General features: G+C 55.3%; 47 protein-coding genes (1 of these 47 running past the window's edge). 23 read left to right on the top strand and 24 right to left on the bottom strand.

Annotated elements, in window-relative coordinates:
- The 6 genes from VFO10_RS14070 to VFO10_RS14045 form a co-directional block, all read right to left on the bottom strand.
- Nucleotides 1-712, bottom strand: partial view of an adenylate/guanylate cyclase domain-containing protein gene (locus tag VFO10_RS14070; RefSeq protein WP_325141170.1) — the beginning only. Its footprint begins 1,310 nt before the window's first position; only the first 712 of its 2,022 coding nucleotides appear in the window; its start codon is at nt 710-712; its stop codon lies off the left edge, out of view.
- A gap of 142 nt (nt 713-854) precedes the next feature.
- Nucleotides 855-1,499: a ligase-associated DNA damage response endonuclease PdeM gene (gene pdeM / locus VFO10_RS14065; RefSeq protein ID WP_325141168.1), complete on the bottom strand. Its 645-nt coding sequence runs from the start codon at nt 1,497-1,499 to the stop codon at nt 855-857.
- Nucleotides 1,412-3,955: a ligase-associated DNA damage response DEXH box helicase gene (locus tag VFO10_RS14060; protein ID WP_325141167.1), complete on the bottom strand. Its 2,544-nt coding sequence runs from the start codon at nt 3,953-3,955 to the stop codon at nt 1,412-1,414. Before VFO10_RS14060 ends, pdeM begins: the two co-directional genes overlap by 88 nt.
- Nucleotides 3,924-5,540 (bottom strand): ATP-dependent DNA ligase, encoded by a 1,617-nt coding sequence (locus tag VFO10_RS14055; RefSeq protein ID WP_325141165.1) that lies wholly within the window; start codon nt 5,538-5,540, stop codon nt 3,924-3,926. Before VFO10_RS14055 ends, VFO10_RS14060 begins: the two co-directional genes overlap by 32 nt.
- Entirely contained in the window at nt 5,541-6,539 is a 999-nt protein-coding gene (locus VFO10_RS14050; RefSeq protein ID WP_325141163.1) for a ligase-associated DNA damage response exonuclease, read from the bottom strand.
- A 61-nt stretch (nt 6,540-6,600) separates the two neighbouring features.
- On the bottom strand, nt 6,601-7,203 hold the full coding sequence (locus VFO10_RS14045; protein WP_325141161.1) for a hypothetical protein: 603 nt from the start codon (nt 7,201-7,203) through the stop codon (nt 6,601-6,603).
- Between the two features lie 80 nt (nt 7,204-7,283).
- Here VFO10_RS14045 and VFO10_RS14040 point away from each other — a divergent pair, with 80 nt between their 5' ends.
- Nucleotides 7,284-8,024, top strand: coding sequence for an endonuclease III (locus VFO10_RS14040; RefSeq protein WP_325141159.1), 741 nt, complete (start codon nt 7,284-7,286; stop codon nt 8,022-8,024).
- A gap of 46 nt (nt 8,025-8,070) precedes the next feature.
- On the opposite strand, the gene VFO10_RS14035 is transcribed toward VFO10_RS14040, so the two are convergent.
- Nucleotides 8,071-8,682 (bottom strand): DUF4142 domain-containing protein, encoded by a 612-nt coding sequence (locus VFO10_RS14035; RefSeq protein WP_325141157.1) that lies wholly within the window; start codon nt 8,680-8,682, stop codon nt 8,071-8,073.
- 245 nt (nt 8,683-8,927) lie between these two features.
- Here VFO10_RS14035 and VFO10_RS14030 point away from each other — a divergent pair, with 245 nt between their 5' ends.
- On the top strand, nt 8,928-9,095 hold the full coding sequence (locus VFO10_RS14030; RefSeq protein ID WP_325141156.1) for a hypothetical protein: 168 nt from the start codon (nt 8,928-8,930) through the stop codon (nt 9,093-9,095).
- A 42-nt stretch (nt 9,096-9,137) separates the two neighbouring features.
- On the opposite strand, the gene VFO10_RS14025 is transcribed toward VFO10_RS14030, so the two are convergent.
- Both VFO10_RS14025 and VFO10_RS14020 read right to left on the bottom strand, forming a co-directional pair.
- Entirely contained in the window at nt 9,138-9,437 is a 300-nt protein-coding gene (locus tag VFO10_RS14025; RefSeq protein ID WP_325141154.1) for a hypothetical protein, read from the bottom strand.
- 15 nt (nt 9,438-9,452) lie between these two features.
- Entirely contained in the window at nt 9,453-11,381 is a 1,929-nt protein-coding gene (locus VFO10_RS14020; RefSeq protein ID WP_325141152.1) for an acyl-CoA dehydrogenase family protein, read from the bottom strand.
- Nucleotides 11,382-11,570: 189 nt separating this feature from the next.
- Between VFO10_RS14020 and VFO10_RS14015 the strand changes: the two genes are divergently transcribed.
- The gene (locus VFO10_RS14015) at nt 11,571-11,924 is read left to right on the top strand and encodes a hypothetical protein (protein ID WP_325141150.1); all 354 of its coding nucleotides are present in this window, start codon (nt 11,571-11,573) and stop codon (nt 11,922-11,924) included.
- On the opposite strand, the gene VFO10_RS14010 is transcribed toward VFO10_RS14015, so the two are convergent.
- The gene (locus tag VFO10_RS14010; protein WP_325141148.1) at nt 11,925-12,806 is read right to left on the bottom strand and encodes a ribonuclease H-like domain-containing protein; all 882 of its coding nucleotides are present in this window, start codon (nt 12,804-12,806) and stop codon (nt 11,925-11,927) included.
- 911 nt (nt 12,807-13,717) lie between these two features.
- Between VFO10_RS14010 and gltB the strand changes: the two genes are divergently transcribed.
- The 3 genes from gltB to VFO10_RS13995 all read left to right on the top strand — a co-directional run bounded on the left by gltB (nt 13,718) and on the right by VFO10_RS13995 (nt 20,317).
- Nucleotides 13,718-18,295: a glutamate synthase large subunit gene (gene gltB / locus VFO10_RS14005; protein WP_325141146.1), complete on the top strand. Its 4,578-nt coding sequence runs from the start codon at nt 13,718-13,720 to the stop codon at nt 18,293-18,295.
- Nucleotides 18,288-19,745: a glutamate synthase subunit beta gene (locus VFO10_RS14000; RefSeq protein ID WP_325141144.1), complete on the top strand. Its 1,458-nt coding sequence runs from the start codon at nt 18,288-18,290 to the stop codon at nt 19,743-19,745. Before gltB ends, VFO10_RS14000 begins: the two co-directional genes overlap by 8 nt.
- A gap of 113 nt (nt 19,746-19,858) precedes the next feature.
- Complete coding sequence (locus VFO10_RS13995) at nt 19,859-20,317, top strand: hypothetical protein (RefSeq protein WP_325141142.1); 459 nt, start codon at nt 19,859-19,861, stop codon at nt 20,315-20,317.
- A gap of 3 nt (nt 20,318-20,320) precedes the next feature.
- Here VFO10_RS13995 and VFO10_RS13990 read toward each other — a convergent pair whose 3' ends face one another.
- Nucleotides 20,321-21,655 carry a glycoside hydrolase family 6 protein gene (locus tag VFO10_RS13990; RefSeq protein ID WP_325141140.1) on the bottom strand — a complete coding sequence of 445 codons (1,335 nt, stop codon included), beginning with the start codon at nt 21,653-21,655 and terminating at the stop codon, nt 20,321-20,323.
- A gap of 247 nt (nt 21,656-21,902) precedes the next feature.
- Between VFO10_RS13990 and VFO10_RS13985 the strand changes: the two genes are divergently transcribed.
- Nucleotides 21,903-22,988 (top strand): endo-1,4-beta-xylanase, encoded by a 1,086-nt coding sequence (locus tag VFO10_RS13985; protein WP_325141138.1) that lies wholly within the window; start codon nt 21,903-21,905, stop codon nt 22,986-22,988.
- Here the strand turns inward: VFO10_RS13985 and VFO10_RS13980 are convergent.
- Nucleotides 22,965-24,533: an AAA family ATPase gene (locus VFO10_RS13980; protein ID WP_325141136.1), complete on the bottom strand. Its 1,569-nt coding sequence runs from the start codon at nt 24,531-24,533 to the stop codon at nt 22,965-22,967. The two genes, VFO10_RS13985 and VFO10_RS13980, sit on opposite strands and share 24 nt — an antisense overlap.
- A 169-nt stretch (nt 24,534-24,702) precedes the next feature.
- Nucleotides 24,703-25,161: a response regulator gene (locus VFO10_RS13975; RefSeq protein WP_325141134.1), complete on the bottom strand. Its 459-nt coding sequence runs from the start codon at nt 25,159-25,161 to the stop codon at nt 24,703-24,705.
- 185 nt (nt 25,162-25,346) lie between these two features.
- Between VFO10_RS13975 and lysM the strand changes: the two genes are divergently transcribed.
- From lysM to VFO10_RS13960, 3 genes are all read left to right on the top strand, one after another.
- Nucleotides 25,347-25,952: a peptidoglycan-binding protein LysM gene (gene lysM / locus VFO10_RS13970; RefSeq protein WP_325141132.1), complete on the top strand. Its 606-nt coding sequence runs from the start codon at nt 25,347-25,349 to the stop codon at nt 25,950-25,952.
- A 167-nt stretch (nt 25,953-26,119) separates the two neighbouring features.
- Entirely contained in the window at nt 26,120-27,475 is a 1,356-nt protein-coding gene (locus tag VFO10_RS13965) for an adenylate/guanylate cyclase domain-containing protein (RefSeq protein WP_325141130.1), read from the top strand.
- A gap of 11 nt (nt 27,476-27,486) precedes the next feature.
- The gene (locus VFO10_RS13960; protein WP_325141128.1) at nt 27,487-28,002 is read left to right on the top strand and encodes a hypothetical protein; all 516 of its coding nucleotides are present in this window, start codon (nt 27,487-27,489) and stop codon (nt 28,000-28,002) included.
- Nucleotides 28,003-28,021: 19 nt separating this feature from the next.
- On the opposite strand, the gene VFO10_RS13955 is transcribed toward VFO10_RS13960, so the two are convergent.
- Entirely contained in the window at nt 28,022-28,798 is a 777-nt protein-coding gene (locus VFO10_RS13955) for a hypothetical protein (protein ID WP_325141126.1), read from the bottom strand.
- Nucleotides 28,799-29,025: 227 nt separating this feature from the next.
- Here VFO10_RS13955 and VFO10_RS13950 point away from each other — a divergent pair, with 227 nt between their 5' ends.
- From VFO10_RS13950 to VFO10_RS13935, 4 genes are read left to right on the top strand one after another with little or no spacing between them, the layout of a single operon-like run.
- A complete protein-coding gene (locus tag VFO10_RS13950) occupies nt 29,026-29,760 on the top strand; it encodes a papain-like cysteine protease family protein (RefSeq protein WP_325141124.1) in 735 nt (244 codons plus the stop codon).
- Nucleotides 29,738-31,201, top strand: coding sequence for a RimK family protein (locus VFO10_RS13945; RefSeq protein WP_325141122.1), 1,464 nt, complete (start codon nt 29,738-29,740; stop codon nt 31,199-31,201). Before VFO10_RS13950 ends, VFO10_RS13945 begins: the two co-directional genes overlap by 23 nt.
- On the top strand, nt 31,198-32,427 hold the full coding sequence (locus VFO10_RS13940; protein WP_325141119.1) for a carboxylate-amine ligase: 1,230 nt from the start codon (nt 31,198-31,200) through the stop codon (nt 32,425-32,427). Before VFO10_RS13945 ends, VFO10_RS13940 begins: the two co-directional genes overlap by 4 nt.
- Entirely contained in the window at nt 32,420-33,148 is a 729-nt protein-coding gene (locus VFO10_RS13935) for an N-formylglutamate amidohydrolase (protein ID WP_325141117.1), read from the top strand. The genes VFO10_RS13940 and VFO10_RS13935 overlap by 8 nt, the downstream gene beginning before the upstream one ends.
- On the opposite strand, the gene VFO10_RS13930 is transcribed toward VFO10_RS13935, so the two are convergent.
- A complete protein-coding gene (locus VFO10_RS13930) occupies nt 33,145-33,492 on the bottom strand; it encodes a hypothetical protein (protein WP_325141115.1) in 348 nt (115 codons plus the stop codon). The genes VFO10_RS13935 and VFO10_RS13930 overlap by 4 nt on opposite strands.
- A 260-nt stretch (nt 33,493-33,752) precedes the next feature.
- Between VFO10_RS13930 and VFO10_RS13925 the strand changes: the two genes are divergently transcribed.
- From VFO10_RS13925 to VFO10_RS13915, 3 genes are all read left to right on the top strand, one after another.
- Nucleotides 33,753-34,757 carry a peptide-N-glycosidase F-related protein gene (locus tag VFO10_RS13925; protein ID WP_325141114.1) on the top strand — a complete coding sequence of 335 codons (1,005 nt, stop codon included), beginning with the start codon at nt 33,753-33,755 and terminating at the stop codon, nt 34,755-34,757.
- Nucleotides 34,758-34,887: 130 nt separating this feature from the next.
- Entirely contained in the window at nt 34,888-35,247 is a 360-nt protein-coding gene (locus VFO10_RS13920) for a hypothetical protein (RefSeq protein WP_325141112.1), read from the top strand.
- Between the two features lie 99 nt (nt 35,248-35,346).
- Nucleotides 35,347-35,820 carry a hypothetical protein gene (locus tag VFO10_RS13915; protein ID WP_325141110.1) on the top strand — a complete coding sequence of 158 codons (474 nt, stop codon included), beginning with the start codon at nt 35,347-35,349 and terminating at the stop codon, nt 35,818-35,820.
- On the opposite strand, the gene VFO10_RS13910 is transcribed toward VFO10_RS13915, so the two are convergent.
- The 6 genes from VFO10_RS13910 to VFO10_RS13885 form a co-directional block, all read right to left on the bottom strand.
- Nucleotides 35,817-36,557, bottom strand: coding sequence for an SDR family oxidoreductase (locus VFO10_RS13910; RefSeq protein WP_325141108.1), 741 nt, complete (start codon nt 36,555-36,557; stop codon nt 35,817-35,819). The two genes, VFO10_RS13915 and VFO10_RS13910, sit on opposite strands and share 4 nt — an antisense overlap.
- A gap of 32 nt (nt 36,558-36,589) precedes the next feature.
- Nucleotides 36,590-37,408 (bottom strand): nucleotide excision repair endonuclease, encoded by an 819-nt coding sequence (locus VFO10_RS13905; protein ID WP_325141106.1) that lies wholly within the window; start codon nt 37,406-37,408, stop codon nt 36,590-36,592.
- Nucleotides 37,405-42,630 carry an AAA family ATPase gene (locus VFO10_RS13900; protein WP_325141104.1) on the bottom strand — a complete coding sequence of 1,742 codons (5,226 nt, stop codon included), beginning with the start codon at nt 42,628-42,630 and terminating at the stop codon, nt 37,405-37,407. The genes VFO10_RS13905 and VFO10_RS13900 overlap by 4 nt, the downstream gene beginning before the upstream one ends.
- Before the next feature lie 124 nt (nt 42,631-42,754).
- Entirely contained in the window at nt 42,755-44,902 is a 2,148-nt protein-coding gene (locus tag VFO10_RS13895) for a TonB-dependent receptor family protein (RefSeq protein ID WP_325141102.1), read from the bottom strand.
- An 8-nt stretch (nt 44,903-44,910) separates the two neighbouring features.
- Nucleotides 44,911-46,230, bottom strand: coding sequence for an imelysin family protein (locus VFO10_RS13890; protein ID WP_325141100.1), 1,320 nt, complete (start codon nt 46,228-46,230; stop codon nt 44,911-44,913).
- 31 nt (nt 46,231-46,261) lie between these two features.
- The gene (locus tag VFO10_RS13885) at nt 46,262-47,578 is read right to left on the bottom strand and encodes a delta-60 repeat domain-containing protein (RefSeq protein ID WP_325141098.1); all 1,317 of its coding nucleotides are present in this window, start codon (nt 47,576-47,578) and stop codon (nt 46,262-46,264) included.
- A gap of 140 nt (nt 47,579-47,718) precedes the next feature.
- Here VFO10_RS13885 and VFO10_RS13880 point away from each other — a divergent pair, with 140 nt between their 5' ends.
- Genes VFO10_RS13880 through VFO10_RS13865 form a run of 4 tightly spaced genes read left to right on the top strand, consistent with a single transcriptional unit; the run spans nt 47,719 to nt 51,787 of the window.
- Nucleotides 47,719-48,720: an extracellular solute-binding protein gene (locus VFO10_RS13880; protein ID WP_325141096.1), complete on the top strand. Its 1,002-nt coding sequence runs from the start codon at nt 47,719-47,721 to the stop codon at nt 48,718-48,720.
- Complete coding sequence (locus VFO10_RS13875; RefSeq protein ID WP_325141094.1) at nt 48,717-50,342, top strand: iron ABC transporter permease; 1,626 nt, start codon at nt 48,717-48,719, stop codon at nt 50,340-50,342. Before VFO10_RS13880 ends, VFO10_RS13875 begins: the two co-directional genes overlap by 4 nt.
- A gap of 3 nt (nt 50,343-50,345) precedes the next feature.
- Complete coding sequence (locus tag VFO10_RS13870) at nt 50,346-51,419, top strand: ABC transporter ATP-binding protein (RefSeq protein ID WP_325141092.1); 1,074 nt, start codon at nt 50,346-50,348, stop codon at nt 51,417-51,419.
- Nucleotides 51,420-51,436: 17 nt separating this feature from the next.
- Nucleotides 51,437-51,787 (top strand): GFA family protein, encoded by a 351-nt coding sequence (locus VFO10_RS13865; RefSeq protein ID WP_325141090.1) that lies wholly within the window; start codon nt 51,437-51,439, stop codon nt 51,785-51,787.
- A gap of 69 nt (nt 51,788-51,856) precedes the next feature.
- Here VFO10_RS13865 and VFO10_RS13860 read toward each other — a convergent pair whose 3' ends face one another.
- Nucleotides 51,857-52,786, bottom strand: coding sequence for an alpha/beta hydrolase family esterase (locus VFO10_RS13860; RefSeq protein ID WP_325141088.1), 930 nt, complete (start codon nt 52,784-52,786; stop codon nt 51,857-51,859).
- Nucleotides 52,787-53,061: 275 nt separating this feature from the next.
- Between VFO10_RS13860 and VFO10_RS13855 the strand changes: the two genes are divergently transcribed.
- Entirely contained in the window at nt 53,062-53,688 is a 627-nt protein-coding gene (locus VFO10_RS13855; RefSeq protein WP_325141086.1) for a globin domain-containing protein, read from the top strand.
- A 31-nt stretch (nt 53,689-53,719) separates the two neighbouring features.
- On the opposite strand, the gene VFO10_RS13850 is transcribed toward VFO10_RS13855, so the two are convergent.
- Nucleotides 53,720-54,133 (bottom strand): CBS domain-containing protein, encoded by a 414-nt coding sequence (locus tag VFO10_RS13850; RefSeq protein WP_325141084.1) that lies wholly within the window; start codon nt 54,131-54,133, stop codon nt 53,720-53,722.
- A 268-nt stretch (nt 54,134-54,401) separates the two neighbouring features.
- Here VFO10_RS13850 and VFO10_RS13845 point away from each other — a divergent pair, with 268 nt between their 5' ends.
- Nucleotides 54,402-55,184, top strand: a complete 783-nt coding sequence (locus tag VFO10_RS13845; protein ID WP_325141082.1) for a serine protease — start codon at nt 54,402-54,404, stop codon at nt 55,182-55,184.
- Nucleotides 55,185-55,186: 2 nt separating this feature from the next.
- Here the strand turns inward: VFO10_RS13845 and VFO10_RS13840 are convergent.
- Nucleotides 55,187-57,671, bottom strand: a 2,485-nt coding sequence (locus VFO10_RS13840; protein WP_325141080.1) for a 7TM diverse intracellular signaling domain-containing protein, incomplete at its 5' end; no start/stop codon positions are given.

Raw genomic sequence — 57,671 nt, 5'->3', positions numbered from 1 at the left:
TGGAGCGCCGATAGGAATCCAGGGCTTTCTCCAGCTGATCGGTCTTGCCGAGAAAGCTCGCATAGTTCTCATAGGCAATGGCCCCGAGATAATGAAGCTTATGCTGATCAAAGTATTCGGTGATCTCGGCATAGATCTTCAAGGATTCCTCGATGCGCTGGCCATTCAGATCGTAAAGGAAAAAGGCGATGTTGTTCATCATCGCATAGTATCGCGTGCTATGGGGCGCATCCTTCAGAACGACCATGGCCTGATGCAGGAGTTCCAGCGCTTCATCACTGTGACCCTGACGATGAGCCTCGCGCGCCTGGTACATCATAACCTGGGCGATCGAGTTGGGCAGCTTCGTTTCCCTTGCGATGCGATCCGCCTGTTCCAAAGCCGCCTGGGCGCCTTTGAAATCGCCTTTGCTGAATAGGAAGGCATGCTGCTGGATCAGGAGCTGGGCATGAGATTCGCTATCCTGGGCGGCCGCGGCCTTATCCAAAGTCCTGGAGAGGATGATGGGCACCTGCGTGAGATCGCCGATATGGAAGTAGGAGGAATTTAGTTTCGTCGCGGCCCGCAGCCAAAGCTTCAGATTTTTTTCCGGCGAGGTCTTATCGAAAATTTTTTGATAAACACCGATGGCCTGAACAGGATTGCTGTAGAGCAGGTCGTCCACCTCTTCCATCTCGGCCAGGGCCGGATCGGAATCCGCCCGTGCAGGCATAGCGATCCAGCATGCAAGGATGCATGAGAGAATGAATTTCACTGAAACAATCGATTTCACCAAGGTTCTGCCTCTATCAGTCTTTTCGACCAAAATGGCTAATACCTTGCAGAAGAATCCATATCTTTCGGTAGCAATTCGATCACTGGAGGGAAAATACCGCTTTCTCCGCTATGGCCAGGACACTATCGCGACACCCCGGACGAATGGGAGCGCCCCCGGTGAAAGTACCGAAGGAAGGCAGGACGCAGCTGTCCGCTTGTATCCAAAAACAGGGAAGGCGCAGGCGATCTTTGCGGGAACCCACGTGGACGACAGGATGCAGATGTCCGCAGAAGGTGAAGGACTTCGGCCTTGTTTCCGGATGATGACTGAAAAGAAAGAGTCCATCTTCATAGGGTTCGGTGACCATCTGCATGCCCCAGGCCTCGGGAAGGATCAGATGCCGATCGTGATTGCCCTTGATAAATAGGATGTCGCAGGCGATCGACTGCCGCCAGCGTGTGACCGTTTCCTGGACCTCGGCCGTCAGGCCTTCCTTTCCATGCATGAGGTCCCCAAGTAAAATGAGACGCTTGATATCAAGACGATCCACGACGCCTTTGAGCTTTTGCAGATCCTCATGCAAAATCGCGCTGCTGACAGGAATGCCGGCCTTCTGAAAAATCTCGGCCTTGCCCCAGTGCAGATCAGCCACCATCAGAGTTCGGCGTTTTGGCCAGTGGACGGCTTTTTCGGAGAGGAACGCGAAGATTTCGCCCTGGATTTCCCGCTCGACTGTGTCCATGAATTCTTGATCCTTTCGATCCGTTCGGCCAGGTGCTCCGAGGAAATCTGCGCGCTGACCCGCTCCCTATAGAGAGGCAAGGCCAGCGGTGAGAAGGTGCGTGTGTCTTGAAAATGCAGCGGTGTACTCGTCATCTTCTGCAGGAAATCATAAAGTCCCAGACAATTGAACTGTTCCTCCATCACCTCCTGTTCGGCCTCTTGCACCAGAAGGTTTCCGGGATCAAAGCGCCTGAGGACATCAAAAAGCAAACCGCTGCTGCTCTGCAGCTGCCTTTGGCTGTGCTTCCGTCCTGGAAGGTTCTGATGAACGAGTCCCGCGATTCGGGCGATGCCGCGGAATTTGCGTCGCGCAAGTTCTGTATGATTCAGGGCGGCTTCCAGATCCTGATACATGCCCTCGGGACTCAAAAGTCCCTGACCCAGATCCCGCTCCCAGGAGATCGGCAGCGAGCTGACGATTTCCAGACCATAATCATTGCTGGCCAAAGAAAAAGTCGCCGAAACAAGGCGGCTCATGCGATAGACAATCAACATGCCGAGGCTTTCATGCACCGCCTGGCCTTCAAACGGAAAAAGAAAAAGATGCTGACCTTCCCGGCTGGTCGTGACTTCGGCGAGGATTTCCCGCGTATAGGGCCAGATGGAAATTCTTTTTTGCACGTCGCGCACGGCACTCAAAGCCTTGAGTTCAGGGTCATGACTGATATCCTCGGGCGAGGCCAGATCATCCACGACCTCGCGCATGAAGCCGCTTAGTAAAGGCGACCAGGGGAGACGCTGCCCAAACCAGCTGGGAATAAGCCCTTCGCCGGCTTTTTTGCTGAGGCGCGTATAGACAGTGGAATCCGCGATGCTGACGACCTCCATCCAGCGGCCGGCATAAAGAAAGCGATCGCCCTTCCGCAGGCGCGCGGCAAAGCCTTCCTCGATGGAGCCCAAAGGACGCCGACCCATTTTAACCGTCATGCTGGAATCGGAGAGTATGGTGCCTATATTCTGTCGATGCCGCTGCATGATGCGGCGATCCTTGACCACGAATGTCCCATCTTCCAGCACAACGCGGCAATACTGAGGATAGGCTTTCAGAACATCGCCGCCTTCCACCACAAAGCGCAGGACCCAATCAAAATCCTCGCGGCTCAGAGCACGGAAAGCATAGGCCATCTTCACTTCTTCATAAAGCCCATCGGCCTGAAATCCCCCACCCATGGCGCAGCTCACGAGGTGCTGCACAAGCACATCGAGCGGCTGCTCGCGGGGTTTGCGCGGCTCGATGAATCCGGCATTCAAAGCCCGGCGACAGGCGGCGAACTCCATAAGTTCAAGATTATGCGTGGGCACCAAAAGAAGTTCCGAATCCTTGCCCGGGGCATGAGCCGATCGGCCCGCTCTTTGAATGAGCCGGCTGATGGATTTCGGCGAACCGATCTGCACGACGCGATCGACTTCCGGAAAATCCACGCCCAGATCCAGCGAGGAGGTGCACACCACAAAGCGGATCGAGCCTTCCTTGACTCCATGCTCGACCTGCTCCCGCGTTTTCGAATCGAGAGACCCATGATGCAAGGCGATGCGCGGTTCCCATTCCGGCCTTATCATCAGAAGGCCTTCATGCCAGCGCTCGGCCTGCGAACGGGTGTTGGTGAAGATAAGCGTGGAAAAAGCGGGATCAAGATAGTCAGCGACCTCGGGCAGCATGCGCAGACCCAGGTGTCCCGTCCCCGGCAGACGATCCTCCGTGCGCGGCAGAAGAGTGTGAATCTGAATCGTGCGCGGCGGCAGGCCGGCCAGAATCAAAGGCTGCGATCCCATGCCACAGGCGGCCAGTGCCGCCTCTTCGTGATTGGGAAGAGTCGCGCTCAGGGCCCAGGTTTGCGCTTGGGGACAAAGACTGCGAACGCGGCTGAGTGAGAGTTCGAGCAGTGATCCGCGTTTGCTCGTCAAAAGCTCATGCCATTCATCAATGATGATGCCCTGCAGTTCTCCAAAGAGTGAAGCCGCATTATCCTGGGTCAGAAGAAGAGCGAGAGATTCGGGCGTGGTAATAAGAATTTCCGGCAGCATGGATTTTTGCTGGCGTCTTTGCTTCGCCGTCGTGTCGCCGGTTCGCGTTTCGACCCTTAAATGAAGACCAAGGTCCACGCAGGGTTTATGCAGAGCCTGCTCAACATCACGAGCGAGAGCTTTAAGCGGGGAAATATAAAGGAGCCGCAAACCCCGTCGACCATCGCCGAGCTTCGGCAAAAAACCGAAGAGCACCGCATAGGTTTTCCCACTGCCGGTCGGCAGTTCCAAAAGCCCATGCTCGCCCTTGCTGATCGCATCCCAGCACTGCTCCTGATGCGGCAAGGGTTTCCAGCCCTGCGCCTGAAACCACTGTTCCCGCCATTGTTCCCCTTCGCTCTCGGTCCAAAGCCGCGGCTCAGGAGAGGGAGAGGTCTTGCGTCCGGCCATCAATCAACTCCCGGGCTCGTTCGACCGTATCCGCTTCCTCGGGCTTTTTATCAGGCCTTTCCCGCAGAATTCGGGGAAAACGCACGGCGAGACCGGATTTATGGCGACTGGAAACTCCAATGCCTTCAAATGCGATCTCGAAAACCCGTTCCGGACTCACGGATCGTACCGGTCCAAAACGTTCCAAAGTATGACGCCGAATCCAGGCATCCAGTTCCTGAATCTCCGCATCGGTTAATCCTGAATAGGCCTTGGCGAAAGGCACCAAGGCTCCGTCCTTCCACAGTGCGAAAGTATAATCGGTGAACAGCGTGGCCCGCCGCCCATGACCGGCCTGCGCGTAAACGAGGACGCTATCGAGGGTCATGGGATCGACCTTCCACTTCCACCAGTCGCCGCGCTTGCGGCCCTGTTTATAAGGGCCGTCCCAGCTTTTCAGCATGAGCCCTTCCCCACCGCGATCCTCGGCTTCGCGCCGCAGTGCAGCGGCTTCTTCCCAGGTGTCGGCCTTTAAAAGGGGCGAGACGGGCAAGGTTTCATGCTGTCCCTTTAAGATGGTTTCCATATGCTCACGACGCACGCTCTGCGCTTCAGCTCTGAGATCAACTCCTGATCGTTCGAGACAGTCAAAGGCCAGAAAGATGGCCGGATGCGACGCCAGAATCTTTTCACTTAATTTTTTGCGGCTGATGCGTTTTTGCAGTTCAGCAAAGGGCAGGATTTTTCCGTCCTTTTGCAGAAGGAGTTCACCATCAAGCACACAGTCTTCCGGAAGATCAGCAGCGGCACGAATGATCTCCGGAAAACTTTCACTGATCAGTTCCTCGCCCCGTGACCAAAGCGCCACATGAGGTCCACGCCGCACAAGCTGAGCGCGTATGCCATCCCACTTCCATTCCACGGCATAACGGGAAAGGTCGATATCATCGCGTGATGCTTCCTGCACGGAGGTCGCGAGATAAAAGGGATAGGGCCGCGTACTCAAAATCGGTCCTGAACCTGTGACAGGCTCACGCAAAGAATCAATGAAGTCCGCCGTGACCGGCCAGTCCCCGGTGAGCTGCTCGGTTATGTATGTTTCCTCCTGACCGAAGGCATCGGCCAGGGCTTTGATCATGAGCTGACGTGCGACACCCGCGCGAAAACCGCCGGTGATGAGCTTATTGATCATGAAGATTTCATCGCGATCATGCAGACGCCACCAGCGTTTCAGTATCTCGATCTGCTCGGGTGGGCGTTGGCCGCTCAATTCAGGAATGCGCTGCTCCATCCAGACCTGTAGCGACTGATCATCATGGGCAGGGGCTTTCTGGGGTAAAAGAAGCGCGATGGTTTCCGCGAGGTCTCCGACGACGGCATAGCATTCTTCAAAGATCCAGGGCGCATGGCCGGTCATCTCCATGAGCGCATCCTGCATCATCCGTCGATTCACAAGACGCTTTTGCTTGCGGCCCATCAGAAGATAAAGAGCCCAGATGGCATCGGATGCGGGAATTTCCCGAAAATAAGCAGCCAACGTCTCGCGCTTGTCGAGAGTGCTGGTTGTCGCGTCAATATCCTGAAAAAGAGCTAGAAATCGGCGCATTCAGGCGTCTCCCTCACCCTGAAAGTGAGTGGCCAAAGGCTCCGCATCAAGGCCCTGCCCTGCAAGATAACGCGCGAGTTCCTCGCTATATCCGTGGGTCACCAAAACTTTGCGTGCGCGGGTATTTTCGATCGTGCTCAGAAGGCCTTTCCAGTCGGCATGATCCGAAAGTACAAAGCCCTTGTCATAGCCACGGCGACGTCGGTTGCCGCGGATCTGCATCCAGCCCGAGGCGAAGCCGGTAGCGGCATCTCCAAAGCGTCGTGCCCAGGGGCTGCCCAGGGACGAAGGCGGAGCGAGGATCAGAGCCCCGGATAATTTTTTAGGCGCCTCCTGCACCCGCAGCGTCGGCGGCAGGGTCACTCCCAAGTCGCGGTACATCTGCACGATGTTCTCGGTCGCGGTGTGCGTGTAAATGGGTTCATCACTGATTTTGCCCAAGGCGGCGAGCAGTCTTTGCGCCTTGCCAAGAGCATAGCAGCCCAGAAGACTGTTACGACCGAGGGCGCGATTTTTTTGCCACCAGGCATAAACTTCAGCCGCGACCTCATCCGTATCCGGCCAATCATAAATAGGGAGACCAAAGGTCGCTTCGGTCACCAGTCCATCGCAGGGCACCACTTCAAAGGGACGACAGGTCGGATCCGGCTGCGTTTTATAGTCGCCGGTAACAACCCAGACCGTACCTTCATATTCGATGCGCACCTGAGCTGACCCCAAAATATGCCCTGCGGGATGCAGGGAAACCGTCACAGGACCCAGTGCAAAACGCTCGCCATATTCATGCCAGATGAAATGGGCCTCATCGCCCAGGCGATGTTCCAGGATGGGTTGAGAATCCCGGACCGCATGATAGACACGGCTGCCGGTGCGGGCATGATCGCTGTGCGCATGCGTGAGTACGGCACAGTCGACGGGTTCCCAAGGGTCTATATAAAAATCCCCGGGAGGACACTGAAGTCCTCTCGGGGTAAGCTTCACTAACACTGATACCGACACGTCCGACCTCCCGCTCGCGCCTTGCCTCAGATCCTTGGGATCAGGGCGCACCTGCGGTCGATCATACCTCAACGAGATGAGAATCGGGTAATAGTTGTACGCTGCGATAGTAGCACTTCACGCCGAGTTTTTTGCAAAACGAAACGAAGTTCTGATGATACCAATGCGTTTTCACAGCGGTTTCAAAATTGCGATTGGATTCCTCCTCGTCAATTTTGTCCGTGTCCACGAGCCTGGACTCATCGATTTTAATCGAAAAATGCGTTCCCAAAGGCTCGCGGAACTGCGGTCCTTCCAGGCCTTCGGCGCGGGCCTTTTCCTCAAGCTCCAGGCGTTTCTGCCGACGGCGGACGACATTCCGACCATAATCTTCCAGGATGGTCATCACAATGCGCAGGGCATTCGGCGATTCCTTCAGCCAGCCCAAAAGCGTCACGCGACCTTTGGCTTCGCCGTTGGGCAGCTCCTGCACAACCATATTAAAACGCACACCGCCCGAGGTTTGGATATGGGTTTCTTTGTCTTTTTTCAGAATGATCAGGTCACAGTTTTGGTAACCCTTATACCAGTAGCGCCCACTTTTGATGGGGTGCTCACCCAGCACGAATTCAGCGTTGGAGAGAGCCTTTTTTGCCAGGCCATTTTTTAGTACGAGTGTTGTCATGGTTGCCTCTTTCCATTCGGGTTCAAGCGAAGGAGACCCCATAATATCCATAAAAATTTATGGTGCAATCAGGAAATGCGATGCACGAACAAACCCTTAGCCCGTCTGAAAAAGCGGCCCGTTTTTCCCTGAAGAATGCGCTGCAGCTGGTCGAGACAGCCATAAGATCCTTCCCGAAGGCTGCCCTCTTCGAGTTGGCCGAACGCGGATGGACGACAAGCTTTCAACAGGTCCTGGCCTGCATGATCTCGGTAAGGACTTTGGATGAAGTCACCATACCCGTGGCTGAACGCCTTCTTGCTGAAGCGCCCACTCCGGATCGGCTCCTGAAACTTAGTGTGGATGAGGTCACGAGGTTGATTCAGGAGTCCACCTTCGCAGGAACGAAGGCCCGCAATATGCTGGAGATCGCAAAGATTGCCTGGACTGAATATGGGGGCGTTCTTCCCTGCGAAGAGAAGGTGCTGCTCGCGCTTCCGGGGATCGGTCCCAAATGTGCCAACCTCGTGCTCGGCATCGTGGGAGGACAACCCAAAATTGGTGTCGACATTCATGTGCATCGGGTGATGAATCGCTGGGGTTATGTCGCGACGTCGACACCGGAAAAGACACTGAAGATTCTGGAACAGAAAATTCCCAAGGACACATGGATTGAAGTGAATCGCCTTCTCATGCCGTTTGGCAAACATATCTGCACGGGATCTCGACCGAAGTGCGGGACCTGTCCTGTGCTGCCGATCTGTCCGCAGATAGGAGTCGTGGATCCGAAACGGGCAGGGCCGCGACAGGAGGTCCAAAAATTCGGCCCCATCGAGAGTTGATGGGGCTCTTCACTGGGTAGGGTTACCCTATAGGAACTGCTGACAATTATTCAGCAGGTTGCGCGGGTTCCGAACCAGGCTGCTGAACCTCGGCTTTCAGCTTCTGAGCGTCGGCCAGGTGTTTTTCCACAGCCTGGCGGGCGACGGCGATGATGGCTTTCAGAGCGTCATCGCTATTGCCCTGCTCGATCTGGCTAAAGAACTCCAAAGTCTTTTGGTGGTTCATGATGGAAGTCTCAAGAAAAGCCGAACGGAACTCTTCCTGGGACTTGGCAGCCAGAGTTTGCAGCTGCTGATCCATCATCGTACCGACGAGTTGTGCAGGTTCCTCCAGCTCGCCTTCCTTGAGACTGATACTCTTCACGTTGGCCAGTTCCTTCAGGGCGCTGATCAAAGTTTCATGATCCCGAATCAGTTCATCAGCATAGCTCTGCAGAGCCTCGCCAGGATTTCTTTCCCGCACCAGATCCGCGACTTTGATTTCCGAGGTGTTGCTCACATAAAGGACCTGGATCACTTCGCGCGTGTCCGATACATTCACCTCGGTTTCAGCAGGAACTTGATCGGGGTTCTGGGTTTCACCGGGTTGGGCCGCATAGGCTGTTAAGCTCAAAGTGGAAATCATAAGGCCTGTGCAGATTCTCTTGAAAACAGACATGCTCGTCTCCTCATAAAGTGATGTATTTATCCTTCAACGCTTCTGAACCTTTCTAAAGGCATTCACCGCGAAAATATATCCGTCGTATCCCTCATCGCGCATTTTTCCGTAAAATAAGTTTCCGCTTTCGACGTGTTGCGATTCGGCTTCAGCGCGTAGGCGGATGGCGACAAAAAACTTTGCATGGATGCGTGATGGACGGGATTTTGCAGGATGAGTCCAGGTTTTTTGGAAGGAGAACGCTTATGAAACGCTTTACAGATTGGATGGAATCCATTTTTAAACGCTTCGGCTGGCAGGGTGTCGTTCCCACCGGCAATATGCCGCCGGATAATACCGAAAGATTCGATGCGCGGCGGCAGCCTGAGCAGCATGAGGAATTCGCGGATCAAAGACGGCCGAATGAATATTAGAACAGCGCGGAGCCGTGACTCCGCGCATTGGCTTCCTTCAGTTTACGCCTTCATGCCGGGGCCTGGTTTTCGTGTATGCCAGGAGCCGAAGTAATGGCGAATCACAGCAAAGATGATAACGATCGCAAAGCTGACCGCCGCGCAGGTGAGTAGGATATTATCCATGCCCGCCTGTTCCATACTGCCGGCAAAGCGATAAGCCAGAGCATACGTGGCACCGAGCGAGGCAAAGAACTGCAGTGTGAGGACGAGGGCGAAGTTTTTAATTTTGAAGATGAAGAAGCATGCAAGCTCCACCAGGACGCTGACAATCATCGCAATAATCATAAAGGCCCACAGCATAACTAAGCTCCTTTTCTACACAGTCTGTGTGAGGTCCTTGCCGAAAATCCTTGGCAAAGGTTGCAGAGTGAGCCTGGCAGGCGTGGGCAGGCCAGGCGAATCTCTCAGGAGCCCGGTTGCAAGATCCTTGCAAAGTTGGTCATCGTTGTGATGAATGGCGTGAAAGAGCTGTTTCACAACGAGGCGTCGGCTTTTTAACCAGTAACGGGCACGGGACAGGTTCTGTTCACGGCCCTCCGAGATTTCACCCTGGATGCGACTGGCAACAAGGCCCATGACAGCCAGTTCAATGCCGATGTCCACCACGCGGCCGAGCAGGAGCTGCTTGTATTCCATCTTCGCTCTGTACTTCATCATCTGGTGAAAGAGGGTGCGGGCCAGCTTTTTACTGTGACGATCCAGCCAGCGCAGATGCCTAGCCAGCTCGGGTTCGAATTTTGGATAGGGACGGAAGAAGGAAAAGAGGGCCCCGAACCAGAGCTTCAGATACCAGACGGGATAAAAGGCCGCGCAGCGCAGGAAAGCTTGTCTTTTCGCAGCCGTCGTGCCTCCTAGGATCAAGGGTCCGGCGTTTTTAAAATGAGGATCCAGGGCCTCGCGGGCCAGGAAGAGGTGCATGATCTCTGTGGAGCCTTCCAGGATGCGGTTCACTCGCGTATCGCGCATCCATCGTTCCAAAGGCAAGGAGGCTTCGCCGCGCTGCAGAAGCGAGCGGTCGGTTTCATAGCCGCGACCGCCACGCAGCTGGATGCCCATATCCAGAGCCTTCCAAAATTCCTCGGTGGACCAGAGTTTGGCCGCCGCCGCCTCCATGCGGATATCAACACCGCCTGCATCGGAAAGCTGCGCGGTGTAGGACGCAAGAGCGTCCATCGCATAGGCGACGCCGTTCATATAGGCGAGCTTTTGCATGCCGGGTTCATGCTGCCCCACAGGACGCCCCCACTGCACGCGACTCTTGCCCCAGAGGTTGCAAAAGGCTGCGAGTTCTTCCGTTGCAGCGGCAGACAGTGCGGGAATGCTGAGACGGCCATCATTTAAGGTGGCCAGAGCCAGCTTGAGTCCGCGGCCCACATCGCCGACCACGTTTTCAACGGGGACTTTCACGTTGGTGAAGCGAATCAAGCCGTTTTCTATCCCTTTGAGCCCCATGAATTCACAGCGGTGCAAAACTTCAACGCCTTCCCACTGGCCTTCCACTATGAAAGCAGTGACCTGGTTCACAGTCTTGCCGTTCTCCACGCGATCGGGTGTGCGGGCCATGACCACGTAAAGATCAGCAATGACACCATTCGTGCACCAGAGTTTCTCGCCGTTCAGGATCCAGTGCCGCCCATCCTGAGCAAGTTCCGCATAGGTCTGCACGTTGGCTGGATCGGAGCCGACTTCCTTTTCCGTCAGGGCGAAGGCCGTGATTTCGCCGCGGGCAATGCGCGGCAGATATTTTTGCTTTTGCGCTTCCGTCCCGAATAATTTGAGAGGCTGCGGGACACCGATGGACTGATGCGCCGACAGCAGAACGGCAGTGGAGGTGCAGTATTTTCCAATCACCGCCAGAATCCGCATGTAGTTAGTTTGAGAAAGTCCAAGGCCACCGTACTGTTTTGGGATTTTGATCGCAAAAAGGCCCAGTTTTTGGAGTCCTGCATAAACGTGTTCGGGTATTTTGCCAACACGATCAATCTCGGCGCCGTCGATATTTTTCCGAGCCCAGGCATCCACGTCCCGGCAGATGGCGTCGCCAATCGCTTTATCTTCAGGATTCTGCAGCGGAAAAGGAAAGGCGAGGTCGATATCCCATTCGCCCATGAAAAGAGCAGCGATGAATGATTTCGATTTCCATTCCGATTCACGACTGGCTTCTGCGACAGCCATGGACTGTTCTTCGGCCGCCGAACGCAAAGAGCTGTTTGATGCTGTAATTTTAGGATGTTCGCCGCGCATAGGGTCCTCCTTGCTGCTTCGTTGCCCTGTATCCTGCATCGTTCATTCCAAAGGCGAAAAAAAGGCGTCTATTTGCTCAAATGGCGGACAAGGTGGGGCGCTTTTATACAGAGGCGGGCGCCAGGCAAGGCATCATGCGGCATGGCTTGGAAAATGCAAAACAGTCCAAGGATCAGCTCGGAGGATTTTATGAGTATGTTTCTTTCTTCCCTACTCTGGCGCGGCGTATCCGAATTTTTGCTGGCTCAGCAGGATATTGAACGTTTTCGGGGACGCAAGGCGGTGCTGGCCGTGATGAGCACCGACCGAAATCATCCGGAGTTCAGAAAGGCTCAAGAGACGTTTGCCGAATTGAGAGAAACTGATGACCTCGTCCTGGTCGCCGAAGATCATCCGAACGGGCCTTTGCATGATCGCTTTCACTGCAAGCCCCAGGAATTTTGCTTTGCCTTGATCGATCGGGATGGCAATGCCGTGATGCGCGGGAATCGAGTCCCGACCCTGCAGTCCGTGCGCGCGCGGCTGGAAATGGAGCATGCTTGATCAGGCCGTGGGGACCGGACCCTTGGTGCGCAGGAGCTGATAAATAAGGGGATCCATGCGGGTTTTGAGCAGCGGCACGGGCGCGCTCGCAAGCTTTCGCAGGTCAAGGTCGGGGTGCAGGTCCACCTCGCGATTGTAGGCGTCCACCAGCAGAGGCTCCAGAATCAGCACATCCTCCGCATTATAGGTCAGGAGCGTTTCGAGCGCTCCCGGCTGGGCCTCCTCGTGCATGCGCCACAGGCGGACCGCATCGTAGCCATCCAGGTCCATGGAACTGCGCTGATGCAGATGGCTGGTGGTTTTCTGAATGGTTTTCAGGCCGCCTTTGAAACCCTGGCGACGCAGCCACGGACAAAGATCTATGTGGGCCTTGTCCAATTTCATACCGAATTCGGCTCTGAGAAAGGGCACATCATAGGCCGCGCCGTTATAGGTGCAGAAAAGGGCGGCCTCGTCCATGATCCAGTGCAGAAGGTCCCGTTTACGGCTGTATTCATATTCCTGATGCAGTTCACCTCGGAAATAAAACGCAACGACCGTGGATTCGGTGGCCGGGGGCATGCCCCCATTGGCGGCTTCGATATCGAAATACGCAATATCCGGAAAGCCACCCGGGATGAGGCGCCACCGTTCCTGACCAGGAAGAGCCCGATCAAAATAATAAAGGTCGCCCCTTTCCCAGGCCGCCAAAGAAAGTTCCAAGGAGCGCCGGACGTCATCCAGGCGTTTGGCTTTAAACAGTTGGGGCGCCCGCATCAGAAGCTGTTCCCAATCGGTAATCCCGAGTTTCCAAAGGTGCCGCTCGGAGCGTGCGCCGACCCCTTTCAGGTGAACGAAAGTGCGTCTGAGAAGCTGGTGATTCAAGATGGAGTGCGATGTCATGCGCCTGTTCCTGTCCGCCGGTGCATTCTTTACTATAGCTTCGATTGCCGGGAAAACCAAAGCCAGGCTGCGTCTCCCGCCGAGCTTTCGATCCCGGTCAAGGTCCATTTGGACTCGTGTCGTGGCGACCCTTGCATACAGCGGTGACTTTTTAACAAAAAATTCCCTACCAAAGCGAATCTTTCCTGGCGCCTTGGGCTCGTCTTTTCTTTTGCATGCTATGCAGGGCTCACGGCGGCAAGCTTCGCCGCAAATCATCCCAGGGACTTCCGCGCGGGAAACACACCACGCTGTAGTAAAATTACAAGAAATAGGCTCGTTCTGGTTGGGAAAGTTACTGAGAGAATGCGCATAAGCGTGAATAAAGTAGGTTTATATGAAAATAAAATGCATTAAATGTGCATGCGAGTGAGCGAACACTTGCGCCTTTTAACCTGAGGTTCTAGAGTGTCAAAAGAGTCGTTTTTAGAAATATTGAATACCTGGAAGCCTTGAAAGAGGCTTTACTTACCGAAGTGTTAACGGGAACCGACCAGTCCGTGAGCGAACAATTCCCGTGAAGAATATGATCTTGCGATCCTAATATTCCTGTGGTTATACTCCGAGCCGAATACGACAACACATAAAGTTTTATGCGCAACGCTTGAATAACGCACAAGGGACGGAACTCCCCACGAAGAGGAGTGCAGATGCAGCGGCCAACACACAGCACAAACGCTCGACGCTTTGCGTGGATGACGCTCTGTGTGGCTCGTCAGATTCTGCAACGATGTGCCCGAATCTTCCGGGATGTCGCTTCCGTTTTTCGAGAGAGCATGGTCCGACTCAGTAAACCCCTGCCCGGGTAGAACGCGTCCGCGTCCCTCCACACTCCGTTAAATTCGTAACTCGCTCACAGATTGAGGTGCCTTATGTCACAGGAAAGGTTTGAGCAGGCTTGGCTGGATGATCCCCGCATGGTGCAACGTGATGCTTGTGGCGTTGGTTTCATTGCCAGTATCAAAGGTCATAAATCGCACAAGATCGTGACTGAGGGCCTGGAAATCCTACGGCGGATGGATCATCGCGGCGGTCGCGCGGCGGATGACCTGACGAGCGATGGTGCAGGAATCCTGACCCAGATTCCTCATGATCTTTTTCAAGCTCTCGCCAAGGATGAAAACAAAACTTTGCCTGCGGCTGGTGAGTACGCCGTCGGTTTCTTTTTCCTGCCGAAGGAAAAGGGCGAGCTGGAACACTGGAGCCAGCGTATTGAAGCGCTCGCTCAGAAATGGCAGATCGTGCCTCTGATTCAGCGTGCGGTGCCGGTCGATCCCAGCGTGCTCGGTCCCATCGCGGCCGGCAATGAACCCGCGCCGGTGCAGTGGGTCTTCACCGATCATAATAAGGCCGCGGCTTCGAATTTCACCTGGCGCCTTTACATGCTGCGCAAGGATTTTGAAGAAGAAGGCCGCGCAAAATATGGCATCAAGCAGCTCCTTTCCTACTGTGTGAGCCTTTCCACAGAAACGATCTGCTATAAGGGACTGATCCTGGCCAAGGATCTGGCCAACTATTACCGGGACCTTGCCGATCCCCGTTTCACTTCGGCCTTTTCCATGGTGCATTCGCGCTTCAGCACCAACACGATGCCGTCCTGGCCTTTGGCGCAGCCTTTCCGCACGATCTGTCACAACGGGGAAATCAACACCCTGCGCGGCAACATCAATGCGATGCATGCGCGTTCCAAACTCCTGAAAAAGGCCGGTCTGGAAAGCGACCTTGCGCATATGGGACCGATCTGCACCCCGGGCCTCAGCGACTCGGCGATGCTCGACAATACCATCGAGTTCCTGGTGAACACCGGCCGTCCCTTGCAGCAGGTTCTGACCATGCTCATTCCCGAGCCCTGGGATTCTCATGGCGAGATGGAACAGGCGCTCAAAGATTATTATGAATACCATTCCTATATGATGGAACCCTGGGATGGCCCGGCCTTTATCGGCTTTGCCGACGGTCACAAGATCGGTGCGATCCTCGATCGGAACGGTCTGCGTCCCGGCCGCTACTGGGTCACGCTCGATGGTTATGTGATCATGGCCTCGGAAGCCGGCGTCCTCGATCGTCGTCCCGAAGAAATCGTGCATAAGGGCCGTCTGAGTCCCGGCCGCATGTTCCTGGTGGATATGAAGCAGGGCGCGATCGTTCCGGATCATACGATCAAACAAAGCCTTTCGATGCAAAAACCCTATGGGCAATGGCTCCAAAAGCATCGCAAGCATCTTTACGAGCTGCCCATTCCGAACTTCGCCTCGTACCCTGCGGATACCGAGGAAACGCTGCAGCAGAAGCTTCTGGCTTTTGGTTATACCAAGGAAGATATGCGCATGATCATGGCGCCCATGGCGAACGAGGGCAAAGAGCCCGTGGGTTCGATGGGGAATGACGCGCCGATCGCAGTGCTCTCGCAGCAGCGTCCCCTGCTTTATAACTATTTCAAGCAGCTCTTCGCCCAGGTCACCAATCCGCCGATCGATGCGATCCGGGAAGAGATGGTGACGTCCTTGGCTTCGCACCTGGGTGCCGAATCCAATCTGATCGAAGAAACGCCTGAACACTGTCATATGCTGCGTATGAAGCAGCCGATCCTCAGTGATCTGGATCTTCAGCGCCTCGAATTCCACGGCGATCCCCGCCTGATGGCGCGCAAGGTTTCGACTGTTTATGAACCAGCCAACGAAACCCTGGAAGCCGCTGTGAAGCGTCTTCAGGAATCGGTGGCCGCAGCGATCGACGAGGGCTGCAGCGTCGTGATCCTCTCCGATCGTGAGGTCGATGAAACACGCGCGCCGATCCCTGCCCTTCTCGCCACCGCGGCTGCGCATCACGATCTGATCCGTCGCGGCTCGCGCATGAAGGCCAGTCTTGTGGTGGAAAGCGGCGAGCCGCGTGAAGTCCATCACTTCGCCTTGCTCCTGGGTTATGGCGCTTCCGCTGTGAACCCTTACCTGGCGCTGGCCGTCATCGGTCAAAGAGCCGAGACTCATGGTTTCGATAGCAAGAAAACCGCAGCCACGCTGCAGGGCAATTACGTGAAATCCATCGGCGATGGTCTTCTGAAGATCATGTCGAAGATGGGGATCTCGACCCTGCATTCCTATCGCGGCGCGCAGATTTTTGAAGCCCTGGGTTTGAGCCAGAGTTTCATCGATGCCTATTTCACCTGGACGCCGACTCGTATCGAAGGCGCCGGTATCGCGGATTTCGATGCGGACACCCGCTTCCGTCATCAGAAAGCCTACAGTCCTAAAACAACATTCACAGCATTGCCTCAGGGCGGTCAGTATCACTGGCGCCGTGAAGGGGAAGCGCACCTGCATCATCCCGCGATGATCGCCACGCTGCAGCAGGCGACCCGGATCAACAGCCGCGAGGAATTCAAAAAATTCTGCGCGACCCTCGATCAGCAGTCGCAGCAGTATCTGAATATCCGGGGCATGCTGAAGTTCAAGAAAGCCCAGAACTCCGTTCCGCTCGATGAGGTGGAATCAGCCAGCTCGATCGTCAAGCGTTTTGCGACCGGCGCGATGAGCTTTGGCTCCATTTCCAAGGAAACCCATGAGACCATCGCGATTGCGATGAACCGCATGGGCGCGCGCAGTAACTCGGGTGAAGGCGGTGAGGATGCCGATCGTTTCATCCCGGCTGCCAACGGCGATCTGCGCCGCAGTTCCATCAAGCAGGTGGCGAGTGCGCGCTTCGGTGTGACCAGCCACTATCTGATCAATGCGGATGAACTGCAGATCAAGATCGCTCAGGGTGCAAAACCGGGTGAAGGTGGCCAGCTCCCCGGTCACAAGGTGGATGAAGAGATCGCTCGCGTTCGTCATAGCACGCCCGGCATCACTTTGATTTCGCCGCCTCCGCATCATGATATCTATTCGATCGAAGACCTTGCGCAGCTGATCTTCGATCTGAAGAACGCCAACCGCGAAGCCCGGATCAGTGTGAAGCTGGTCTCGGAAGTCGGTGTGGGAACAGTCGCTGCCGGTGTGGCCAAAGCCAAGGCCGATGTGATTCTGATCGCCGGTTATGAAGGCGGCACAGGTGCCAGTCCCATTTCCTCGATCAAACATGCCGGTCTTCCCTGGGAACTGGGCCTTGCTGAATCGCATCGCACGCTGGTGGAAAATCAACTCCGCGGTCGCGTTGTGCTGCAGGCTGACGGCCAGATGCGGACCCCGCGTGATATCGCGATTGCCACGCTGCTTGGTGCCGAGGAATGGGGTATTGGTACGGGCGCCTTGATCGCGCTCGGCTGTATCATGATGCGCAAATGCCATCTGAATACCTGCCCTGTGGGTATCGCGACGCAGGATCCGGAACTTCGCCGGAAGTTCCATGGTCAGCCTGAACATCTGATCAACTACTTCTTCCTGCTCGCCGAAGGCCTGCGTGAAATCATGGCTGAACTTGGTTTCCGCACCGTCACCGAGATGGTGGGCCGCGTCGACCTTCTGGAAAAAATCGCCGATCCGCGCACCGACCGCGTGGATCTGCGGGCGATCCTGGATGCTCCCAACGCAGGGGCTGAGGTTGCGCGCAGCAAGACGCGGCAGCAGATCCATGACATGGATCAGACGCTGGATTACAAAGTGCTGCTCCCAGCCTGTGAACCGGCGATCACCAAACGTCAGACCGTTCACCTCGACCTTGCGATCGCCAACACCGATCGCGCGGTCGGCACGATGCTGTCGAGTGAGATTTCGAAACATCACGGCGGCCACGGTCTGCGCGACAACAGCATTCAGCTGAATTTCAAGGGTTCCGCGGGTCAGTCCTTCATGGCCTTCGGGGCCAAGGGCATCACGGCCACGCTGGAAGGCGAAGTGAACGATTACTGCGGCAAGGGTCTTTCCGGTGCCAAGGTCGTGGTCGTTCCGCCTGAAGAAAGCGCGATCATGGCGGAAAGCAATGTGATCTGTGGAAACGTGACCCTTTACGGTGCGACATCAGGCTTCATGTATATCCGCGGCCTGGCCGGTGAACGCTTCGCCGTCCGAAACAGCGGCGCGCATGCGGTGGTGGAAGGCCTCGGTGATCACGGCTGTGAATACATGACCGGCGGATCGGTGATCGTGATCGGTAAAGTCGGTCGCAACTTCGCGGCCGGTATGAGCGGCGGTTATGCCTTTGTTTATGATGCGGACGGCGCCTTGCAAAAACGCATCAACACCGAGATGGTCGAGGTGTCCGCGCTGCAGGACGAGGAGGACGAATCCTTTGTCCACCGCCAGCTTCAGGAACATCTGCGTTTGACACGCAGCTCGGTCGCGGCGCATATTTTGGAAAATTGGAATCATGAGAAATCGCGTTTCCTGAGTATTGTTCCCAGTGCTTATCGGGCCTTCGTGCGCCATCAGCAGCGCGACCTCGTGCAACAAACCGTGCGCGTGGTCGGTGGTGACAACCTTGGGGCGATCCTGGAAGAAGGAGCCTACCATGGGTGAAGTTAAAGGATTTATGACCTATGCACGCGCGGTCCCGGAGAAAGAGCCAACCGCTCTGCGCGTGAAGCACTACCGCGAATTCGTTGAGGCGATCAACGACGAGGAACTGCGCCGGCAGGGTGCGCGCTGCATGGACTGCGGCGTTCCCTTCTGTCATCACGGCTGTCCTTTGGGGAATGTGATCCCGGAATGGAATCACCTCGTCTCGGAGCGCGATGAAGAGGAAGCTCTGCGGGCTTTGCTGGCGACCAATAACTTTCCTGAGTTCACCGGCCGCATCTGCCCCGCTCCCTGTGAAGCGGCCTGCGTCCTTGGAATCCATGAAGATCCCGTGTCGATCGAAGCGATCGAGATGGCCCTTGCCGACAAGGGATTTGCCAAGGGCTGGATTCGCCCTGAGCCTCCTGTCTTCCGCACCGGAAAAAAAGTGGCTGTCATCGGCAGCGGACCTGCGGGGCTTGCCGCGGCGCAGCAGCTGAACCGCCAGGGGCATTGGGTGACCGTCTATGAGCGCGCGGATCGTCCCGGTGGACTTTTGATGTACGGCATCCCTGATTTCAAGCTGGAAAAGAGCAAGGTTCAGCGTCGGGTGCAGCTGATGGAAGCCGAAGGCATCAGCTTCCGCTGTGGCGTGAACGTGGGTTTTGACGTCACCATGGATGAACTGAAAAAAGATTACGATGCGATTCTTTTGAGCCATGGCGCGACCAAGAAGCGTGACGTTGCGATTCCAGGCCGTGACGTTAAAGGCGTATATTTCGCCGAGCAGTTCCTGACTCAATCCACGCGCCGCGTTTTGGGTGACAATATCGAAGATCTGGAGCCCATCCTTGCGACCGGCAGGGATGTGATCGTGATCGGCGGTGGTGATACCGGCTCGGACTGTGTGGGAACTTCCAATCGTCAGGGTGCGCGTTCGGTCACGCAGTTTGAAATCATGCCGAGGCCTCCGCAACTGAACAAGCATCCACGCGCCCAGGAGCGTCCGCAGGAAACTCCCTGGCCTTACTGGACGCATATGCTGCGGACCTCGTCCTCGCATGAAGAGGGCTGTTCGCGTCACTGGTCTTTGGAATCGGTTCGCTTTGAAGCGGATGCGGAAGGTCAATTGCAGGCCCTCGTGACCCGCGAACTCGCATGGTTCACTGATGAAAAAGGCCAAAGGAAATTCGAGCCGGTTCCCGGTTCGGAAAAACGCTGGCCGGCTCAGCTGGTTTTCATCGCGGTGGGTTTCGTCGGTCCTGATACCGCCGGTCCGATTGATCAGCTCGGTGTTGCCATCAATGAGCGTGGCAACATCAAAGCCGATGAGTCCAGCTACGCAACCAGTGTTCCCGGCGTTTTCGCTGCGGGCGATGCCCGTCGCGGCCAGTCCCTCGTGGTCTGGGCCATTTCTGAAGGACGTAAGGCGGCCGAAGCCATCGGTCGATACCTCGAGTCACCAATCTAACGGTGCCGCGCCCCTCGCGCGGCGGCTTTTTCCTCCGTTGAGCAGACCGTCCTGCTGGAAACAGCAGGGCGGTCCTGTTCCTTATGGTGTAGGATCATCCCCCGGAGGGGATTATGAGCCGTAAAACCACTTACGAAGATGCTTTTTCAGGCCGCACCCGGGCCATTCTTCTGACGCTCAATCATATCTTTCTGGATTCCGGCCTTGATATCCGAACCAGGCACATGTTTGGTCATAAATCCTTTCTTTTGAACGGTCATGTCTTCATGCTGGTCGGGGAATGGGCGCGGGATGAGGATAAGAAAGCGGGCATCGTGCAAATCGCAGATCGCGGCAAGGCTGAAGCCACGATGATCGTCATACCACCGGATGATGCGATGGCTCAGGCCATTATGAAAAAATACGGCGGACTTTACTTCGCGCCGAGTGGAACGCGTTTGAAATCGTGGGTTTCCTTGAATGGACTGTGGCTCACGGAAGAGGAAAAAATCCTTCCTCTCGTGACGCTGCTTTTGAAGGCCTATGAGGTCATGCCCGAGAAGACGTCGGGTCGTCCCGGGCGCAGGGTTTAAAGGCTAAATCTGCAGCCGCGAATGCTGACCCAACTGGATCGCGTGATCCATCCACCAGATCCCATCTGAGGGTTGATCGGCAAAGGATGATCCATCCGATTCTCCAGGCGGCTTCACCCAAAGAAAGGCATCCACACGCGCAAGGCGCGGATTGAGTCGCGGCAAGGGGCCGAGGCCGACTCCCGTGGGATTGCACCAGTTCTCTGGATCACGGATGCCGACACCGTTGCGGCTCGTATCAATGACGAAGGGTTTGCCGCCGAGCAGGCCGGAAATTTCCGAACCATAGGCGTGACTCATCTGAGTATCTATGAAATGCGAGACGTTGACCGCAAAACCCTCCACGAAATCAATGCCGGTGCGGGCCAGGAGTATGGCCATGTCCACGGGTTTTCGCCAGAAGGCATGACCGGCATCCAGATAAACCAAAGCCTGAGGCAGACGGCTTAAAGTCGCCACCGCGAAACGCAGAGCATCGAAATAGAATTCCTGCCACTCGCGCGGCATGCCTTCATCAATCATGCTGAGGGCATTCGGCTCCAGAATCACAATGGCCTTGTGATGTTCAAGCGCCAGGGCCAGCTGCTGAATCCAGCGCTTATAACCAACCACCTGCGCGAGCGTGGGCGCCCGGCGTCTGGTTTCATCCCTTAAAAAGAGGCGATAGATCGCAAACACGGGAATCGAGCCCGTGCTTTCCGCCTGCTGCAGGATGCTTTTCACATCGCTATAAACATTTTCGTTCCATTCACCCAGCCAGGTGGCGCTTGATGTTTCAGCAATCAAACGCACGATATCGCGGCTCTCGCCCTTCAGATCGGGACGCGAGCTGAGGAATTGATTCACCTTGGAATGGGGATTCACCCAGAGCTTGCCATCAGCAAGATCCTGATGGCTCGACACTTTGGAGCGAAAGGAAAAGAGCCGGGTGTCCTGCTTATCTTCCCGCTCTTTTTCACGAGCCAGAAAATCTTCATACTCGCGTCGCACGGCGATCTTCCGCCGCCGCGTGATCGGATAGCTTTCACCCTGGATCGACACGAGTTTGGGATTGGCACCGGCTATGAAGCGCTTGACATAACGCAGGTTGAAGACAACCTGGCGATTGATGCGGATGAATCCATAAGGCTTCAGATCCGTTTCGAAGACTTTCAAGGATTCCCGCACCAAAACGCGGCGCTTGAGGCTTATCACAAGGCTCTGGTGCTCTTCGCTGACAATCGCGAGAACTTCGAACCATTTGAAGAAGACTGTGCTCAGCCCATCTTTCAGATACATGCCGTCATCCGTAACCTGAACCTGGCTCGGTACTGCGGGGGTTGTGTGCTCGCTTTGCATGGTTCAACCTTCTGTCTGAAAGGCTTTTCCCGACGGGATTTCCCAGCATTCTTACCAGTTCAGGGCCGCTGCTGCAATGCTCATCATGCCCAAGGGACGGACCATTCGGTCGCAAACTGAATCCATCCAGTCGGGCGGCACCTGCAAAATCGAGGTTCAGTCACTTTTCCGGTCCATTCAGTTCAGTGCCCTTGTCAGTCGCGTCCGCTTCCACTATGGCTGGACCAAGCAGAATAAGGAGAAAACCATGAAATCTCGACTCTTATGCGCAAGCTTGATCCTGGCGGCCATGGGCTGCAAAGAAAAGTCTGATGACAAAACCCCTCCCCCTCCGCCCCCTTCGTTTTCCCTGTCGCAATCCTATCAGGACCTTTTTACCCTGGGTGTGGCTCTGAAAAGCGAAGCCCTGAGCGGTCCTGATGTGCCGTTGATCACCCGTAACTTCAACCGGATCACGGCGGAATATGAAATGAAGTGGGCCCCTCTCATGAAGGGCAAGGAATATGACTTCACAGCGGCCGATACCTTGGTCGACTTTGCGGCCGCGAATCGCATGCAGATGACAGGCCACACTTTGCTCTGGCACATAGATACCCCGGACTGGGTTTTCACTGACGACGCCGGCAATGCGGTGGATCGGGAGACCCTGCGCGCCCGCATTAAATCCCATATCGAAACCACGATGAAACACTTCCAAGGCCGCGTGGATAACTGGGATGTCGTGAATGAGGTCCTGGCTGATGAAGACGGCCTGACCTGGCGTCCTTCCAAGTTCTACCAGATCTATGGCAACGAGGATTACATCGTGGACGCCTTCCGCTTCGCGCATGAGGCGGACCCCACAGTCGAACTCTGGTACAACGATTATGTTCTGGAAAACCCGATCAAATTGAAAAAGCTTCTGGTGCTGATCAGGCGTTTGAAGGCCGAAGGCATTCCGCTGGCTGGAGTAGGCTTTCAGGGGCACTATAACCTCGGTTGGCCTGGAGTGGATCTGATCGAACAGGCCTTTCAGGCTGTGATTGCCGAAGGCCTTAAGGTCAAGGTCAGTGAACTGGATGTGACCGTTTACAGTGATTATCCCAACGGCATCTTCGAACCGGAAGCCGCCAAACCCTGTGACGCGAATATCCTGAATCTGCAGGCGCAGCGTTATGGTCAGCTGTTTGAACTCTTCCGCCGTTACAAAGGTCACCTCGCTCACGTCACCATGTGGGGCGTGCGCGATAACAGCAGCTGGCTCAATGATCTGGTGAAGGATCGCCAGGATTGCCCGCTGCTCTTTGATGGGAACGGAGAGCCGAAGCCTTCATACTTCGAAGCCCTGCCTTAAGACGCGGCCTGTGTAATCAAAGACCTTCCGCATTTCCTCCTGCTGATCGTGCTCAGTATTCACGCGCCAGTGGGGAAAGGTCGCGAAGGTCCAATCTCCCTTCCGTTTTTGTTCCAGGTAAAGATCGGGGCGTGCTTCCGAAGGCGAGTCTCCCTCATGCATGCGCTTGCGAATGCGGGCCATGGCTTCATCATCCGAACACTCACAGACCAGGATCACATAAGGTCGATTGTCCTTAAGCAGCGGCTCCAGCATGGTCCGCACAAAATCAGGATGACTGAAGGAGGCATCGACAATGACATTCATTCCCGCCGCCAGAGAAATCATCATATGATCCCGTAGGCTTTCGTAGACGCATAACCGGGCAGCAGGCGTATAATGCCCCTGCCCATAGGCCGTCGCCCCCTGGCTTTTCCCGAAAACCTTCCGCCTGATCTCATCGCTTTCCCAGTGTACGGCCCCGAGTTCCTGTTTCAGGCTGCGGGCGAGCGTGGTCTTGCCTGACCCCATGGCTCCCGCGACGATGAAGGCGACCGGCGGCATGGCTTTTTTCAGGGCATTTTCCGCTATGTTTTGATAATCCGCAATCAATGCCAGAGTTCGCTTTTGCTTTTCACCCGTCTCCTGCTCCGCACGGAGAGCATTCACCTTGGCCCTGACTGTCGCTCGGTAGGATTCGTAAAATGCCAGCAGCTCGGGTGGAGCTGGATCATTTAAGTCCTGCAGCACCCGATGCCTGATTTCATGGCCTGGCTCGGAATAGCCCATCACTGCGCATTCCATGGCCAGGAAGGAAAGTTCATCGGCCTGATCCAGGACCCGCAGATCACGATTGAATTCAATCCCATCAATCAAGGAAACGCGGTCTTCAAAAACGATATGCTCGGGCCTCAGGTCCCCGTGGCCTTCGATCACAAAACCATCTTCCGCACGAGTGATCATGAGGCGGCGATTGACCTGCATAAAGAGGAGCTGCCGTGAGCACAGAGCCAGCCAGGGTTCGGGATCGAGCTTCAGATGAAGGGCCAATTCATAAAGACTGGAACGATTCTCGTCGATCAAAGCGCGCAGCCTTTGCCAATAAAGCTCACCATCCCTGGCTCCATGCGGCGCCTCCTGATAGCAGTGGACAAGATGAGCGATCAAGCGTTCACTATCTTCCTTTTGAAAGGTCCTTTCACGAAGGCGCACATCCATCAGGCAGGCGTCGGGAATGCGGCGCATCCAGACCGCATACTCCAAGGTTGGACCTCGGCCATTCCAGGTGAAACCCTTCTCATCCACGGTAATAGCGACCACATCCCGATAAATGTCGTGCGAAAACCGCCGATTGAGTTCCAGTTCCGCAAAGCATGCGTCCCGCCTTCTTTCCAGGTTGGAATAATCCAGAAAAGGCAGCTTCAATGGCTTTTTGATTTTAAAGGCCGCGTGATCTGTCAGGAAAACTTTGGAAATATGCGTTTCCCGCAGCTCCACGCGTGCTGTCGCCTCGGGATAGGATGCGGGCTGTTGGAGGAAGGCCTCCAGTTTTTCATGTAAGCTCATGCGTGCCTCCTGCGCTGGGAATCCTGATCCTTCTCAGCAGCAATTTGGATGCCAGGTTGAAAATCCGTCATCCCATGAGGCCCCGGAGATCTTTCGTAGCAATCCGCACAGATCTGTAAAATTCAGCGCAACACTATTGGGCCTTGGCGTTGAAAGGAGTGTAGAGCGCTTAGGCGTCATCGCCGCGTTCGCTCAGGCGGTATTCGGCTTCGACAGCGACTTTATACGGCTGATGCAGACAATCGCGATGATGTTCATGCCGTTCGGCTGCGTCCAGGGCTGCGGCGAGTATCAAGAAATTCAGGGGTTTTTCCAAACGCGTGGCACAGCAGTCGCCCAGGGCGATAAGCTCGCGATCCAGAGGCATTGCGGATGCCGAGGTGAAGATCACAGGGACGCGAATCTCATGCTGACGGCACCATTCCAGGAGTTCAAGCCCATCCATCTGCGGCATCTGAAAGTCGGTGATGATGAGATCCATGCGCTCCTTTTCCAGGATGCTGATGGCTTCTCGACCGTTTTCCGCCGTGATGACCTCGAGCCCGCGAAAGCTGATCCAATTCTTCAGAAGGACGCGAAAATCCTCCACGTCATCGACAATGAGAACTTTTTTCAGATTGATAAACATCGCGGCGCTCCATGCATTGAGCTTGACTTATGCCGGGTGGCCGGGTGGGGGTCAAGGGATTTTGGGCCGTATTTCGGCTGGCGCAGGCATGCCTCCTGCATATATCAAAGATTATCGCTCCGGCGATCACCTGTTGGGAAATGGATTCCCATGGACTAACTCATATCAATGGAAGGAGACTCGTGATGGGCCTTTTTGATTTCATCAAGGAACTTGGTCACAAGGACAAGGATGCTGATGATGCCAAATTGCAACAGGAACTGACCAGCCTCGTGAACAAGGCCGGTATCTCGGTCCAGAATTTTCAACTCAAGTTCGACAAGGGTCTGGCAACTCTGAGTGGTGTTACCAATAGCCAGAAGGATCTGGAGCTGGTGCGTCTGATCGTGGGCAATCATCGCGCTGTGCAGAAAGTTAATGACGACGGATTGCATGTGGCGGCTTATGCACCGGGGCAGAGCGTGCCTCAGAAGCCGCTGGTCCTGGCTCCGAATCAGCCGCAGACAGCTGCGACCGGAGCCCCAGCCACCTCTGCCGCCACGGACGCAGCGTCGATGATGGTGACGGTGAAGAAGGGCGATACGCTGTCCAAAATAGCCAAGGATTATCTGGGCAATGCCAACCTCTATCATCAGATTTTCGAGGCCAATCGGCCCATGCTGAAAGATCCGGATGAAATTTTCCCAGGTCAGGTTCTTCGCATTCCTGCGGAGCTGAAACCCGAGGCTCAAACAATGACCCAGGGTCATATGCCGCCGCCTTCACCCGCGCAGCCCCAGCCTCACGCCTGATTCGTCGGTCTTGACCGACAGCTTCGGCAGGGCACCATCCCCTTTTTCGGATGGTGCCGCAGATTTGAACAGATCCCGGCTTTTTTCCCTTACTTTTCGATCACAGTACTCAAGAAAACCTTTGAGTTCCCGCGGCGCGCGCCGATTCAGGAAGCTGGAGGTTTTGTATGCACATACCTTTCTGGTTGGCTCCCAAAGTCGTTCGGGAAACGCGTTCGCCCGAAATCCTGAGAGCCTGGTTTCAGCACGAGAATGATTTCTGTCGGCGTCAGCTGGCCACCAGTTTTATAGGCGTGGGACTTTTGATCCTGGGCTTTATTCCCCTGGATATGCATCTGGGTGAAGTGAATCCGGGACTGACCTATGCTCTGCTCCTGCGCGGTATACCGTCCCTGCTCTTTTTGATCGGAGGACTTTATCTGCGCTTCGGCATGCGCTGGGGAGGCGAGCAGGGATTTCTGATTCCCAAAGTCTACGGCATTGCCCTGGTTGGTATCATGACGGCTCTGCAGTATTGTTATGCCGCCGACTTTCCCGATCGGGCGCGCTTTTATCCGCCCTTGATCGCTGCGTTCGCCGTATTTACCCTGCGGGTGGATTGGTTCGAGGCCATCCTTATTTTCGCCATGCAGGTCTGGGTGTGGCTCCTCTTTTCCGAATGGAATGCGAGTCTGATCGTTCGCGATGTGAATTATCAGCTCTTTGGCTGCGTGCTGGCTTTGCTCTTTCAAAAGCGCATCGCCTATGAAGCGGCGAACTTCGTGAGTGAAGAAAAGCGCCGGATCATCGAGCGCGAGAATGCGATGCTGCGCCTCAAACGGACGTCCATGCTGCTGCAGCGTTTTCTTCCTCCCGATGTGACCCAGGATATTCTGCAGGGTGGCTTTGATTTCAATGCCACACCGCGGAAGATGACGGTGACCATGCTTTTCTGTGATGTCGCCGATTTTACAAGGCTTGCGGAACGCGTGCCGCTGGAAAAGCTGGGCGAATTCCTGAATAGTTATTTTGCAGCCATGACCGAAGTCGTCTTTGCCCATGGCGGGATGATCGATAAATTCATCGGCGATGGAGTTCTGGCCATCTTTGGTTTCCCCCTCGAACTTTCCCCCGCGGAGCAGGCGCAGAAAGCGGCTCAGTGCGCGCGTGAAATGCTTGAGGTGCTGCCGGCCGTGCAGAAGGATATCTGTGATGACTTCGATCGCGCGCCGGTGCATGTCAGGATCGGGATTCATCAGGGCGAGGTCATCATCGGCGGTTTCGGGGGTGAAGCGCGAACCGATTATATGGCCCTGGGCGCCACGCCGCTCATGGCGCAAAGACTCAAAGCCTCGGCGCCGGAAAGCGGGATCGTCGTGTCGGAAGCCGTGGCCGAGGCGCTGGCTTATGTGGGCTGCGAGGATTATGGCGAGCGTATGCTGCGTGGAATAGGGCCGCGTCGCGTCTTTCAATTGCAGGCTGTTCCCGAAGACTCAATTCAGGGTATCGGCTCTGGCGGATTTCGCGATAAAATGGCCGCCTAAGGAGGTGGCCCATGCTGCAACGATCTCTTATGCTTCTGTCGCTGTTCGCGTCGTCCGGGCTTTTTGCCGATGAATTCGTCATTCCCCCCGAGAACAAGGATGAGGCTCTGAAGGCGCAGATTGAAAGTTTCGATTCCAAGGCCCAGCGTCTTCTGACAGCCCTGGAAAAAGGCGCATTCGCCGATGTCAAAGACTTCTTTTTTCCCGAAGCGGCTTTTCTGCAGCTGAAGGCCATCGCCAGGCCCGCTGACTATTATAGCCAACTGGTAAAATGGTATGAGCAGGATTTCACGCGTGAGCAGGCGCGATTCAAGGGGCGTGGCCCGCTCGTTTTCAAGGCCATCAAAGGGGGATCCTGCAAATGGAAGGCACCCCAGACCGAAGCCAACCGCATTCCCTACTGGTCCTGCTACAGACGCAAGATTGAATTGACAGCCGCCGGGCAAAACGAAAGCATCGAAGTCCGCGCCCTCATCAACTGGGGACCGCAGTGGTACATCACGCACCTCGGGCCGATTCCGAAATAACCCGGCCGCGAAGCCGGCATCAAATCTTTAGCATGAGAGAAAGTCCGGTGGTATAACCGTAAATATAGGACCGCTGATTACGGTCCACAAAGGCGAGGGCTCCATACTGAGCCGAGGTGAAGATGCCGAAGGAGAATCCAGGGAGCAGGTTGAACTGATAATTCCCTGTGATCGACAGGCGTCCCCCGGAGGCGAGAGAGTCGTTGACGATCGCATAGTTTTGTGTCGCGTCGGAGCGAATGGATTTGGTGATATAACGGGAACGCAGCTTGCCACCGAGGGCATGATCATAACTCATTGTGACAAGGGCCTGGCCCCAGCGGCTGAAATTTCTGAGAGCGCCGACTTCCAGAATCAAGGAGTTCATGTGAAAACTTCCTTCGGTGCCGCCCGCTTTGTTCAGTGCACTCCCGGACACCCCCACATCCAAATCCTCAAGACCGATGCCCAGGACGAACGAACGCCCGCGAAAGGGAAGGAGCGTCGAGGCCACGGTGCGGAGTTGTTTCACACTGCCGTTGGCATAGGTTCCACTCACTGGCTGCCCATCTTCATAGGCCGTGGGACTGGCGGCTTTGGTGAGAGTGCGATCACCGTTGGCTTCCAGCGTCAGTGAGCCCATTCCATAGTTGATCGACAGTTGAAAGACCTGGGTTTGGTTTTCGCCCGTGGTGTCGGCTGGCGTCTCTTTGGATCCCCATTCGACGGTGGCGCTGGTGCCGCTGCCTGGAGCAGCTGACTGCGCGGCCGCGCCGGAGGCATGAAAAAGCAGGATGCCGATGCAAAGACTACGCAAAGCCCACTCCTCAGGTGATTGGGGTCTATCGAAGGTGTCGGAGGGAAAAGCGAAAACTTGAGCTCAGTATTTTTCTGGTGCTCGGGAGGCCCCGCACCAGTCTATAATGCCAACGGGGACGGGGAAATTTTGTGGTTTTCTTAAAGACTGGTGTTCTCAACCTCCCCGGTTGACGTTCCGATGGGGACACAGTATTTCCAGGGTAGTGGGCTGCTGGAGGAAGCTGTATGGGCAATCAGAAGAAGAAGATCAACATTCGGAAGCAACCGGATGATGTGACCTGTGGACCGACATGCCTGCATTCCATTTATGAGTACATGAGCGATAAGGCCGCCCTGGAGCAGGTGATCAAGGAAGTGCCCATGCTCGAGACCGGCGGAACCTATGCCTCGCGTCTCGGCGTGCACGCTTTGAAACGAGGCTACCGGGCCCAGATCTGGTCATTCAACCTCAACATTTTCGATCCGACCTGGTTTGGGTTGCCACCCGCGCAGATGTTTGAGAAACTGAAATTACAGCGTCACGCCAAGAAGCAAAGGAAACTGCGCACGGCCAGTGACGGGTACATGGAGTTTCTTGAACACGGTGGCACGCTGCATTTTGAAGACCTCACGCCTGAGCTTCTCGTTCGTCTCCTCAGCGGGCCGCGCCCTGTGATCGCGGGGCTGAGCGCGACCTACCTTTATCAAAGCTCACGCGAGGATCCCAAGACCTGCGAACATAATGATATCAAAGGGCGTCCATCCGGGCATTTCGTGGTCCTGACCGGGATCGACAAAGACTCCCAGATGGTGCACATCTCCGATCCTTATTTTCCGAATAACCTGTCCGAACAGAACACTTATACGATCTCCATCAACCGCGTGATCTGTGCGATCCTGCTCGGTGTGGTGACCTATGATGCCAACTTACTTCTCATACAGAGGAAAGACGCGCCCCATGAAGAACCTCATCGTAGTTGAATCCGTTGATGAATGGCCGAGGCGACTCGGCGACTTTGAGGTTGTCAGCGATATAGATTACTTCGTGGATGAAGGCTTCCAGAATATCAAGAACTATCGGGTCTTCAACCTCTGCCGGTCCTATCGCTATCAAAGTTCGGGTTATTATGTTTCCTTGCTTGCAGCTGCCCGGGGACACAAGCCCATTCCATCGCTCAGCACTATCCAGGAAATGAAGACCAAGGCCTTCGTCAAGATCACCTCGGAAAACCTTGACGACCTTGTGCAAAAGTCCCTGGCGGATATCAAATCGGAGAGCTTCGAACTCAGCATCTACTTTGGCAAGAACATGGCCAGAAAGTACGATAAGCTGAGCAACGAACTCTATAAGTACTTCGCCGCCCCGCTGATTCGCGCCAAGTTCGTGAAGAAGAACAAGTGGCTTTTGAGTTCGATCGGCCCGATCAGTCTGAAGGATGTCCCGCATTCCCACCAGACTGATCTGATTGGTTTCGCGGAAAGCTATTTCAAGTGCGGTTCGCAGAGAAAGCAGGTGAAGTCCGCGCGCTATAGCCTGGCGATCCTCCGGAATCCGAAGGAGCAGTTTCCGCCGTCGGATGAAAAGGCCATTCAAAAATTCATGAAGGCCGCCCGCGATATGAACATGGAGGTCGATATCATCGGCCCCGACGATCTGCGCCGGCTTGCGGAATATGATGCGCTCTTCATCCGGGAAACGACCAACGTCAATCACCATACCTTCCGCTTCGCCCAGAAAGCCAAGGCCCTCGGCCTTGTCGTGATCGATGATCCCGAGTCCATCCTCCGCTGTACGAACAAGGTCTACCTTGCCGAACTTTTGAAGCGGCATAATATTCCGACGCCCAAAACCTTCATGATCCATAAGAAAAACCTGGATCAGATCATCGACAAGCTGCCTGTACCCTGCGTTCTGAAGCGCCCGGACAGCAGCTTTTCCCAGGGCGTGGTGAAGGCCGAGACGCAGGCGGATATCCGTGAGAAGGTGATGACCATGCTCGAAGACTCCGACCTCATCATCGCCCAGGAATTCATGCCGACGCCCTTCGACTGGCGGATCGGCATCGTTGATAATAAACCGCTGTATGCCTGCAAATACTATATGGCCCGGAACCACTGGCAGATCTATCACACCGACAAGGAAGGCGAGCTGGATTACGGCCACTCGGAGACCTTTCCTCTGGAAGAGATATCTCCGAAGCTCCGCATGCTGGCCGTGAAAACGGCCTCGGTGGTCGGGGATGGACTTTACGGCCTTGATATCAAGGAAAAGGACGGCAAGTTCTATATCATCGAGGTCAATGACAATCCCAGTATCGACGGCGGCATCGAAGACCGTATCATTAAGAATCAACTCTATGAAGAGATCATGCGCGTCTTCATCAAGAGGCTGGACCGCAAAACGAAAGGATACACCGAGTGAGCCAGACCCTGCGGCTATTTGAAGGCTACGGCATCGAAATGGAGTATATGATCGTCGATCGCCAGACCCTTGCGGTGAAGCCGATCTGTGATCAGGTGATCGAGGCGCTGTCGGGTGAAATCACCAACGAGATTTCCCTGGGCCGCATCAATCTCTCGAACGAGCTTGTTCTGCATGTGATCGAATTCAAGGGCAATGGTCCCCAAAAAGACCTTGTGCGCCTTGCAAGCTCATTTCAAAGCGAGATTCAAAGGGTGAACGCCCTTTTGGAAAAGTGGAACGCCTGCCTGCTTCCGACGGCCATGCATCCCACCATGGACCCATTGAAGGACACCAAAATCTGGCCACACGGGCAGAATACCATCTATGAAACCTATAATCGGATCTTTGATTGCAAAGGACACGGCTGGTCCAACTTGCAGAGCGTTCACATCAACCTTCCCTTCGCGGATGACGCGGAATTCGCCAAACTCCACGCCGCGATTCGCATCGCGTTGCCGCTCCTGCCCGGTCTGGCAGCGAGTTCGCCCGTGGTGGAAGGCAAGATCACCGGCATCCACGACAACCGTCTGAATTTTTATTCCCAGAATCAGAAGCGCATCCCCTCGATCATCGGCGATATCATTCCGGAAGCCGTCTTCACGCAGAAGGATTATGAAGAAAAAATCCTGCGCCGCATCGAAAGGGATATTCAGCCTTTTGATTCCGAAGGCATCCTGGAAGGCGAATGGCTGAATTCCCGTGGCGCCATCGCCCGTTTTGAACGGAATGCCATCGAAATCCGGGTGCTCGACATCCAGGAATGCGTGGCGGCTGACTTCGCCGTCATCGGCCTTGTCGTGTCGCTGGTCAAGAGCCTGGTCGATGAACGCTGGATGCCTCTTTCGGAACAGAAGGCGGCTCACGAAAAAGAGCTGCAAAAAACCTTCATGGGCGCCCTGCGCGACGGCGGGGCCTTCGAAGTGAATGATCCCTTCCTTCTGCGCTGTTTCGGGCAGAAGAAGCCTTTGAGCCTGCAGAGCCTCTGGCGGCATATCTTCGCTCAGCTCGTGAATGAAGACTACCAGGTGAAGCATTTCGCCGAGCAGGCGGATACCCTTTTGCAAAAGGGGACGCTGAGCCATCGCATTCTGAAGAAACTGCCGGCTCTGCCCGCGCCTCAGGATATTCATCGGACCTGGCAGACTCTCGCGGCCAGCCTGAATGAAGGAACCTTCTATGGCTAAATCCAGCGGCTCCGGGCATTGGACTGTTCTGATCACCTGCGAGCATGCCGGGAACAAGGTGCCGGCCGCCTTGATGAAACGCATGTCGCGGGCTCAGCAGAAGGATCTTCATACCCATAAGGGTTGGGATCCGGGTGCCCTGGCCCTGGCTCAAAAGGCAGCGCAGACACTGGATGCGCCGCTTCTTTTCACGCAGATATCCCGCCTTCTGGTCGATTGCAATCGCTCCCCGCATCATCCGCGCTGCCTTGGGCCTGCTTTCCGGGATGAGGAGGCTGCGGAGAAGAATTTCATCCTGGCCGCCTTTTACTGGCCGCATCGCAACGCGATTGAAAAGGAAATACTGAAGAGCATTCAGAACGGTTCGTCCGTTCTGCATCTGGCCATGCATAGCTTCACGCCGGTCCTCGATGGGAAAAAGCGCAGGGCCGAGGTCGGGCTCCTTTATGATCCCGCGCGTCCCTTTGAAAAAATGTGGTCGGATGCTTTGATGAAGGAGATGAAGAGCGAGTGGCCGGACTGGAGGCTGCGGCGCAATTATCCCTATCTGGGGAAATCAGATGGGCTCACGACCTGGCTGCGCCGGCACTATGGGCCGAATGAATATGCCGGAGTCGAACTCGAATGGAACCAGGCGCTTTTCACCGATGATAAACCGGACGCAAGAATGAAACGCGGCCTTGCGCGTTGCCTGCAGAATCTTTTTCTTCATTACAGTTAAACCGCTGCTCCGCCCCATTTCAAACAGAATCCACCAAAGATGATAAGGGCGATGCCCACGTAACCCATGGACGTCAGCTGCACGTTGAAGAGCAGGACGGGGATCGCTACCGCCAGCAGTTTATAGGCGATTTCCCAGACGAAGGCGTAATGGGCGATCAGGGCATTGTTATTCAGATCACGCGTCAGCGTAATCCAGAGGATGTCCGCGATCACGGTGCAGCTGATGCCGATGGCCCAGACCGATGCGCTCGCGCGGATTTTGGGATGATAGGTCGCATAGAGGTGAACGCTATAGATAAGAGCAGCGATAATAACCATAGTCAAGGCACGAAGAGACAGCATGAAACACCTCACAAAATCTGCCTCCTGGTTTGCAGGTTCCATGCCCCATCATGCACCACCTGATGTTTGTAACATATTGAAAATATTATAAAAATAGACATTTCGCTGGCCCGCAGCCCGGGATCCCTGATCAGGATCTGGACAGAAGCCCGGGTCTTCGCCAGATTTTCCCCAAGGTCCTTTGACCCATTGTGGGCCTTGGGGGAGCCCGCTATAATTCCGCCGAATTCAATACCAACCCCTATTTCAAGGATTTCATCATGCGCAAATTTTGGCTCGCGCTCAGCAGCTGGATCGTGGCGTGTACGGCCATGGCCGCGACCCCGGGCACCCTTCGCGTGCCCTTGACCTCTGGCACTCATGTCTACTTCAAAGGTGATGACAACCGGCGCGAACAGAGCGTGCAGGTGAATTTGCCGGAAGCCGTCGAGGACTATGCACGCGTCACGCTGCAATTCAGACTTTCCTGCCCTGATGGGAAATGCGACCGTTGGGATCGCGTGGGGACTATGAGCCTTCAGAATCAAGACCATTCTGAGCCTTTGGAACTGCTGCGCTTTATCACGCCCTATGGCATCGGCGCGAACTGGACCTATGATCTGAGCGATTTCCTGCCTCTTTTGCAGGGGCCTGCGACCTTCCGCTTTTTCATTGATACCTGGGTGGGACCGGGGCATCCGGGTGGCAACGGCTGGATGATCGAAGCGGAACTCGTCTATGAAAAGGCGAGCGACGATCGTCCGGTGGCGGCCTATGTTCAGCCCATCATGAGTTTTGACGACATCGTCTACGGTGATCCTTTGATCAGCACGGAACGCAGAGCCCGCGTGCTGCCCCTGGTCGGTTACCGTTCGGCGCAGATGCGCATGGTCATCACCGGGCACGGTCAGGGCAATGATGGCAACTGTGCCGAGTTCTGCGCGAAATCCCATAAGGTGACGATCGGCAAAGAGCATTTTGAAGCGACGATATGGCGTGATAACTGCGCGACCACAGTCGACCCCAATCAGAAGGGAACCTGGCAGTATCCGCGTGCTGGCTGGTGTCCAGGTGACAAGGTGGAGCCATGGAGGATAGATGTCACGACGGCGCTTTTGAATGGAATCACAGATTTCGTTTATCAGCCCGAGACTTTTGAAAACACCTGTCGTCCCGGAGTTTTGGACTGCAGCGCCTGTGTGTTTGGGACGGGCTGCGAATACGATGGCGGCCTCCACACGGAACCACGTTACTTCGTCTCGGCATACCTGATTTATTATAAGTGATAATTTTTGATTGTGATTTTTTCCCCTGACTCGTCTTTCTCTGCAATAATGGACTTGTATGAGAAGTCCTGTTCCTGTAGATGGTCGTTCAGGGCAAACGCCCGCAAGCCAAGGGTTTCAGGGGAAAATTATGCACAGACGCGCCTCCATTGCCGCCATTCTTGGTCTGATACTCATGATCAGCGCCTGTTCTTCGGAAGGAGATGACGCGCAGCAGCTGCCGCTGGGGAGCAGCGGAAGCGATGCGGCTTTCTCCTATTATGATGCCAACGGTGACAGGCTTGTGACGGCTGCAGAAATTTACCGCGGTGAAAAAAAATTCGGAGCCACCCAGATTACCTCGGATCAGGCCGCTTTGAACGTTCTCGTCGACTATGATTTCGATGCGAACAAGCAGCTCGATAATCTTGAATTCACCGGCCTCGTCCATGCCCATGTTCTGTCGGGAACTCTTCATCATCCGGAATGGGTAAATCCCCAGCCTCACTGAGAACGATACTTAAGACCCTGGCACAATCCTGGTTCAACGTCAAAAGGATCCTGTGCTAGGGTTGCGGCGTGTTTCACGATCATGGAGTGAACCGTTCGCATGTTTAAGTCATCAATATTGCTGAATACTCTTATCCTCGCTCTGGCCCTTGGCGCCTGTGAAAACCGGAAAATTGAGAAGACGAGCCTGGAGCTGGATCCCGCCGTCGCCGCCGAGGTCAAAAGAATCAATATGGAACGCTTTGCCGGAAGCTGGCTGAAAGAAGGGGAGGAAACCTCCCTTTACCTTGAGCTCGGTGACGAAGGCTATGACGTCCTGGTTGAGGACCGTGATGGCGTTCCCGTGCTGTCGGATTTTGGTGCGATCGATCACTATAAGCCGGGTCTGATGATTTTGAAGACAGCCCGGCCTGAATGCGAAGCGGATGGCATCGTCTACCTGAAGATGGATCAGCATGATGGTGCGGTTCGCCTTTTGGATACCAAGGACAAAAATTACAGCGCCGCGCTCCTGGCTGTTCCTTCGCGTGAACAGCTGCGCATCGCCTCGCTGCCCTGCCTGCCGCTGGACTAATCTTCGTAGATCATCTTGCGGGTCATGCCTCCGTCCAGAATAAAATTCTGACCCGTGACAAAACCTTTTTCCTCATTCACAAGCCAGTGCACGAAGTTCGCAATATCCTCGGGCTCGCCCACACGGCCCGCGGGATGCTGCGCATGATCCCTGGGTTTCAAGGGGGCCTTTTTCTTCTCGGAAGGATCCCGCGTATCAATCCAACCCGGACTGATGCAGTTCACCCGCACATCAGGACCCAGGCTGATCGCCAGCGCATGCGTCAGGGCCACGATGCCCCCTTTGCTCGCGGAATAGGCTTCGGTATCCGCCTCGCTTTGAAGGGCGCGGGTCGAAGCGATATTGACGATGGAGCCACGGGCTTTTTTCAAATCGGGCGCAGAGAGTTTGGCGAAGAGAAAATAGGATGTGAGGTTGGTATCCAGAATCTCCTTCCATTCATCCAGGCCTAATTCCGTCAGATGAATTTTCTTAAACACACCCACATTATTCACCAGCGCCTGAATCGAACCCCAGTCCTTTCGCATGCGCGTGACCAGCTCGCTGGCCGCCTTTTCATCCGCGGCCCGACCTTGGACGAAAATGATCCGGCCCTCCTGCTCGGCGCCTTTCAGGCTCTCGGGCAGAGGGTCCTTGTCGATGATGCCGACCTGATAGCCTGCGGTCAGAAAGCGCTGGCAGGTGGCCAGACCAATGCCGGAGGATGCTCCGGTGATAAGAACTGTCTTTTTTTGCATGGGATATTCCTCGCTCCTTCTGAGACGGACCTTCAACTCAAAGCAAGAAAAATGCCGTCGCGTTCCTCCTGGGGAATCATCGACACGTCGCGTCCATGCTGCCTCAAGGCTGTTCGAAGCCGCACCGCTTCACTCACGAAGAAGGCCCGCAGCTGTTTCAGATGCAGCTGCACCGCTTCCGCATGACGCCGGGCTCCCGGCTTTTCCAAGAGGATGGCAAAAAGCTTTTGCAACGCATCCCCGGATTCACCGCGGAAAAGTCCGGTCAGAAGCGGCACCCACTCCGCATCCACCTGACGAAAACAGATGATGCGGGTATAGGCGATGCGGCCAAAGGCCACTCTTTGCGCGGGATCATCGTGCCCAATGTAGGGGAAGAGTTCGGCCAGCGCATCGAAGGCCGCTGTCACCAGATCGCGGGAACGGAAGGCACCGAAGAGATGAAAACCATGCTGCTCCAAAATCTCGGGCTGGGTTGTATAGCAAAGGGCCAGCTCGCGCGCCGCCGTTTGTTTCAGACCCAGATAGGGGTAAAGGAAGGCATAAGCCCCGACCACATTGAACATGGGCCGATGCTTTTGAATCAGCTGATTTTCCAGGAGCAGGGCTTCGGTTTCTGATAGGCAGCTTTGAAATTCCAAAGTCTCGGCGTTGCGCACGATCAGCCGCATTTTGCGATGGGCTCTTTTCGCAGTCGCCAGACGATACTGGGCGAGGCGGCGGCGGAGACTTTTGGCCTTGCCCACATAAATAGGCTCGGCCTTGTCATTGCGAAAGATATAGACGCCAGGCCCGAGCGGAACAGTGCGGATGAAGTCATCACCCCATTTTTTATCGAAGGCCTTGCTCATGATTTCAAGGCCGCCTGATGCGTGGGCAGTCGGAAGGAAAAGACCGAACCCACGCCCTCTTCACTGGAAAACCACATATGCCCGTGATGGGCCTGAACGATTTCATAAGACAGGAAAAGACCCACACCCATCCCGCCATAATCATATTCAGTTTCGGCATGAGCCCGATAAAAGCGCTGGAATAAACGGCCCTGACGCTGGACGGGAATGCCGATGCCCTGATCCCGGACGCTCACCAGGACAGCGTCACGTTCATCCTGAAGTTCGACCACGATCGTTCCGCCCTCGGGCGAATATTTGATCGCGTTCTGCAGAAAGTTGGTGAGCACCTGGTTCAGGCGCACGCGGTCGCCGTCGATCCAGAGGGGTTCGTCTTTCACGCCCACAAGCTGGAGACTATGTTTGGGGCTGGCAATGAGCATGGAGTCGACCGCCTCCTTGCAAAGATCGTTCAGATCGATTCTTTCAAAGCGCAGTTTGATTTTTCGCAGCTGAAAGACGGCGACATCCACCAGGGTGGACATCAGGGATTTCAAACGATTGATGCCGATATCCATGCGCCCCAGGCACTCCTGCAGCTGCGGCGCGTTCGCTCCTTTCTGAAGGAGGAGCTTATACATTTCAAAGTAGCCGGCCACCAAAAGCAGCGGGGTTTTGAGTTCGTGAGCCATGGCCCGCAGGAATTCATCCTTGAGGCGATCCAGCTCGGTGAGTTCGGTCACATCGCGGAAGACGACCACAGCACCCTGGATGGTGCCCGCATGATCGCGCAGTGGCGAGGCGCTCAGGCGAATGATCAGAGGCCGCCCGTTGTAAATATGCCTGATGTGATACTCGACCTGGTTGATGATTTCACCCTGCAGAGCGCGGGTCAAAGGCAGACGTTCGAATGGCACCAGCTGATCATCAGCATCCCGATATTCCAGCCGAGCCGCCATGCCCTGCCTGTTGCGCAAGATGCTGTCTTCCGCAGTTTTCAGGCCCACCATCTGCAGAGCCGCTTCATTGATCAGGCTGATCCCGGCCTGCGTGTCCGCCACGATCAGGCCATCGGCCATGCTTTCAATGGTGGCGCGAAGCTTTTGCTCCTCACGGCGGAGGTCAGCATAGAGTCGCGCATTTTCAAGGGAAATCGCCGCCTGAGACGCCAGGATTTCCAGCGTCATCAGTTTCTCGGCAGTGAAGGTCCCGGCCATGAGCCTGTTTTCAAGATAGATCAGACCGACCAGCACGCGATTGCGAAGGATAGGCACGCAAAGAAGCGAGCGCGGTTTTTCCCGACGCAGATACTCATCATAGGCAAAGGAGCGAGTATCCCGCGCATTCGCGAGCACGAGCTTTTGCTGACTCCTTTGCACAAAGTTCAGGACACCCTGCGGCACGGCTTTATAGCCACGGGCAGGAATGGAATTCAAAGCCGTCACAGTCAAGGCTGACGCTGATGTGCGAGCCTCGGCCTCAATATGGAGCTCCCCTTTCCGCGCCAGAATCAAAAGGCCGCTTTCGGCTCCCGACGTCTCGACCAGCAGGCGCATAAGAGTTTCACTCAGCTGGGTCGGCACGATTTCACTGGAGATGCTCTGGGTCGCCTGCAGCAGGGACAGCCTATCAATCTCCATCAGGTGCCCGGGCACCTCCTGGACGGGCATGCTGGGAATCAGCTGCGGATGCCAGTTATCCAGCTGATGAACCTTGGCCATGGCGCCCCATTCCTGATAGCAGCGCCGGGCTGCGGTCCTGTACTGTTCCGCAAAACTATAGAATTCCGTGCGTTCATAATGAAGCGCGGCCAGCTCGTAGCTGAGCGCTTCATCCTGAATAAAGCTGTTCTGCCTCGCAAGGCCTATGGCCTTTTCATAGGCGTGCATGGCCGCCAGGTCATCACGCTGAAGGCGCAAGACCTCGGCATGAATCAGCTGATGCTTCTGCGAAAAATTAGAGGGGCTGCTGCCGGCCCATAAAGCGAGGCGTTCGCGATAGGCGAGCAGCTCCTGGAATGCTGGAAATGCTTCCAATTCTGTCCGGCCACTGCAGGCCTGAGCCAATGTCAGCGCGTGATAGAAATGATGTTCCGCTTCCTCGACATGGCCGGGAGATGACCAGCCCCAGGAGCGCGCAGCTTCGGCTTCGGCGAGCGCGTCCTGTTTTTGACCCAGAAGATATGCGGCCTGAAGTTTCCAGGTGTGATGCCAGAACTTCAGAAGAGCCATCTGACTGGAGCAGATGCGGGCATTCAGAGCCTCCTCATCAAAAGGCAGGGTCTTCCCTTGCAGGGTCAGAATCAGGCGCTGCTGGCTCATCAGGATATCGGCAATGGCGGAATAATTCATGGTCTGGACGAATTGCAGCGATTTCTCCGTGGTGGCCAGGACCTCGTTCAAAGGCTCGCCCAGGGCGAGCAGGGTCGAGACCAGATGATTGCAGCTGTAGCAGGCGCCGGCAAGGTCACCGACCTCCTTCGCCGCCGGCAAAGCCGCCTTCACATAAGGAATATTGCTGCGCATCGGCTGGGTCCAGGGATTCACGACATTCCCAAAGATCACGTAGATGCGCGCTTTCCAAGGATGGTCATCTCTTTGCGCCAGATCATAAGCGACTTTCCCAAGCTGCCAGGCCTCACGATATTCACCGAAGACCGAACCGAGTATCATCGCAAAATAAGCATAAGCAGAGGCCGAGGCATCGCAATTGCCATGGTTGAGGCTGCAGCACACCATCTTGCAGTAAAGGTAGCTGGCGGCACGCAGCGACGTGAATATGGCGGCAGGAATCGCGGCGGCCATGATATCGAGAGCAGCTTTTTCCAAGGGATCCTGGATGGGCGGCAGATTCATTAAAGACGCGATGGGCCTCTGCCCCAGATCGCGACGGAACGCGGCGTAGACATCGCGCACGTCGGCTTCGGTCGGTTCCAGTGGAAAATCCTTGTCAATGACCGCCAGACCCCGATGGCATTGCAGAAGGGCTTCCTGCATTTTACCCTGCGTGATCAACACTTCGATCAGGATGCAGTAAATCCGCATGCGGTCCAGATCGGTGAGCAGGAAATGATGCAGGATCTCTTGAAAATAAGTTTCGGCGGCCTGGGAATTCCCGCAGCGCCAGCTGCATTCCGCGCGCGCGATATGAAGATCCAGCGTCAGGGCATAAGCATCCGACCAGCTGTTTGCCGCGAGAAGGCCAAGTCCGAATTGACTATAATCCAAGGCCTCCCTGTTGGCGGCCGAGGCCTTGGCCTTTCGAGCGGCCTGCAGACTCATGCGCGCAACTTCGCGACGTTCATCAGGATCCTGAAGGGCGTCAGCAGCCGCCTTATAGTGACCCAGACGATCGAAGAGGCCTTCATCTTCCGCGAAAAGACCTTCGCCCATTTGCCTTGCAATGTTCAGGTGCCAATGTTTTTTCTCGGGGACGGAAAGCAGGGCATACGCCGCCTGCTGCACCCTGTCATGCAGAAAATAATAGCTGTCCTGTGTCAGGCGCAGAATACCATCAAGCTGCAAAGGATCGAGAGCCTTCATCGGACTCCCCGCTTTCTCCAAAAGACGCTCAAGATCCTTGATGCGCCCTTCGCGGCCTATGCAGGCCGCAACCTCCAAAACTTTTTGGACCGGCAGCGGCAGCTTTCGCAGGCGGGCCAGCATAAAATCAGCCACGTTATCGGTGTAAGCGCGTGCTTGGATGGCGTCGAGATTCCAGCTCCATTCATAGGTCCTGGCATCAAGAGTGAGAAGCCGGTCGGCTACGAGTTCCTTCACATACTGGATGAAAAAGAAGGGATTGCCATCGGTCTTTTTTTGCAGAAGCTGCGCGAGAGGAGCCACCTTCTCACTTTGTGTCATCAGTGTTTCAGCCAGGAAATTGGCGAGCGCGTCGGCACCGAGAGGCTTGAGTTCCAGTTCTTCCAGACGCCCGCCTTTTTCGCGAATGACCGCGGGAAGAGCGGCCAGTGTTTCCTGCGAATGAGCGTCCTGGGTGCGATAGGCCCCGATCAGGAGGACATGATGCAGGCTCGTGCAGGAGGCCAGATGCTCCAGAAGTTTAAGGCTCGCAGCATCGGCCCACTGAAGATCATCCAGCACCAGGACGAGGGGATGCGCGCTCGTGGCAAAAACACTGACAAATTTTTCGAAGACGCTGTGGAATCTATTCTGCGTTTCCAAAGGAGGCATGACCGGCATATCCGGCTGCTTGCCGATGATGATCTCCAAAGCGGGGATCACATTCACGATCACCTGAGCCTGCTGACCGAGGGCTTCCATGAGGCGCTGTTTCCAGTACGCGATCTGCGTTTCGCTTGCACCCAGGAGCTGCTGGATCAAAGCCTGAAAGGCCTGGGCATGCGTGTCATAGGGAATGCCGCGGTGCAGCGCATCAAATTTTCCTGTGATGAAAAAACCGCCGCTGCCGGTCACCGTTTCCTGAAGTTCATGAATGAGCGCCGTCTTGCCCACACCGGCCTGGCCCGAGATCAAAAAAAGTTCGGTGTGGCCCTGCCGCATGATGCGTTCGAAAGCCTCGGTCAGTCGCCTGCGCTCCTGCTCACGGCCATGAATTCTGCGGGACATCTCCAGACGACTCGGAATATCATGAAGGCCAAGGGCAAAACCGCTGCCGTCTTCATGCGGATGCTCACGACAGTATTTCAAATCATGGATGAGGCCGCTCGCGCTCTGATAGCGTTCGTTGCGATCCTTGCTTAAGAGTTTCAGAACGATGCGCTGCAGAAGAGGTGGAATACGCGACGCAGCATCAGCTGGAAAAACAGGGGTGCGAGCCAGATGACTATGAAACCAGCCCAGCTCATCCTTGGCCGTGAAGGGCAGAGATCCAGTGAGCATCTGAAAGAAGATCACGCCCAAGGAATAAAGATCGGAACGACCATCCGTTTTCTGATTCCAGCGCGCCATGCGTTCGGGAGATAGATAAGGCAGATTCTGCTGGGTGATCGGACCCGCCCCGAGTCCCTCCGTGGCCGCGTCTGGAATTCTGTCCCATGCTATCGCAGGGATTGAGGTCCTGGGATCCACGACGAACTCAAGCGGCGTCAGGCTTCCATGAATGCGTCCCTGGGCGTGGAGTTGAGCCAGATCGCCAGCCATCGGCAGGGCCATGCCAAAGAACAGCTGCGGATCAAGGGGCGCTTGATCCCAAAGAGTTTCGAGCGGCGGAAGCTGGGATCTCCCGGCCTGCGGAAGCGATGCTGCGTTTGGATCGGACACGGATTTCCCCAACCGGGTCCGGTCATCACGCTGGAGTTTTCGGTTGCCTCATAGTTCCCTCTGCTCATCCACCGCTGTGCCGGACTGTTTGGAGACAAAATAACACAGCCCTGCAGGAATCCTATCAAAATTTGGCCTTGGCTCCGAAGACGAAAGCCTGGGGTTTGCCGGGCCGGGCTCCAAAGGGACGGAACGAAGTGATCACTTTTTCATTGGTGATGTTATCAGCCGTTGCATAAAGCTCATAGGCTTCCGCCAGAGTTACGCTCACGGAAGCGTCGAGCAGGCTTGAGGCCGGCAGCGTTTCGCGACCGGCAGCCAGGGCCTGATCATAGGACGAGCTTTGACGTTTCCACTGGAAATTCACCAGCCATGGTTCCCAGCGCATCCCCGCCTGTATTCCCAGCTGATGCCGCGGCACGTAAGGAATGGGATCCCCTTTTTGAATTTCACCGAGGCCCCAATCCGTCAGCCCCGAAACAAAGTTGCCGTCGAAGCTGGCTCGCGTCAGGGTGTACTGGAAAGACGTGGGAAACTGCAGCGAGCCTGCACGGAATCCATGAGATGCTGTCAGTTCGAAGCCATAAATACGAGCCTTGCCACCGTCATAACTGATGTCGCGCGTCGCCGCACCGCAGCCTTCCGACACACTGCAGGTGCCTTTGATATTGCGGTAATCATTCCAATAGCCGATCAGATCCACCAGAGTCGAACCCTGCATGAAACGGAAACCGGATTCGTAATTGATGCTTTCCTCGGCCTTGCCGCTGCCCTTGTCATCCGCAGCGGCGAGGCCCATGCCGCGATAAACGCCCAGGAGCCAACCGAGATTCGGATTGATCTGTTTGAAGACGCCAAGGCCAGGCATGGTCGCGGCTCTTTTATTTTTCGCGTCTTCATTCGCCGCGGAAAAATCATCCTCTTCGATCGTGACCCACTCCTGCCGCAAACCACCGCTCAAACGCCAGTCGCCGAGCGTATAGGTATCCCAGACGAAGGCCGACCAGGCCTCGGCTTTGATGCGATCCTGCGCGCCGACGCCCTGGGCTTCGCCACTGGGTTCGAGGTGGCCGTTGATCATGGCGAAGGTATCGCTGGTATGATCATGGCGAATGCTGTCCTGATGGAAGCGAAGACCCCATTCCAATTGATTCGAGGTGTCCGCGCTCAGTTTCCAAAGATACTGGCCATCCCAGTTCAAGCCGCGGCTGTAGTAGCTGCGATGATTATTCGCCTGCAGAACAAGATCCGAAGTCCCGAGACTATCGTCCCGCCCCGTGATGACGTCATAAATATGCGCGTTCTGTCCGACGGGATTGGCCAAAACAGAACGAATGTCGACGGAACGATCGCTCACGCCATCGAAACGTTTCCACAGCCGATCGAAACCGTGATTATAAAGCGTGACGACGCTCAGAATCTCGGACGTGCGGAATTCATGGCTGAAAGCCAGAGTGCGATGGCCATTTTTCATCTGATCACGTTCCGAGGCCGCATAACGCTGATAGGGATCCGCTTCGAAGTCGGCCTTGGTCAAACCCAGATAACTTTCATCGGAAAGTTCATCCGACCAGCCGGCTTTCAGAAGGAGCTGCTGCGAATCGGTGAGCTCATAGCTTAATTTGCCGAGCAGATCGCGTTTGTGAAAGCCCGTGTCATGGCCATTGGTCAGCGTCTTGAAACCGGCGCTTTCCATCTGCGCGCCGAGGATGGACCAGCCCCAGGCTCCATTTTTACCGCCGACCTGCGCCAGCGCTTTTTTAAACTCGAAACTGCCCTGGGCCACTTCCACCTGGGCGGCGAATGGCTCTTCGGGAATCCGTTTGGTGATCAGATTGATCGCGCCACCGACCGTTTGCGGTCCATAGCGAACAGCCGACGAGCCCTTGGTGACTTCAACATTTTCGATGGTGGTCATGGTGGGAACATAATAGGCCGCCGGGGCCGCGTAAGGTGCAGGACCCGACGGAATGCCGTCTTCCATGATCAGGACCTTGCGGCTGCGATGCGGAGCCACACCGCGCATCCCGATATTGGGCCTGAGCCCGAAGCCGTCCTCTTCCTGGATCTGGACCCCGGGCACTGTTTTCAGCACCCGGTTCAAATCCGTATATTTATAGGTCTCCAGCTGCTCGACGCCGATGACGGTGGTGGAACCTGGTTCAAGAAAAACACTGGTGCCATGGACCGTGATATTCTCCTGGCTTTTCTCCTGAGCAAACAAAGACGGTGCTAAGACAAACACTAGAACCAAGGGCATCGGGTCGCGCATGAGTCCTCTCAATCATTGTCCCCTTGGGGACTTGCCGGTACGGTCAGCGACAGTAGCTTGCTGTACTCGTACTTTAATTCATTCGAAACTTCCTTAATACTTTTCCGCAGCTGACACAAGATGCTGATTTGCGACTGCTCGCAGTTCTCGGCTTTCTGGGCTGCGATCAATTCCGACAGACTCGCATCCTGAGCGGCAAAAACCGCGCTCAGATCCCGGGTCAGTGCTTCGGAGCGGGTGGCCACTTCCGTGCCGCCGATGTCCCGCACCAAAGCTGCGAAGCCACCGGGCCTTTTCTGATTCGCGTCTTCAAAGCCGTAGATCAAATTCGTGAAGGCCTTGATGTTGGATTGAATCGCCTCGCGCGAAATCCCGCTCATCGGGAATTCATCCTTGCCCACGCAAGGAGCCGGACTGCTGGGGCAGAACATCGGATCATGACCGGCCGGCGTGGCGAGCTTATAGTTCTTCACTTCGATATCGAGATAGAAGAGATTTTCGTAAAGACTCTGAAGCGCGGCTTTTTCCGCCGCCGCATTGCCGATGACGCTGGTCAGATAGTTATTGCCTTCTGGACCCCAGACCTGGGTCAATGTCGTGGCATTGGCCTGCAGTTCGGCAGCCAAGGGTTTCAGGTAAGCGCAGCGGGCCTGGGCCCTGGCATCGGGAGTTAGAGCGTTCCATTCCTTGGTCGTGGCGCTGGCTGCGGAACACGCCGATACGAGAGTCGGTGTGAAGAGAAGGTACTCGATGCCCTGCAGACCTTTGCGGTTGGTGTTGATCGGCAGCGCGTAGTCAGCATTTTTGCTGGCCTTGATGGCCTCTTCATCAATGCGGCAGGTATTGGTCTGCTGCGGCCAACCATAGATGGCGGTTTTCAATTCCTTTTCATTCTTCGCAATGGGACCGACCTGGAAGAGTTCGAGCTCCTCCCAGACCAGCATGGTTTCCTTCCATGCGGCCTGAACAGGAGCCTTGTCATTCGCAGCTGGATTTTGGCAGTACGATTCGATCGCCTGGCCGAGTTTCCCAGTCGATGCGGCAAACGCTGCGTTTTGACGAGCGATGCCATCACCGAGCTGGCGAAAGAGATCATTCTGATTCAGTCGCAGACCACCGACAAGCCCTCCGACATTGGTCGTGGGATTGCCGGGGGTCGGGGTTTCTCCGCCGTCGGGAGTTGGAGCCGCAGGTCCAGGAACCGGGGTTCCGCCTGCGGACGCATCAGGTGCTTCCACTGTTGGATTGTTACTTGAGCTTGAGTTGCTGTCGCAGCCCAGCTGAATTCCGGAAGCCAAAGCCAAACCGAGGAAAATCTTGAAGCGCATGTCAACTCCGACGTTGGATAGGTTTTCGTCATTAAAGCGGCAGGGTCACAACCACTGCATCATCTCCATGGGCATCACCTTTGATGCCGACCGCCACGACCTTATCACCTTGTGGGGAGACTTTCACACCCCAGAGAAAATCTGCAGCACCCCCGAAATCCAGGAGCTGCGCACCATTTTCGCCGAAATTTTCATCCGGTTGACCGTCGGCTGACAGGACCACCATCATGCCTTCGGAGCTGTTGGATGCATAACGTCCCCCACCGATCAGAAGGAGGCGACCATCGGGAAGAACGGTCATATTGCGGCCATTATCGTTGTAGCCATCAGCATCGACGCGTGTGTAGCCTCCGCCTGTGCCATAGCCTTTATCGAGCGTTCCCTTGTCGAGGATTCGCAGCGAAAGAAAATCGAGCGACTCCTGCGAATTGTTGCGGCCATAACCGACGGTCACGACCGATGTCCCCTGCAGGGAAACCGCATAGACTTCGGTGACGGCGCTCAGAACCGCCTGGCTGAACACACCGTTATTGCCATAGGATGTATCGAGTTGACCTTCCGCATTCAGCCGATAGATCACGGGGACCACGATGCCGCCATTGTTTTGATAGCCGGCGCCCAGTATGGAACCATTCGGCAGCACCAACGGTGGTTTGGGCGAGGCGCTGTTGCTGGAAAGATCGAGGCTGAAGACGCCGTTCTGTGCAAAACTCGTATCCAACGTGCCGTCGGCATTCAAACGAGCCAGGGCAAAGTCGGTATCGAGAGCGCCATCACGTTTTTTTGCGCCGTGCACGAGCAGACGATGGGCGCTATCCAAGGCGATTCCACCAAAGCTGTCGGCGACAAAGGAATTGCCGGAGACTTCGCCTTGGCTCAGGTCAAGAAGAACGAGGCCCGCGGCGCCGAAGCTGCTGTCGCGGCTGCCATCTGCATTCAGACGCAGGATGGCAATATCGCGATCACGGGCATCCGCGCCGGCGGCTTCCACGGGACCGGCGACCAGGATTTTGCCATCGGCCTGAACGAGGACGCTGCGTGCGACTTCTGCGCCGGCACCGACGGCTATGTTGGTGATGACATAACCGGATTTACCGAAGGAGGTGTCGAGTTCGCCGGAGGCCTTATATTTGGCGACCAGGAACTTCGCGTCGCTGCTTGAATCGACGGAGTCCGCGAAGGAACCCACTGCGTAGTAGGAGCCATCGGCTGCAAAAGCCAGGTCGAACAAGCGATCGTGACCCTGGGACAAACGATTGACCTTATAACTGATATCAGCGGCGAAAGCGTTGCTGTTCAGACCACCGAGGAGGACAGCGGCGAGGGCGGAGAGTTTCAACGTCATCATATACAACTCCAGCGTGAGGGGGATGTGATCTTGAAATTCATTCTCAACTCTGATAGAAAAGAAGAGTCCGCTTGTCAATGAGGAAACGGAAGACGTAAATAATGATTCCCAATATTGAAATGAACCAGGGAGATTTCAAAATGACGTGGAAGCTTTGGCCAGCTGTTTTTTCCTTGTTTCTGAGCCCGCTGCTTCAAGCTGCGCCTGAAGCAACGGTGACGGTTTACTCGGAACGCAAGGACCATTTGATCAAGCCGGTTTTTGAAGCCTATACGAAAAAGACCGGAGTGAAGGTCACCTTTCTTACAGATAACACGGCGACTCTGATCCAGCGCATTCAGGCGGAAGGGAAAAAAAGTCCGGCGGATATCCTTCTGACTGTGGATGCGGGCAATCTTTGGAGTGCGGCGCAGGCGGGGCTTTTTGAAGCGGTGAAGAGTGAAACGCTGGAGAAAAATATCCCCGCGAATCTGCGTGATCCGGGCAATCAATGGTTCGGACTTTCGCAAAGGGCGCGGACTATTGTTTACAATCCAACCAAGGTGAAGCCGGAGGAGATCAAGAGCTACGAGAATCTTGCCGAGCCTTCGTTCAAAAAGCGCCTGTGCCTCCGTTCCTCGAAAAAAGTCTATAACCAATCGCTCGTGGCCATGATGATCGCGGAAAAAGGCGAAGAGCGGGTGGAAAAAGTGGTGAAGGGCTGGGTGCAGAATCTTGCGGCGCCCGTCTTCCAGGATGATACGGCTTTGATTGAAGCTGTGGCGGCTGGACAGTGCGATGTCGGTATTGTGAACACCTATTACTACGGTCGTCTCTTGGAAAAAAATCCCAAGCTCGCGGCGAAACTTTTCTGGCCCGGCAAGGACGTTGGCGGCGTGCATGTGAATGTCTCGGGCGCGGGGGTGCTGAAGACGGCTCCTCATAAAGCGGAAGCCGTGAAATTCCTGGAATGGCTGTCGAGTCCTGAAGCTCAGGGCCAGTTTGCCGAAGTGAACCATGAATATCCGGTGAATCCTGCCGTTAGCGCTTCCCGTTTCGTGCAGTCCTGGGGTAAGTTCGATGCCACGCTCATCAATATGGCGAAGGCCGGTGAGCTGCAGGAAAAGGCGATCAAACTCATGGACCGAGTTGGTTACAATTGACCGAAAATATCCGTCATAAAATTGCAACAGCGAGCTGGCGATACCTGTCTTATGGTATCGCCGCTTTGGTATTGGCGCCCCTTCTGGTGGTCTTTTCTTCGTGGTTTTTGCCGATCGCCACCCAGCATTGGCAGCATCTGGCCGAATATCTCTTGCCCTCGCTCCTCTGGCAGACACTGGCGCTGGTCGTGGGGGTGTGCTCGCTGACGCTTGTGATCGGGGTCAGTCTTGCCTGGATCTGTTCACAGTATCGCTTCCCCGGTGTGGGTATCCTGCGCCGGGGCCTGATTCTGCCCTTTGCGATTCCGGCTTATGTGAGCGCCTTTGTGTTTGTCGGTATGATGGATTACACAGGTCCCGTGCGGACCTTCATCCGCCAGGTTTTTGGTGGGGATGGCCTCGTGCCCGAGGTGCGGTCGCTGCCGGGTGGAATTGTAATCCTGGCGCTCTCGCTCTTTCCTTATGTTTATGTCTTCAGCTTTGATGCCTTCGCCACCCAGGGACGCAGCACGCTGGAAGCTTCGCGTTCGCTGGGAGCTTCCCCTTTGAGCAGTTTTTATCGGCTGGCGGTGCCGTTCGCGAGGCCGTGGATTGCAGGCGCCCTTTGCCTGGTTGCTTTGGAAGTTTTGAATGATTTTGGAACGGTGTCCATCGTTGGGGTGAATACGTTCACCACCGCTATTTATAAAGTGTGGTTCGGCTTTTTCTCCCCGGAAACGGCGGCCCAGCTTTCCACCTTCCTTGTGACTCTGGCCTTTCTTATTTATTACGCGGAGCAGGGCACGCGTCGGCGGCACCAGTATACGTCCAACAATCCGAATCGAAATCAGGAGCCTTACCGACTGCGCGGGAGCAAGGCCTGGCTGGCGAGCGCCTATGCTTGGAGCATCTTTGCCCTCGCCTTTGTGATCCCGGTCATCCAGCTGATCCTTTGGGTGATCGAGACCGCGGCCGAAATTTTTACGGTGGAAATTTTTCAGCTGCTTTGGCGTTCGATTGTGCTGGGGGCCTGTGCGGCTACGCTGGCCTGCATCTTTGCAGCGATCGTCTGCCTTGCGAAGCGTTATCTGCCGATTCCGAGTTTGAAGCGGAGTCAGCAGCTGGCGCAGCTGGGCTATGGGATTCCAGGTTCGGTGATGGCCATTGGGATTTACCTTGTGATTGTGAAGGTGGATCATGCTCTGGTGGATACCCTTGAAAAATATTTTGGTTATGCCGGGCCTTTGATCTTATCGGGGACCATTATCACGATGGTGCTGGCCCTCGGGATTCGATTTTTGGCAGTGGCTTCCTCATCCGTCGATGCGGGGCTGGCCCGGATTTCCTTGCGCTTGGATGAAGCCGGGCGGCTTTATGGGGTTTATGGTTGGAAGCAGTTTGCTCTGATTCATTGGCCGCTTTTAAAGAAAAGTTTTGCCTCCGGCTTTCTGCTCGTCTTTGTCGATGTGATCAAGGAAATGCCTCTGACATTGATGACAAGGCCCTTTGGTTGGGACAGTCTTTCCGTTCGCATCTATGGATTGACGAGTGAGGGGGAATGGGCGCGAGCGGCGCTGCCTGCCCTTCTCCTGGTGGTGATCGGCACGCTGCCGCTCTTTCTTTTTCAACAGAAAAGGAGCTGACCCATGACGCGGGTGGTTCTTGATATCAGCGACGTTCAGCACAGCTATGGGGCGCAGAAGATCCTGCATGGGGTCAGCCTTACCCTGGAGGAAGGCAAAATCGCCTGTCTTTTGGGGGCGAGCGGCTGTGGGAAGACCACTCTTCTGCGCTGCATTGCGGGCTTTGAAGAGATCAAGGACGGCAGCATTGTTTTGAATCAGAGGCTGGTCAGCAGTCGGGATCAATTCGTGCCGCCTGAAAAAAGGCGGATTGGCGTTCTGTTTCAGGATTACGCGCTTTTTCCCCATATGACTGTGAGCCAGAATATTGCATTTGGGATCCGGCATCTGCCGCCGCATGAGAAGCAGGTAAAGATTCGGCATCTTCTGCATTCGGTGGCGCTGGAGGCCTTTGAGGATCGGTATCCGAGCGAGCTTTCCGGTGGGCAGCAGCAGCGGGTGGCCCTGGCTCGGGCTTTGGCTCCAGAGCCGGAGCTGCTTTTGCTTGATGAGCCTTTTTCGAATCTCGATCAGACGCTGCGCGAGCGGATGAAGCATGAGCTGAAGGTGCTTTTGGAATTCTTTGGTGTTACGGCTTTGATCGTCACGCATAATCAGGATGAAGCCTTTGATATGGCCGATGAGATCGGTGTGATGGCCGGCGGGCGTATCGTGCAGTGGGGGTCGGCTTATGACCTTTATCATAGGCCGCAGAATCGGGCTGTGGCGGAGTTTTTGGGAACCGGGGCTTTTATTCCGGCCGAGATCACGGCTGAAGGCTGTCTGGAATCGGAACTTGGGGAGCTGGTTTGCACCGAGGACATCAAGCAACTGGTGGGGCGGAAGGTGACTGTCCTGCTGCGGCCGGATGATATCGTGCATGATGATGCCGCAACCATGCGGGCGCTCGTCAAGCGGGTGGCTTTTCGGGGTATGTACCTTATCTATTATCTGGAGCTGCCGAGCGGTTCCGAGCTGCAGTGTTTTACGAGCAGCCATCATGAAAGGCATGAGGTGGGTTCCCGAATCGGGATTCGTTTGGACTTGAAGCATGCGGTCATCTTGGATCATGATGTAGCTTTGGTTGAGGAGATTTAGACTCTCAAGGAGGCTTCATGCAAAAGTATTCCGGTGGCTGTCACTGCGGAAAGGTTCGCTATGATGTGGAGATGGATCTTGCGGGACTGATCACCTGCAACTGCTCCATCTGTACGAAGAAGGGGACCATACTCGGATTTGTCGGTGACAAGCAGTTCACGCTGCTCTCGGGGAAAGATAACCTCTCGGACTACCAGTTCAATCAAAAGCAAATTCACCACCTTTTCTGCAAGACCTGCGGGGTCACGTCCTTTGCCAATGGCGCGGGCCCGGATGGGTCTTTGATGTATGCGATCAATGTGCGTTGCCTGGATAATATCGAGGTGAATAAGCTGCAGACGAAGGAAGTGGACGGCAGGAGCCATTGATCACCAGCCAGGGCCGCCAGAGGATCCTGGGGGGCAAGCAAAAGGGGCCTTAAGGCCCCTCGTCATCTTTTATTTGTCACCCATGAACTTCAGTGTTTTCCCCACAAAATTTTCGCCCAGAAACACCGGGCCGTGATTCGAGCCATTGATCTTCCAAAGGCCGACCTTGCTTCCGTTCGCACAGTCGTCATAGATGTACTGATCCGTCTCGGGCCGGAAGCCGAGCGAGATATAGTCCGTGAAGTCACCAATGATCGTGGGTTTGCCATTTTCATCCAGGCCCGGTTCCAATTTAATCAGAACAAGGTTCAGGCTGCGCGGATGTTCCGAATAACTCTGGCAATGATTGCGCTCCGCCCAGCGTTCCACAACTTTGAAAGCGCCTGGATAGGTTTTGCCGGAAGCCTCGGCATCGAAAGGCACGATGGAATCGTCCGTGCCATGAATCTGGAGTATCTTGATCGGTGTTGTGGTCTTGCAGTCGGCGGCGTTGGCAAACTCGGAGCCCGCAACGGACACCACACCTGCGAAAACACCGTTGGTATCACAGGCCAAACGATAGGACATGAATCCACCGTTGGAATGGCCGTAAAGGTAGACGCGTTTGGGATCGACGTTGTATTTGCTTTTGACTTCAGCCACGAGATCCTGAAGATATTGGGAATCATCCACATCCTTATTGTTCGTCGCGCAGCAGCTTTCCGTGGCATTCCAAACCTGCTGACCATCATCACGTACCGTTCCTTCAGGCAAAAGCAGGAGGTAATCATGGAAGGGCTGGCTGCGGCTGAGGCCCAGGTAAAGATCCGTCAGGGTCGCGTTATTGCCGCGACCATGCAAAAGAACGATCAGGGAATAACTTTTCTTCGCGTTATAGAAATGAGGGAGTTTCAAGACTGCAGGTCGATCGCCACCGACCCTCACGTCTTTGGCCTGCAAGGGCAGCGTCAGGGCGAAAAACAAACTAAAGAAAGCGACTGTTCTTGATACCAGTGTCATTCTTGGTTCCTCTCTTCGTGTGTTGCAGAGCGATTCCTGGCGGAATTTAACCGTGGGATGGCGCGGATGTCAAAGATTTTGTGCAATTTAAATATGGGAATGATTGAGGTAACAGTTGTGAGCAACTGCTGCTCGGCAGGCGGCTCGTCTTGCCTCTGCGTTGTGGCTTTATTTGAGGTGATTTAGATCATTCTTACCAAAAGGTATAAGTGAATTAACCAGCTGACATCCTGGATTTTCCGAAAGGGATTTGTCGCCCTAACCAGGAGTTTTGCGTGGACCTCAATATCAAACTCATTCAGGAAACTTTCGAACTGGTGACGCCTCGCGCCGAGGAGTTCGCCAATCGATTCTATGCGAATCTTTTTCAGGATTATCCGGCGGCGCAGCCCCTCTTTGATGCCTCCCAGTTGGATAAACAAAAGCGTCTGCTCGTCGCGTCCCTGGTGCAGGTCGTTCATAACCTGGAGAATCCAGAGTTCCTGGGTGAATATCTTGGAAGGATGGGCGAGCGTCATCATACTTATGGAGCCACCGAAGAGCATTTTGAATGGGTGGGGCTGACCCTTCTGAAAACCTTGAAAGATATGTTCGGAGATGCCTGGACCCGCGAGATCAACCATCAGTGGGCCATGGCGTTTGACGTCATCGCGGCCTTGATGAACGAAGGCATGAACCGCGCGAAAACCAAAGTCGTCCCCCTCCGCAAAGCCGAAGTGGAAAAAGAACCTGCCACCCCATTCCGCATCACCTTGCCCCGCGAAGTCACCGAGCAGCTGGATCAGCTGGCACGGAAGTATGTGCAGCAGGCAGTGCAGGATTACTTTGAGCAGGCGACTCAGAAGGAGCTGAAGCAAGTGCTCGGGCCTGGCGTCCAGGATATTTTGAAGAAGGTGTCCTGAATGGTGGGGCCGGGGTTCCGGCCCACATAGTCTACTTCTTCAGTCGCGTCTGAAACACTTCCGCCAAAGCCCTCAGGGCATCAGTATCGGTGAAGATCCCAACCAAGGTTCCATTCTCCTGAATAATCAAAGCCGACCCGATTCTTTGCTCGGCCATGTGCGAAGCCACGAGATCCAGCGGGGTGTCGGGCGTTACGCAGTAGGGGCTGCGGGCCATGGCGGAGTCGACTGTTGTTGCATCGAGGTCGACGGAGCTGAAAGAGGAAAGAAGGTTCACATCCTGGAACGAGAGAAGGCCTACGGTTTTGTTGTGCGAACGGACGGGAAGGTGACGGATCTTGTATTCCTTCATCAGCCCGGACGCCTTGCTGAGGCTGTCGCCGGCTTCAATTGTGTAGGGCATCGGCGTCATATACTTGGATACTGGCGGTACGTTCTTGCTCATCGGGACTCCCCTTTCCTCTGACGGTTTAACCACTATCAAGCAAACGGTGTACCAGCCAAAAAGCATGAAAAACCGGCCTTTGCTGCGTGAAACGCAACCACTTTGGTACGGAATCCTGCTTTGCAGTGGGCTTTCAGCAGCGCCGAAGCAGGGAATTTTCCCCATAAGCTCCCGATATCGCTACCAGTCAATTTTCCTAAATACAAATTGTCGTTTGTTCAAAATAAGTATGAGAAAGTACTAACAAGGACCACGCAGGAGTCAGGAAATGATCGTAAGCCTAAGAAACCTTTTACTTGTTACATTGACTGGCTGGACAGTCATGATGGGGTGCGGTACTGAAAAGGCACCCAAGGAAACCAGTCAACTCGACATCGTTGGCGGCAGCCAGGTGAGTACCTCGCTCTATAGCCAGTATTTTAGCTCGATCGTTTCCCTCCAGTACAGCGGCTCGCATTTCTGCGGCGGTACATTGATTGCGCCGAATAAGGTTTTGACTGCAGCGCACTGTCTCGCCGACTTCAGCAGCAGCGAAATCCGATCCTATCTGAAAGTCGTCATCGGCGCTCGCGATCTGCGCTCCACGGCAGGCACCGAGCGCTTCTCGATCGCCAGCTACAGCATCAACCCCCGCTACAGCTCGTCGGGCACTCAATACGATTCCGCAACCATCACACTGAGCGGCAGCAGCTCGTTCGAGCCAGCCTCTGTGAACAGAGCCTCGGCCCTTCCCGCACCCGGATCCACTCTTTATGTGGCCGGCTGGGGATCGACCTATGAAGGCGGCAACGTCACCTCTGTGTTGAAATACACCGCGGTCAAAGCCATCTCGAACGCCGAATGCGCCAGCGCTTATGGTTCGTCCATCTATGACGGCAACCTTTGCGCCTATAGCTCGGGCACCGACTCCTGCCAGGGTGATTCCGGTGGACCGCTCTATAGCTACGACGGCACAAAGCTGACTCTCGTCGGCGTCGTCAGCTGGGGTAGAGGCTGCGCACGCCAGGGCTATCCCGGTGTGTATACGCGCACATCGTTCTTCAACTTCTAAGTTCAGGAAACCGATCGCAAGGACTGCGATCTTGGAATAAAGATCTCAAAGCGGGCGCCCTTGCCAGGCTCACTGATAATGTCCAGCGTACCCTGGCAGCGCTCGACCGCTGCGAACAACGCCTCCATGCCAATGCCACGTCCGGCAAACAGCGAGACCTTCGACTGCGTGGAGAATCCACCCCGGCTGATCGTGGAAACGAGTTGAGCCAAAGACATCCGGGTGATGTCTTCATCCAGGGGAAGACCACGGGCCTTCCATTCCTCTTCCCAGACCTGGCGATCAAAACCGCGGCCATCATCCGAGCATGAAATGGCAAGGCCATCGGGCAGCTCGCGGAAATCCAGACAGATGAATCCCTGCTGGGCTTTATTCACAGCCTCCCTGTCGTCTTCGATCCCATGCACGATCGCATTCCGCACCACATGAATCAGCTGATCAATCAAAGCCTCTTCGGCCTCGGAGTGAACGCGCGCATCACGATCAAGGACGCGCATTTCCACATTCTTATGAAGCTTCCGGGCCACCACTCGCGCATCATTCATCATGGAATGCAGCAGCGAACGCACAGGTTTGGCCGATACATCCTGGATCCAATGATCGATGTCCACCCGCAAGGGCGGTGCGAAACGCGTGCGCGACAGCTCCCTCAAAGCATTAAGCTGAGCATCGGTGACCCGCTTTTCATAGCTGATCGGACCCCATTGCGTGCGCAGAAGACTGGCATGTCGGGTCAGGTACTTCTTGAACTGCTCTTCCAGCTTGTCAAGATCTGAGCGTCTGATCTGGGCTTTCTCTTCCAGCTGATGCAGAAAGCGGGCGATCTCGGGCAGCTGGAAGACCATGCAGTTGCCTTTCAAAGTGTGCAGGATGAACTGCACTTCGCGCGAGCCTTGATCCGTCGCATTGCCTTCGAGCTGCTTCAGCTTTTGGACGGCATCAAAGGAATAGGCCACGAACTGCCGGAAACCCTCGATGTCGCGCAGAGTCTTCAAAAGACTGCGATTGCGCTGGGCTTCCAGGCGACGCCTACGGAGTTCGGTGGCATCCGTCCAGGTCAGAAGAATATGCTGGAGACGTCCATCCTTGTCCCGAACTCCCGCCGCTTCCATATGCAAGTACTTGCCATGCGCCAGCACATAGGATGGCAGCTGACCAAGCGAAGCCTCCAAAGGCATCTGATCATCAAAGACCTGATTCAGGGCCATGCTGAATTTCTGAGTCAGATCAGGTTTCAGGGCGAGCACTTCCAAAAGGTTCTGGCCTTCCTGAAGGTCAGAAGCCAAAAGGCTCAGACAGGATCGGGTGAAACCGGGCGCGATCGAAGCATTTCTATCAATCATCAGAAAACCGCTGGCCACATGATCGAGGATCGTTCGGATGGTTTCCGTGCGTTCCGCCACCAGAGCCTCGACTTGAACGAGGTGCTGCTGCAGCTGATCGTTCAGCTCATGAATCGTGCGGTCCGCCTTGGCCCGGAAAAAGTTGACCCGATCGGCCAGCGCCAGCGACATCAGGATGCCTTCGCACGCGACGCCGGGAAGATTGCTGAACTGCACGATGAAAGGCATATGGATGATGCCTTCATAGGTCAGTCCCAGCATGATGTTATTGACCAGCATGAAAAGCCAGGCGAAGCACCAGGCAAAGGCCGGACGGTAGCCTCGGGTGACGGCGAGGACGCTGCAGCCCAGCATGATGAAGCTGCCGATGAAAAGGATCATCGAAAGTATCTTCACATGGATATTGTAGGGAAGCACGAAGGCCAGAGGGACCATGATCGCGCAGAAAATGGCCACGCCCGAGAAGATCTTATGGAAGACCGGCATATGCTCACGCATATTCAGAAAGCTCGTCGTCACCATAAACGCTGTCGCATAGGCAACCGCCGCGAAGATGAGAAAGCCCGTGTTGCTGGCCCAGGTTCCTAATGCCCCCGGCAGGATCACTGGCCACAGCCCCTGCAGAGCAGCCTGGGTGAAGATCATATTCAGAATGAAGAGAAAGTAATAGAAGTAGGTGACACTGCGGAATGAGAACGTGAGAAAGCCGTTGTAGAAGAGCAGCGTGAGCAGCATACCGAAAAAGAGAGCGATCGCCGCGCTATCCAGCATCTGAAAGCGCCGCATCGCATCAGGTTTAGCGAGGTAAATGGCCAGGACGATGGAACCCTGGGTCTGCAGTTTGATGTAGTAGGTGTTGATTCCAGGGGTCACGTGCATTTTCAGAATCGGCGTGCGATAAGGAGCCCGACCCGTACGCTCGGGATTCAGATCGCCCCGTCTTTCACTTTGCCAGGAGCCTGCTTCATTTTTTTGAAAGAGCTGCACGGTATCCAGGATGGGATAACGACTGCTGAAGTAGATGATTTCTTTATTAGGACCATCATGCCTGACCGTAAGGCGAAGCCACATCGCATTGGTCATGAAGCCACGACCCGGCAAATCCTGGTCGAAAGTTTTGAAGTCAGCATCGTAGCGGCCGTCC

The organism is Oligoflexus sp., assembly GCF_035712445.1.
In the GTDB taxonomy this organism is placed as follows: Bacteria; Bdellovibrionota_B; Oligoflexia; order Oligoflexales; family Oligoflexaceae; genus Oligoflexus.
This window is presented reverse-complemented; position numbering and strand designations above follow the sequence as displayed.

Bases quoted from the DNA above. Each gene is read 5' to 3' on its own strand.
- VFO10_RS14035 (WP_325141157.1), bottom strand. From the start codon at position 8,682: ATGTCTGTTTTCAAGAGAATCTGCACAGGCCTTATGATTTCCACTTTG.
- VFO10_RS13980 (WP_325141136.1), bottom strand. From the start codon at position 24,533: ATGAGCTTACATGAAAAACTGGAGGCCTTCCTCCAACAGCCCGCATCC.
- VFO10_RS13885 (WP_325141098.1), bottom strand. From the start codon at position 47,578: ATGATGACGTTGAAACTCTCCGCCCTCGCCGCTGTCCTCCTCGGTGGT.
- VFO10_RS13880 (WP_325141096.1), top strand. From the start codon at position 47,719: ATGACGTGGAAGCTTTGGCCAGCTGTTTTTTCCTTGTTTCTGAGCCCG.
- VFO10_RS13910 (WP_325141108.1), bottom strand. From the start codon at position 36,557: ATGCAAAAAAAGACAGTTCTTATCACCGGAGCATCCTCCGGCATTGGT.
- VFO10_RS14015 (WP_325141150.1), top strand. From the start codon at position 11,571: ATGAGTATGTTTCTTTCTTCCCTACTCTGGCGCGGCGTATCCGAATTT.
- VFO10_RS13990 (WP_325141140.1), bottom strand. From the start codon at position 21,655: ATGCAAAGCGAGCACACAACCCCCGCAGTACCGAGCCAGGTTCAGGTT.
- gltB (WP_325141146.1), top strand. From the start codon at position 13,718: ATGTCACAGGAAAGGTTTGAGCAGGCTTGGCTGGATGATCCCCGCATG.
- VFO10_RS13850 (WP_325141084.1), bottom strand. From the start codon at position 54,133: ATGAGCAAGAACGTACCGCCAGTATCCAAGTATATGACGCCGATGCCC.
- VFO10_RS14025 (WP_325141154.1), bottom strand. From the start codon at position 9,437: ATGCTGTGGGCCTTTATGATTATTGCGATGATTGTCAGCGTCCTGGTG.
- VFO10_RS14045 (WP_325141161.1), bottom strand. From the start codon at position 7,203: ATGACAACACTCGTACTAAAAAATGGCCTGGCAAAAAAGGCTCTCTCC.
- VFO10_RS13865 (WP_325141090.1), top strand. From the start codon at position 51,437: ATGCAAAAGTATTCCGGTGGCTGTCACTGCGGAAAGGTTCGCTATGAT.
- VFO10_RS13930 (WP_325141115.1), bottom strand. From the start codon at position 33,492: ATGCTGTCTCTTCGTGCCTTGACTATGGTTATTATCGCTGCTCTTATC.
- VFO10_RS13960 (WP_325141128.1), top strand. From the start codon at position 27,487: ATGCTGCAACGATCTCTTATGCTTCTGTCGCTGTTCGCGTCGTCCGGG.
- VFO10_RS13915 (WP_325141110.1), top strand. From the start codon at position 35,347: ATGTTTAAGTCATCAATATTGCTGAATACTCTTATCCTCGCTCTGGCC.
- VFO10_RS13975 (WP_325141134.1), bottom strand. From the start codon at position 25,161: ATGTTTATCAATCTGAAAAAAGTTCTCATTGTCGATGACGTGGAGGAT.
- VFO10_RS14040 (WP_325141159.1), top strand. From the start codon at position 7,284: ATGCACGAACAAACCCTTAGCCCGTCTGAAAAAGCGGCCCGTTTTTCC.
- VFO10_RS13945 (WP_325141122.1), top strand. From the start codon at position 29,738: ATGAAGAACCTCATCGTAGTTGAATCCGTTGATGAATGGCCGAGGCGA.
- VFO10_RS13935 (WP_325141117.1), top strand. From the start codon at position 32,420: ATGGCTAAATCCAGCGGCTCCGGGCATTGGACTGTTCTGATCACCTGC.
- VFO10_RS14060 (WP_325141167.1), bottom strand. From the start codon at position 3,955: ATGGCCGGACGCAAGACCTCTCCCTCTCCTGAGCCGCGGCTTTGGACC.
- VFO10_RS13965 (WP_325141130.1), top strand. From the start codon at position 26,120: ATGCACATACCTTTCTGGTTGGCTCCCAAAGTCGTTCGGGAAACGCGT.
- VFO10_RS14000 (WP_325141144.1), top strand. From the start codon at position 18,288: ATGGGTGAAGTTAAAGGATTTATGACCTATGCACGCGCGGTCCCGGAG.
- VFO10_RS13920 (WP_325141112.1), top strand. From the start codon at position 34,888: ATGCACAGACGCGCCTCCATTGCCGCCATTCTTGGTCTGATACTCATG.
- VFO10_RS13925 (WP_325141114.1), top strand. From the start codon at position 33,753: ATGCGCAAATTTTGGCTCGCGCTCAGCAGCTGGATCGTGGCGTGTACG.
- VFO10_RS13870 (WP_325141092.1), top strand. From the start codon at position 50,346: ATGACGCGGGTGGTTCTTGATATCAGCGACGTTCAGCACAGCTATGGG.
- pdeM (WP_325141168.1), bottom strand. From the start codon at position 1,499: ATGGACACAGTCGAGCGGGAAATCCAGGGCGAAATCTTCGCGTTCCTC.
- VFO10_RS13860 (WP_325141088.1), bottom strand. From the start codon at position 52,786: ATGACACTGGTATCAAGAACAGTCGCTTTCTTTAGTTTGTTTTTCGCC.
- VFO10_RS14020 (WP_325141152.1), bottom strand. From the start codon at position 11,381: ATGCGCGGCGAACATCCTAAAATTACAGCATCAAACAGCTCTTTGCGT.
- lysM (WP_325141132.1), top strand. From the start codon at position 25,347: ATGGGCCTTTTTGATTTCATCAAGGAACTTGGTCACAAGGACAAGGAT.
- VFO10_RS13995 (WP_325141142.1), top strand. From the start codon at position 19,859: ATGAGCCGTAAAACCACTTACGAAGATGCTTTTTCAGGCCGCACCCGG.
- VFO10_RS13845 (WP_325141082.1), top strand. From the start codon at position 54,402: ATGATCGTAAGCCTAAGAAACCTTTTACTTGTTACATTGACTGGCTGG.
- VFO10_RS14010 (WP_325141148.1), bottom strand. From the start codon at position 12,806: ATGACATCGCACTCCATCTTGAATCACCAGCTTCTCAGACGCACTTTC.
- VFO10_RS14030 (WP_325141156.1), top strand. From the start codon at position 8,928: ATGAAACGCTTTACAGATTGGATGGAATCCATTTTTAAACGCTTCGGC.
- VFO10_RS13905 (WP_325141106.1), bottom strand. From the start codon at position 37,408: ATGAGCAAGGCCTTCGATAAAAAATGGGGTGATGACTTCATCCGCACT.
- VFO10_RS14055 (WP_325141165.1), bottom strand. From the start codon at position 5,540: ATGCGCCGATTTCTAGCTCTTTTTCAGGATATTGACGCGACAACCAGC.
- VFO10_RS13895 (WP_325141102.1), bottom strand. From the start codon at position 44,902: ATGCGCGACCCGATGCCCTTGGTTCTAGTGTTTGTCTTAGCACCGTCT.
- VFO10_RS13950 (WP_325141124.1), top strand. From the start codon at position 29,026: ATGGGCAATCAGAAGAAGAAGATCAACATTCGGAAGCAACCGGATGAT.
- VFO10_RS13890 (WP_325141100.1), bottom strand. From the start codon at position 46,230: ATGCGCTTCAAGATTTTCCTCGGTTTGGCTTTGGCTTCCGGAATTCAG.
- VFO10_RS13985 (WP_325141138.1), top strand. From the start codon at position 21,903: ATGAAATCTCGACTCTTATGCGCAAGCTTGATCCTGGCGGCCATGGGC.